Origin of the sequence: Mesorhizobium sp. Root552, assembly GCF_001427285.1 — a bacterium.
GTDB lineage: Bacteria > Pseudomonadota > Alphaproteobacteria > Rhizobiales > Rhizobiaceae > Mesorhizobium.
The window spans coordinates 57,672-115,342 of record NZ_LMFV01000012.1; the positions used below are offsets into that span (position 1 = coordinate 57,672).

General features: G+C 63.0%; 47 protein-coding genes (2 of these 47 cut by a window edge). 28 read left to right on the plus strand and 19 right to left on the minus strand.

The window, feature by feature from the left end:
- The 7 genes from ASD50_RS06620 to ASD50_RS06650 form a co-directional block, all read left to right on the plus strand.
- Window positions 1-230, plus strand: partial view of an amidohydrolase family protein gene (locus ASD50_RS06620; RefSeq protein ID WP_056237791.1) — the end only. Its footprint begins 1,033 nt before the window's first position; only the last 230 of its 1,263 coding nucleotides appear in the window; its start codon lies beyond the left edge, outside the window; the stop codon is at window positions 228-230.
- 33 nt (window positions 231-263) lie between these two features.
- Entirely contained in the window at window positions 264-1,724 is a 1,461-nt protein-coding gene (gene xdhA, locus ASD50_RS06625; protein ID WP_082549518.1) for a xanthine dehydrogenase small subunit, read from the plus strand.
- Window positions 1,717-4,065, plus strand: coding sequence for a xanthine dehydrogenase molybdopterin binding subunit (xdhB, locus tag ASD50_RS06630; protein WP_056237797.1), 2,349 nt, complete (start codon window positions 1,717-1,719; stop codon window positions 4,063-4,065). The genes xdhA and xdhB overlap by 8 nt, the downstream gene beginning before the upstream one ends.
- 41 nt (window positions 4,066-4,106) lie before the next feature.
- A complete protein-coding gene (gene xdhC / locus ASD50_RS06635) occupies window positions 4,107-4,958 on the plus strand; it encodes a xanthine dehydrogenase accessory protein XdhC (RefSeq protein ID WP_056237799.1) in 852 nt (283 codons plus the stop codon).
- 217 nt (window positions 4,959-5,175) lie between these two features.
- Window positions 5,176-7,236 (plus strand): hydantoinase/oxoprolinase family protein, encoded by a 2,061-nt coding sequence (locus tag ASD50_RS06640; RefSeq protein WP_056237803.1) that lies wholly within the window; start codon window positions 5,176-5,178, stop codon window positions 7,234-7,236.
- On the plus strand, window positions 7,233-9,146 hold the full coding sequence (locus ASD50_RS06645; RefSeq protein WP_056237807.1) for a hydantoinase B/oxoprolinase family protein: 1,914 nt from the start codon (window positions 7,233-7,235) through the stop codon (window positions 9,144-9,146). Before ASD50_RS06640 ends, ASD50_RS06645 begins: the two co-directional genes overlap by 4 nt.
- A 103-nt stretch (window positions 9,147-9,249) precedes the next feature.
- Window positions 9,250-10,041: a creatininase family protein gene (locus tag ASD50_RS06650; protein ID WP_056237810.1), complete on the plus strand. Its 792-nt coding sequence runs from the start codon at window positions 9,250-9,252 to the stop codon at window positions 10,039-10,041.
- Window positions 10,042-10,050: 9 nt separating this feature from the next.
- Here ASD50_RS06650 and ASD50_RS06655 read toward each other — a convergent pair whose 3' ends face one another.
- The gene (locus tag ASD50_RS06655; RefSeq protein ID WP_056237813.1) at window positions 10,051-10,896 is read right to left on the minus strand and encodes an IclR family transcriptional regulator; all 846 of its coding nucleotides are present in this window, start codon (window positions 10,894-10,896) and stop codon (window positions 10,051-10,053) included.
- A 93-nt stretch (window positions 10,897-10,989) separates the two neighbouring features.
- On the opposite strand from ASD50_RS06655, the gene ASD50_RS06660 reads away from it, so the two are divergent.
- From ASD50_RS06660 to ASD50_RS06685, 6 genes are all read left to right on the plus strand, one after another.
- On the plus strand, window positions 10,990-12,408 hold the full coding sequence (locus ASD50_RS06660) for an amidase (RefSeq protein WP_056237817.1): 1,419 nt from the start codon (window positions 10,990-10,992) through the stop codon (window positions 12,406-12,408).
- A gap of 228 nt (window positions 12,409-12,636) precedes the next feature.
- Window positions 12,637-13,911 carry a flavin-containing monooxygenase gene (locus ASD50_RS06665; protein WP_056237822.1) on the plus strand — a complete coding sequence of 425 codons (1,275 nt, stop codon included), beginning with the start codon at window positions 12,637-12,639 and terminating at the stop codon, window positions 13,909-13,911.
- 217 nt (window positions 13,912-14,128) lie between these two features.
- Entirely contained in the window at window positions 14,129-14,545 is a 417-nt protein-coding gene (locus tag ASD50_RS06670) for a RidA family protein (RefSeq protein WP_056237827.1), read from the plus strand.
- Between the two features lie 5 nt (window positions 14,546-14,550).
- Complete coding sequence (locus tag ASD50_RS06675; RefSeq protein WP_056237830.1) at window positions 14,551-15,225, plus strand: DUF1028 domain-containing protein; 675 nt, start codon at window positions 14,551-14,553, stop codon at window positions 15,223-15,225.
- Window positions 15,226-15,246: 21 nt separating this feature from the next.
- A complete protein-coding gene (locus ASD50_RS06680; RefSeq protein ID WP_056238711.1) occupies window positions 15,247-16,737 on the plus strand; it encodes an aldehyde dehydrogenase in 1,491 nt (496 codons plus the stop codon).
- Between the two features lie 50 nt (window positions 16,738-16,787).
- Window positions 16,788-17,720: a LysR family transcriptional regulator gene (locus ASD50_RS06685; protein ID WP_056237832.1), complete on the plus strand. Its 933-nt coding sequence runs from the start codon at window positions 16,788-16,790 to the stop codon at window positions 17,718-17,720.
- 21 nt (window positions 17,721-17,741) lie between these two features.
- Here ASD50_RS06685 and argE read toward each other — a convergent pair whose 3' ends face one another.
- Complete coding sequence (gene argE, locus ASD50_RS06690) at window positions 17,742-18,908, minus strand: acetylornithine deacetylase (protein WP_056237836.1); 1,167 nt, start codon at window positions 18,906-18,908, stop codon at window positions 17,742-17,744.
- 266 nt (window positions 18,909-19,174) lie between these two features.
- Between argE and ASD50_RS06695 the strand changes: the two genes are divergently transcribed.
- Window positions 19,175-21,244, plus strand: coding sequence for an NAD(P)-binding protein (locus ASD50_RS06695; RefSeq protein ID WP_056237839.1), 2,070 nt, complete (start codon window positions 19,175-19,177; stop codon window positions 21,242-21,244).
- 68 nt (window positions 21,245-21,312) lie between these two features.
- On the opposite strand, the gene ASD50_RS06700 is transcribed toward ASD50_RS06695, so the two are convergent.
- The 6 genes from ASD50_RS06700 to ASD50_RS06725 form a co-directional block, all read right to left on the minus strand.
- Window positions 21,313-22,914, minus strand: coding sequence for a GMC family oxidoreductase (locus ASD50_RS06700; protein ID WP_056237843.1), 1,602 nt, complete (start codon window positions 22,912-22,914; stop codon window positions 21,313-21,315).
- 61 nt (window positions 22,915-22,975) lie between these two features.
- Window positions 22,976-24,013 (minus strand): extracellular solute-binding protein, encoded by a 1,038-nt coding sequence (locus ASD50_RS06705; RefSeq protein ID WP_200952385.1) that lies wholly within the window; start codon window positions 24,011-24,013, stop codon window positions 22,976-22,978.
- Between the two features lie 129 nt (window positions 24,014-24,142).
- Window positions 24,143-24,844, minus strand: coding sequence for an ABC transporter ATP-binding protein (locus ASD50_RS06710; RefSeq protein ID WP_056237847.1), 702 nt, complete (start codon window positions 24,842-24,844; stop codon window positions 24,143-24,145).
- Entirely contained in the window at window positions 24,837-25,622 is a 786-nt protein-coding gene (locus ASD50_RS06715; protein ID WP_056237850.1) for an ABC transporter ATP-binding protein, read from the minus strand. Before ASD50_RS06715 ends, ASD50_RS06710 begins: the two co-directional genes overlap by 8 nt.
- Entirely contained in the window at window positions 25,619-26,794 is a 1,176-nt protein-coding gene (locus tag ASD50_RS06720) for a branched-chain amino acid ABC transporter permease (protein WP_056237855.1), read from the minus strand. Before ASD50_RS06720 ends, ASD50_RS06715 begins: the two co-directional genes overlap by 4 nt.
- A gap of 1 nt (window position 26,795) precedes the next feature.
- Complete coding sequence (locus ASD50_RS06725) at window positions 26,796-27,713, minus strand: branched-chain amino acid ABC transporter permease (RefSeq protein WP_056237857.1); 918 nt, start codon at window positions 27,711-27,713, stop codon at window positions 26,796-26,798.
- Window positions 27,714-27,907: 194 nt separating this feature from the next.
- On the opposite strand from ASD50_RS06725, the gene ASD50_RS06730 reads away from it, so the two are divergent.
- The 4 genes from ASD50_RS06730 (at window position 27,908) to ASD50_RS06745 (ending at window position 31,917) form a co-directional block, all read left to right on the plus strand.
- Entirely contained in the window at window positions 27,908-29,038 is a 1,131-nt protein-coding gene (locus ASD50_RS06730) for a branched-chain amino acid ABC transporter substrate-binding protein (RefSeq protein ID WP_056237860.1), read from the plus strand.
- Between the two features lie 106 nt (window positions 29,039-29,144).
- On the plus strand, window positions 29,145-30,236 hold the full coding sequence (locus tag ASD50_RS06735; protein WP_056237863.1) for an ABC transporter ATP-binding protein: 1,092 nt from the start codon (window positions 29,145-29,147) through the stop codon (window positions 30,234-30,236).
- Window positions 30,233-31,132, plus strand: coding sequence for an ABC transporter permease (locus ASD50_RS06740; protein WP_056237868.1), 900 nt, complete (start codon window positions 30,233-30,235; stop codon window positions 31,130-31,132). The genes ASD50_RS06735 and ASD50_RS06740 overlap by 4 nt, the downstream gene beginning before the upstream one ends.
- A complete protein-coding gene (locus tag ASD50_RS06745) occupies window positions 31,129-31,917 on the plus strand; it encodes an ABC transporter permease (protein ID WP_056237871.1) in 789 nt (262 codons plus the stop codon). The genes ASD50_RS06740 and ASD50_RS06745 overlap by 4 nt, the downstream gene beginning before the upstream one ends.
- A gap of 17 nt (window positions 31,918-31,934) precedes the next feature.
- Here ASD50_RS06745 and ASD50_RS06750 read toward each other — a convergent pair whose 3' ends face one another.
- Window positions 31,935-34,142, minus strand: a complete 2,208-nt coding sequence (locus ASD50_RS06750; protein ID WP_056237874.1) for an Ig-like domain-containing protein — start codon at window positions 34,140-34,142, stop codon at window positions 31,935-31,937.
- 550 nt (window positions 34,143-34,692) lie between these two features.
- Between ASD50_RS06750 and ASD50_RS06755 the strand changes: the two genes are divergently transcribed.
- Window positions 34,693-35,898 carry an aromatic ring-hydroxylating oxygenase subunit alpha gene (locus ASD50_RS06755; protein WP_056237879.1) on the plus strand — a complete coding sequence of 402 codons (1,206 nt, stop codon included), beginning with the start codon at window positions 34,693-34,695 and terminating at the stop codon, window positions 35,896-35,898.
- 9 nt (window positions 35,899-35,907) lie between these two features.
- On the opposite strand, the gene ASD50_RS06760 is transcribed toward ASD50_RS06755, so the two are convergent.
- The 7 genes from ASD50_RS06760 to ASD50_RS06790 all read right to left on the minus strand — a co-directional run bounded on the left by ASD50_RS06760 (window position 35,908) and on the right by ASD50_RS06790 (window position 41,956).
- The gene (locus tag ASD50_RS06760; protein WP_056237884.1) at window positions 35,908-36,429 is read right to left on the minus strand and encodes an RNA pyrophosphohydrolase; all 522 of its coding nucleotides are present in this window, start codon (window positions 36,427-36,429) and stop codon (window positions 35,908-35,910) included.
- Between the two features lie 21 nt (window positions 36,430-36,450).
- Complete coding sequence (locus ASD50_RS06765) at window positions 36,451-37,623, minus strand: divergent polysaccharide deacetylase family protein (protein ID WP_056237887.1); 1,173 nt, start codon at window positions 37,621-37,623, stop codon at window positions 36,451-36,453.
- Window positions 37,624-37,711: 88 nt separating this feature from the next.
- Window positions 37,712-39,037 (minus strand): S41 family peptidase, encoded by a 1,326-nt coding sequence (locus ASD50_RS06770; RefSeq protein WP_056237891.1) that lies wholly within the window; start codon window positions 39,035-39,037, stop codon window positions 37,712-37,714.
- A gap of 1 nt (window position 39,038) precedes the next feature.
- Window positions 39,039-40,322, minus strand: coding sequence for a murein hydrolase activator EnvC family protein (locus ASD50_RS06775; protein WP_056237895.1), 1,284 nt, complete (start codon window positions 40,320-40,322; stop codon window positions 39,039-39,041).
- A 113-nt stretch (window positions 40,323-40,435) separates the two neighbouring features.
- Window positions 40,436-40,918 (minus strand): 23S rRNA (pseudouridine(1915)-N(3))-methyltransferase RlmH, encoded by a 483-nt coding sequence (gene rlmH / locus ASD50_RS06780; RefSeq protein ID WP_056237897.1) that lies wholly within the window; start codon window positions 40,916-40,918, stop codon window positions 40,436-40,438.
- Between the two features lie 122 nt (window positions 40,919-41,040).
- Entirely contained in the window at window positions 41,041-41,412 is a 372-nt protein-coding gene (gene rsfS, locus ASD50_RS06785; RefSeq protein ID WP_056238716.1) for a ribosome silencing factor, read from the minus strand.
- 160 nt (window positions 41,413-41,572) lie between these two features.
- A complete protein-coding gene (locus tag ASD50_RS06790) occupies window positions 41,573-41,956 on the minus strand; it encodes a hypothetical protein (protein ID WP_056237900.1) in 384 nt (127 codons plus the stop codon).
- Between the two features lie 26 nt (window positions 41,957-41,982).
- Here ASD50_RS06790 and ASD50_RS06795 point away from each other — a divergent pair, with 26 nt between their 5' ends.
- Window positions 41,983-43,023 (plus strand): RluA family pseudouridine synthase, encoded by a 1,041-nt coding sequence (locus ASD50_RS06795; RefSeq protein WP_056237902.1) that lies wholly within the window; start codon window positions 41,983-41,985, stop codon window positions 43,021-43,023.
- A 304-nt stretch (window positions 43,024-43,327) separates the two neighbouring features.
- Complete coding sequence (rpoH, locus tag ASD50_RS06800) at window positions 43,328-44,239, plus strand: RNA polymerase sigma factor RpoH (RefSeq protein WP_056237904.1); 912 nt, start codon at window positions 43,328-43,330, stop codon at window positions 44,237-44,239.
- Between the two features lie 114 nt (window positions 44,240-44,353).
- Here the strand turns inward: rpoH and ASD50_RS06805 are convergent, their stop codons facing one another.
- The 3 genes from ASD50_RS06805 to ASD50_RS06815 all read right to left on the minus strand — a co-directional run bounded on the left by ASD50_RS06805 (window position 44,354) and on the right by ASD50_RS06815 (window position 45,879).
- Window positions 44,354-45,013: a peroxiredoxin gene (locus tag ASD50_RS06805; protein ID WP_056237907.1), complete on the minus strand. Its 660-nt coding sequence runs from the start codon at window positions 45,011-45,013 to the stop codon at window positions 44,354-44,356.
- Between the two features lie 211 nt (window positions 45,014-45,224).
- On the minus strand, window positions 45,225-45,590 hold the full coding sequence (locus ASD50_RS06810) for a cell division protein ZapA (protein WP_056237911.1): 366 nt from the start codon (window positions 45,588-45,590) through the stop codon (window positions 45,225-45,227).
- A 16-nt stretch (window positions 45,591-45,606) separates the two neighbouring features.
- Window positions 45,607-45,879, minus strand: coding sequence for a DUF4164 domain-containing protein (locus ASD50_RS06815; RefSeq protein ID WP_056237915.1), 273 nt, complete (start codon window positions 45,877-45,879; stop codon window positions 45,607-45,609).
- Between the two features lie 249 nt (window positions 45,880-46,128).
- On the opposite strand from ASD50_RS06815, the gene tkt reads away from it, so the two are divergent.
- The 7 genes from tkt to ASD50_RS06850 all read left to right on the plus strand — a co-directional run.
- Complete coding sequence (gene tkt, locus ASD50_RS06820; protein ID WP_056237918.1) at window positions 46,129-48,123, plus strand: transketolase; 1,995 nt, start codon at window positions 46,129-46,131, stop codon at window positions 48,121-48,123.
- Window positions 48,124-48,265: 142 nt separating this feature from the next.
- The gene (gene gap / locus ASD50_RS06825; protein WP_056237920.1) at window positions 48,266-49,276 is read left to right on the plus strand and encodes a type I glyceraldehyde-3-phosphate dehydrogenase; all 1,011 of its coding nucleotides are present in this window, start codon (window positions 48,266-48,268) and stop codon (window positions 49,274-49,276) included.
- Between the two features lie 197 nt (window positions 49,277-49,473).
- A complete protein-coding gene (locus ASD50_RS06830; protein WP_082549523.1) occupies window positions 49,474-51,426 on the plus strand; it encodes a potassium/proton antiporter in 1,953 nt (650 codons plus the stop codon).
- A gap of 100 nt (window positions 51,427-51,526) precedes the next feature.
- The gene (locus ASD50_RS06835) at window positions 51,527-52,723 is read left to right on the plus strand and encodes a phosphoglycerate kinase (RefSeq protein ID WP_056237923.1); all 1,197 of its coding nucleotides are present in this window, start codon (window positions 51,527-51,529) and stop codon (window positions 52,721-52,723) included.
- A 134-nt stretch (window positions 52,724-52,857) separates the two neighbouring features.
- Window positions 52,858-53,748, plus strand: a complete 891-nt coding sequence (locus ASD50_RS06840; RefSeq protein ID WP_056237924.1) for a fructose bisphosphate aldolase — start codon at window positions 52,858-52,860, stop codon at window positions 53,746-53,748.
- Window positions 53,749-54,187: 439 nt separating this feature from the next.
- Complete coding sequence (locus tag ASD50_RS06845) at window positions 54,188-55,324, plus strand: efflux RND transporter periplasmic adaptor subunit (RefSeq protein ID WP_082549524.1); 1,137 nt, start codon at window positions 54,188-54,190, stop codon at window positions 55,322-55,324.
- Between the two features lie 9 nt (window positions 55,325-55,333).
- On the plus strand, window positions 55,334-57,671 hold the 5' portion of the coding sequence (locus ASD50_RS06850) for an efflux RND transporter permease subunit (RefSeq protein WP_056237927.1). The gene runs 836 nt beyond the window's last position; 2,338 of the gene's 3,174 nt are visible here — the first part of the coding sequence; its start codon is at window positions 55,334-55,336; the stop codon falls past the right edge of the window.

Sequence of the window (57,671 nt, forward strand, 5' to 3'; positions counted from 1 at the left end):
TGCGCACCAATGCGGAGGTGCGCGAGGCCTTCGACATGACCACGTCTCGGCCGGCTCGCCTGCTTGGCATCGAGGGCCATGGCGTCGATGTCGGCTGCCGCGCCGACCTGGTGGTGCACACAGCCGCCAATCTCGTCGACATGTTCCGCAACGTGCCCGGCAGGCGCTGCCACATCAAGGGCGGCAGACTGGTCGGCGGCGTGGAGGGAAGCACATGGACGGCACGGTGACGGGTCGCGCCCTGCAGAGGCGGGAGTTGCAAATTGCGTAGCTCCATCCGTTTCCTGCTCGGCCGGGAAATGCGAGAACTCGCAAACTTTCCGCCGACGACCACCGTGCTCGATTATCTGCGCGGCACGGAACGGCGTTGCGGCACCAAGGAGGGCTGCGCCGAGGGTGATTGCGGTGCCTGCACGGTGGTTGTGGGCGAGTTGCAGGACGGCACCATGCGCTACCGCGCCGTCAATTCCTGCATCCAGTTCCTTGGAACGCTGGACGGCAAGCAGCTCATCACTGTCGAGGATCTCGCCGGCAACGGCGAGTTGCATCCGGTGCAGGAGGCCATCGCAACGTCGAACGGCTCGCAATGCGGCTTCTGCACGCCCGGTTTCGTCATGTCGCTGTTTTCAGCTTGGGCCACCGGCCAGCAGCTCACGCGCGTGGCGCTGGACGACACGCTGTCGGGAAATCTGTGCCGCTGCACCGGCTACGGCACCATCGTCGACGCCGCAGCCAGCCTGGCCGGCCGCGACCGCAACGACCGCTTCGCACAGGACAGCGCCGCGACCGTGGAACGGCTCGCCGGTCTGGCCGATGCGCAGGACGTGGCGATCGAACACGGGGGCATGCGGTTCTTCGCGCCGGCGACAACCGAACGGTTGGCGGATCTGCTGCTGGACCATCCCGACGCGACCATCCTGGCCGGCGGCACCGACGTCGGCCTGTGGGTCACCAAGCAGCACCGCAATCTGCCGGTTGTCATCTCCGTGCTGGGCATCGAGGCGCTCCGTGCGAGCGTCCTTGCCGACGGCGTACTGGCATTCGGTGCCGGCGTCTCGCTGAATGCCGCGGCGCTCGCCCTGTCGCGATACGTGCCGGAGCTGGGCCTGCTGATGCGCCGCTTCGCCTCGGCGCAGATTCGCAACATCGGCACGCTGTGTGGCAACATCGCCAACGGCTCGCCGATCGGCGACCTGCCGCCGGCCCTCATCGCGCTGGGCGCCGAGATCGTGCTGCGCAAGGGCGACCGGCAGCGCGTGCTTGCCCTGCAGGACTATTTCCTCGCTTACCAGAAGCAGGACCGCGAGCCCGGTGAGTTCGTGGAAGCGGTCCGCGTCCCACTGCCGCCTGCCGGCGCACTGTTTCGCGTGCACAAAGTGTCGAAGCGGCGCGACGAGGACATCTCGGCGGTCTGCGCCGCCCATTATGTCGAAATCGAGGACGGCCGGGTCGCGGCGGTGCGGCTGGCCTATGGCGGCATGGCCGCGACACCGAAGCGGGCGACGGCAGCCGAGCAGAGCCTGCTCGGGCAGCTGTGGGCCGAGCAGGCGATCCGTAGGGCGCAGGAGGCGATGACGGAGGACTTCGCGCCGATCAGCGACATGCGTGCCAGTGCGGCCTATCGCATGACGGTGGCGACCAATCTCTTGTGGCGGAGCTTCCTCGAGATGGATGGCGCCGACGACACGCAGATCCCCGACGAATGGTGCCTGGCCCATGCCTAAGGTGATCGAGAAGACACTGGCCGCCGAGACGATAAAAGGCGGCGTCCATCAGCGGATCATCCACGATTCGGCATTCAAGCACGTCACCGGTCAGGCGCAATATGTCGACGACCTGCCGGAGCCGCGCGAACTGCTTCACGTCTTCATCGCGCAGAGCCAGCGTGCCCATGCGCGGCTCGTGAAGCTTGATGTCGAGGCTGTGCGCCGCGCACCCGGCGTCGCAACCGTGCTGACCGCCGCGGATGTGCCCGGCGAGAACGACTTCGGCCATGCACATTGCGGCGACGAACCTGTCTTCGCCTCCGATACTGTCGTCTACTTTGGCCAGCCGATCTTCGCGGTAGCGGCCGATACGGTCGCCAACGCACGCGAGGCCGCCCGGTTGGCAGTGGTCGAGTACGAGGATCTGGAGCCCATCCTGACCGTCCGGCAGGCGATGGAGCGTAAATCGTTCCTGGGCGAGCCGATGCAACTGGTGCAGGGCGACTGGGAGGCGGCGCTTGCGGCCGCGCCGCATCGCGCCAAAGGCAGCATCGAAGTTGGCGGTCAGGAGCACTTTTACCTTGAAGGACAGGCGAGCCTCGCCCTGCTCCGCGAGGATGGCGACGTCTATATCCATTGCGCCACGCAGGACCCCTCCGCCGTGCAGCACATGGTTGCCCGCGTGCTCGGCCGCGACGCCAACGCGGTGACGATCGAGGTGCGGCGCATGGGCGGTGCGTTTGGCGGCAAGGAGACCGGAGCCACGCAGTTCGCGTCGATCGCCGCCCTGGTGGCGGTCAGGACGCGGCGACCTGCAAAGGTGCGGCTTGACCGCGACGATGACATGGTGATGACCGGCAAGCGGCACGATTTCTGCTTCGACTACGATGTCGGCTTCGACACCGACGGCCGCATCCTCAGCATCGACATCGTTCTGATGCAGCGCGCCGGCTATTCGCACGACCAATCGCGCCCGGTGCTGCAGCGCACGATATATAACTGCGACAACGCTTACTTCCTCCCGTCCGCGCGCCTGACAGGCTATGCCTGCCGCACCAACACGCAGTCGAACACCGCCTTCCGCGGTTTCGGCTCGCCGCAGGGCAATCTGGTGATCGAGCGGGTGATGGACGAGATCGCCTATGCCCTGGGCAAGGAGCCCTTCGACGTCCGCATGGCCAATCTCTACGGAGAGAGCGAGCGCAACGTCACCCCCTATGACTGGGTCCTCAAGGACAATATCCTGCCGCGCATCGTCGATGAGGCGCTGGAAGTCTCGGATTTCGCCGCCCGCCGGCAGGCGGTGGTCGCGTTCAACCGGCAAAGCCGCATCGTCAAGCGCGGCATCGCGCTGATGCCGCTCAAATATCCTGTCGGTTTCTCGGCCCGGTTCCTCAACCAGGCCGGCGCGCTGGTGCACATCTACCAGGACGGCAGCATCCATCTCAACCATGGCGGCACGGAGATGGGGCAGGGGCTGTTCATCAAGGTGGCGCAGGTCGTCGCCGAGGAGTTCCAGGTCGACGTCGATCGGATCAAGATCACCGCCACGGTAACCGACAAGGTGCCGAACACCACGGCGACCGCCGCCTCGTCGGGCACCGACATGAATGGTGCCGCCGCCCAGATCGCGGCGCGGGCAATCAAGACGCGGCTGATCGACTTTGCCGCCGAGCACTACAAGGTCGGCGAGGAGCAGATCGTTTTCGAGCCTAACAGGGTGCGGGTCGGCAACCAGCTCATCCCATTCGACGCGTTGGTAAAGCAGGCCTACGAGAACCTGATTTCGTTGTCGGCCTTCGGCTATTACCGCAATCCCGACATCGCCGTCGATCCGGTGACGATGAAGGGCCGGGCCTATCACTACTGCTGCTACGGCACCGCCGTTGTCGAGGTGGCAATCGACACGCTGACCGGCGAGAACCGGGTGCAACGCGTCGACATCGTCCATGACGTCGGCAAGTCGCTCAACCCTACCATCGACATGGGCCAACTTGAGGGAGGATTCGTCCAGGGCATGGGCTGGGTCACCAGCGAGGAACTGGTCTGGGATGACCGCGGCCGGCTGCGTACCCATGCGCCCTCGACCTACAAGATCCCGGTGTGCAGCGACCGGCCGAAGGAGTTGAACATGCGGCTGGTCGACTGGAGCCGCAACCGGGAGAACACCGTCTACCGCTCGAAGGCGATCGGCGAGCCGCCGTTCAATCTGGCGATCAGCGTTTTCAACGCGCTGACCGACGCGGTGGCCAGTGTCGGCAACTATCGCTTCTGCCCCGATCTCGACGCACCTGCGACACCGGAACGGATACTGATGGCGTGCGACGCGCTGCGCAGGCGCCTGGCGGCAGAGGGCTGATTTTCGTCGCGGCGCGCGAATAGCGTCATGGATCAGATAGGATGGCGACAAGCGCAAATCCTTTGAAGGATTTTCTCGACCGGGCGGGCGAGGCCGTGATGGTCGAGGTCGTCGGCGTCGCCGGCTCCACGCCGCGCGAGACGGGTGCTTACATGCTTGTCGCGAGGGACGTTGTGCACGGAACGATCGGCGGCGGGCACCTGGAATATATCGCCATAGACAAGGCCCGCGAGATGCTGCGCTGGCCTTTCGCGGGGTCTGCCCCAGTAGAGCTTGACCTCGCGCTGGGGCCTGAGATCGGGCAGTGCTGCGGTGGGCGGGTCCGCATCGCGTTTCGCCCTGTCGGCCACGCACTCGCAGCTCGCCTTGTCGATCAGGCCGAGGCGCAGGATAGCCGCATGCCGCACGTCTATCTCTTTGGCGGCGGGCATGTCGGCAATGCCATGGCCCGAACCCTGGCGCTGCTGCCGGTACGAGTGACCATCGTGGAGACGCGTGCCTCGGCGCTCGAAGACATCCCGGTTGGCGTCGCATCGGCGCTCACGCCGGTTCCGGAGGCGGTCGTCCGCGAGGCGTCGACCGGTGCCGCTTTCGTCATCCTCACCCACGACCACGCACTGGATTTCCTGATTGCCGCCGAGGCGCTGAAGTGCGGTGCAGCCGCCTATATCGGCATGATCGGCTCGAAGACCAAGCGGGCGACCTTCCGGAGCTGGTTCCTGAAAAGCGGCGGTGGCACGGAAGCCGGTTTCCGCCGCCTCGTCTCCCCGATTGGCGGCGACGCCGTGAAGGATAAGCGGCCTGCCGTCATCGCCGCCCTTGCTGCCGCGGAGGTGATGGCCGCGCTCGACATGTGGGAGCGCCAATCCGCGCTCCAGCCGGCGACGCTGTAACGTCTTTCCGCGGGGCGGCGGCGAGCGCCGCTCGCGGTTTTCCTGACGCGGCAGGCTATCGGAACCCAGTTCCGAACGCCTTCTGACAGGCCTCGGCAGCACAGGGGCAACCAACGAGCCGAAGAGTATTCGGGCGGTCCAAAAAACCGCTTGCCACGCGAATACAATATGCGGTAAGTGAATGTCATATCCGTATAGTGGATACTTGGAGAGCGCAATGAATGTCAGGGTAGCCATCGATACAGGCGGGACGTTCACCGATGTGGTGGCGATCGACCAACGCACGGGAGCGATCACGGCGATCAAGACGCCATCGACGCCGAGCGACCCGAGCGTCGGTCTGCTCGACGGTGTTCGCAAGGTTCTGGAGAAGGTCGGCGCCGAGCCGAAAGACCTCGCCATGCTGCTGCATGGCTCGACGGTCGCGACCAACGCCGTGCTCGAGCACAAGTTCGCCGGCCTCGGTCTGCTGGTGACGCGCGGTTTCCGCCACATGATCGAGATCGCGCGCCAGTCGGTGCCCGACGGCTACGGCAACTCCTTCTTCTGGGTGAAGCCGCCGCGGCTGGTGCCGCTGCACCTGGTGCGCGAGGTGCCCGGCCGCATGAAGTTCGACGGCAGCGAGCTCGAGCCGATCGACGAGGAAGAGACGCTGAAAGCGGTGCGTGAGCTCGTCGAGGACGGTGTCAAGTGCATCGGCGTCTGCCTGCTGCACTCCTATGCCAACGACGAGCACGAGCGGCGCATTGGCGCGCTGATCGAGAAGCATTTTCCAGGCGTGTTCGTATCGCTTTCCTCGGTCGTGTTGCCGGAATACCGCGAATACGAGCGCGCCATGACCACGCTGGTCGACGTGCTGGTGAAGCCCTATTGCAAGACCTACCTGCAGAGTGCGGCCGACCGGCTGCGTTCCCAGTCCGGCGACATCCCCTTCCTCATCATGCAGTCGAACGGCGGCGTGGTGAAGCATTCGACGGCCGGCGAGAAGCCGGTGACGATGCTTCTCTCGGGTCCGGCCGCCGGCATCCTCGGTGCCATCCACATGGCGACGTTGGCCGGCTACGACAACATCCTCACCTCCGACGTCGGCGGCACCTCTACGGACATCTCCATCATCGAGAAGCAGATGCCGATGTACACGTCGGAATCGATGATCGAACACTATCCGGTCAAGACACCGATGCTCGACATCGTTACCGTCGGCTCGGGCGGCGGCTCGATCGCCTGGACGGACCCCTATGGCAGCCTGAAGGTTGGCCCGCAGAGCGCCGGCGCCGATCCCGGACCGATCTGCTACGGTCGCGGCGGCACCCAGCCGACCGTCACCGATGCGGCGATCGTGCTCGGCCGCCTGCCGACCGCGCTGATCGGCGGCGAGATCCAGCTCGACCTCGCTTCGGCGAAGAAGGCGTATGAGGAACTCGGCCGCCAGCACAACATGAGCGCGGAAGAGGTCGCTGCCGGCGTACTGGAGATCGCCGCGGTCAACCAAGTGTTCGGTATCCGCAAAGTCACCACCTCTCGTGGCCGCGACCCCGGCAACTACGCCATGGTCGCCTTCGGCGGCGCCGGTGGCCTGTTCGCGACGGAAGTAGCCGATTTCCTCGGCATGAAGACCGTCATCTCGCCGCCCGATCCGGGTAACCTCTGCGCGCTCGGCCTGCACGTCTCCGACGTGCGCCGCGACTACATCCGCACCATGGTGCGACGGCAGTCCTCGGCCGACGTTGCCGAGATCGTCACGGCCTGGAATGCGCTTGCCGAGGAAGGCCGGCGCGACATTCGCGCCGAGGGTATCGCCGATGCTGACATCAAGATCGAGTACGTCGCCGACGTGCGCTACTTCGGCGAGGGCCATGAGGTGCAGGTCACCGCGCCTGAGGCCGTGTCGGGGGAGGCGGCGGTGGCGCATATATGGAAGGACTTCCATCGCGTCCACGACGAGTCTTTCGGCTTCCACTACGAGGGCGAGCAGGACGTCGAACTGGTGAACCTGCGGGTTCGCGCCGTCGGCGTGCAGAACCGCCCGCAGATCAATGCCAGCGAGAAGTCGGGGCAGGCGGCGAAGCCGTTCGGTTCGCGCAAGGTCTACTGGAAGGGTGCCGGCTGGGTCGATAGTCCGCTCTACGAGCGCACCGAACTTGTCGCCGGCCAGGCGATCCCGGGACCGGCCATCGTCCAGGAATACGGGTCGACCGTTGTCGTCCCCGGCGGCTGGACCTGCACGGCCGACCGCTACCGGAACCTCATTCTCACCGCCAGGGAGACGCAGTCGTGAGCAGCCAGAAGAAAGCGAAGCTCGGCCCGATTGAGCTGGAAGTCATCCACGGAACCATCCGTGCTGCCGAGTTGGAGATCGAGGCGGCGGTGGAGCGCACCGCGCGCTCGCCGATGATCCGCGATCAGCACGACTATCGCGTCGCGCTGTTCGATGCCAAGGGCCGCAAGCTGACCGGCCGATCCTATTCGGCGATCGTCGAGCCGGTGTTCGAATATTTCGGCGAGGACAAGATCTTCCCCGGCGATGTGTTTTTCTGGAATGACCCGTATAATTCCTGCGGCGGCATCGGCCATGTGCCGGACCTGTGCACCACAGTGCCGATCTTCCACGAGGACAGGCTGATCGGCTTCAGTCAGGTGTTTGGCCATCACGACGACATCGGCGGTGCTGTGCCGGGAAGTCTGCCAGTGCACGCCACCGATAGCTGGATGGAGGGCGTGCTGATCCCGCCGATCAAGCTCTACGAGCGCGGCGTGCTCAACGAGGCCGCCTTCCGTATCATCACCCGCAATTCGCGCCTGGAGGATCACCTTGCCGGCGACCTCGACGCCGAGATCGGCGCCTGCAAGCTTGGCTCGCGCCGCATCGTCTCGCTGGCCGAACGCTATGGTGTCGAGACGCTGGAAGCCGCCTTCGAGCAGATCCTGAAGAACGCCGCCGAGATTTTCAGGCGCGAAATCCTGCCTAAGATCAAGGACGGCGTCTATCACTACGAGGACTATATCGAGGCCGATGGTGTCGAGGACGGCAAGATCCACGCGCTGCGCCTCACCATGACCAAGACCGCCGACAAGATCGTGCTCGACTTCAACGGCACCGATCCGGAAGCCAAGGGGCCGATCAACTGGTCGCTGGATGAGGTCGAGGGCCGCTACTTCCGCAAATGGCTGGCGCCGGTGCTGCGCTCGCTTGCCGCCTCGCCGGAGCGCGCTGCCGAGATCGATTCCAACGAAGGCGTTCTGGACGTCATCGATGTGGTATTCCCGGAGAAGGGCACGCTGATCACGCCAACCTTCGGCAAGCCGACGGGCATGCGCTTCTTCCTGATGCTGCGCTCGCTCGGCGTGTTCGCCGCGTGTCTTTCCAAGGCGACGGACGGACGCATGCCGGCCGACCACGAGACGATCCGTATCTGGGGCCTGACCGGTGGCAAGAACCGCGACGACTTCTTCCTGTTCCGCGAGGTTCTCGGTGGCGGTGGCCCGGGACGGCCGTGGGCCGACGGCTCGGACGTCGTCCACATCGTGCCGAACTCGCGCAACCTGCCGGCCGAGTTCTCCGAGACGCGCTACCCGATCATGGTCGAGCAGCTTGCGCTCAAGGAGGATTCCGGCGGCGCCGGCTTCCGCCGCGGCGGCTTCGGTTACGACAAGAAGATCCGCGCTCTGGACGAATGCCGGCTGATCTCCAACGCCGATCGCTCGGTCCTGGGCTGCTATGGCGTCAACGGCGGCAAGACCGGCCAGAACTACCAGATCTCGGTCATCGAGAACGGCAGCGAGACGATCTATCCCGGCATGTCGGATACGGTCGTGGTCCGGCCCGGCGCCTCAGTGCGCGTCGTCACCACCGGCGGTGGGGGCTGGGGCGACCCGCTGGCGCGTGAGGCCGACAAGGTGGTCTACGACCTGCAATGCGGCCTGATCTCGGAACGGAGTGCGCGCGACGATTACGGCGTCGCCGTTACGCTCAAGGGCCGCGAGTGGACCCACGACGCCACCCAGACCCAGGCCCGGCGCGAGAAGCTGCGCAAGGAGCGCGGCATCCCGCCGATGTTCGATCGCGGCGAGGCGTTCCGGGCCATGAAGGCCAAGGGCATGGTCCGCTACCCCGACAACTGGACGGACCCGGACGAGGGCTGGAGCGCCGTCGGCGAGGCGGCATCCTTGACCCAGGCTGCGGAGTAGGCTGAGGGACGGACGACCAAGGCGCTTCCTGAAGGAAGCGCCTTCGGCACGAAAATGAGCCGATAAAGGCGCAAAGCGCCATAGTGCCAGGGAGATTACGATCATGGAACGCCGCATGTCTTACATGACCCAGATGGAGATCGCCGACGCGATCGCCACCGGCAGCGCAGTGATCGTGCCGACGGGCGCCACCGAGGCGCACGGCCCGCACATGCCCGTCGATACCGACACGCACCAGGTCGACCACATCGCCGTGCTGCTCGCCGAGCGCATCGACGCGATCGTGGCGCCGCCGGTCGCCTATGGCGTGTCGATGACCTTCGAGCATTTCCCTGGGACGATCTCGTTGTCGATCCCGACCTATCAGCTCATGCTGTTCGAGATCGGCGCGGCCTTGGTCAAACAGGGCTTCACCCACATCATCCTGCTCAACGGTAACCGCCCGAGCGGCACCGCCAACGACCAGGTGGCGCGCCACATGGTCGACCAGCTCGACGGCGACCACGACTTCAAGGTCTCGGCCGTCAGCTATTGGGAACCGGCGGCCGATAAGATCCATGCGCTACGCAAGTCGGTCGTCGGCGGCATGGGCCATGGCTGCGAGTTGGAAGCCTCCTTCCAGCTCGCCACCCGGCCCGAGCTGGTTAAGATGGAGCGGCTGAAGGGCGCCAAATACGGCCCCGTCGGCTGGGACCTGGTGGCGCCGACCAACCCGACGCGCACCTATGCGCGGCGGCCGCGCCCGGGTGCCGGCCATGCGGCAATCTTTGGCGACCCGACCGTGGCAACGGCGGAGATGGGCGAAAAGTCGATCGCGATCATCGTCGACGTGCTGGAACAGACCTTCAGGAACCTGCAGGGCTCGTATCAGGACCGCAAAGACCAACCGGCCTGAAGCGGCCGGTCACGGATGCCAGCCAAGCTCGATCGAGAGCGTGTGCGTCATCAGCAGCAGCGCTTCCTTAAGCCCGTCCATCAGCGCCTGGTCGCGCGCCACCTTCTTGAGATAGACGAAGCTAACGCAGCCTACCGCCGTGCCCTTGCTGCCGAACACCGGCGCAGCGATGGAGCCGGTGAAGCTCTGGACATCGCCCTCGGTCTGCGCGAACCCGGCCTTGCGCACCTCGTCCAGCCGCTGGCGCAGCACGGCGGGATCCGTGATGGTCAGCACGGTAAGCGGCTCGAGCGGCTCGGCGCAATAGGCGGCGACGAATTCCGGCGTCTCATGGGCCAGGAGCACGAGGCCCTTGGAGCCGGCGTGGAGCGGGATGTGGTAGCCGTACTGGGCCTTCGATATCTCCTGGAGCTGCCGCTTCTCGGCATGGATGACCACCGAGAAGCTGCCGATGCGCTCGACGATCTGCACGTCGACACCACGGATGTCGCGGTCGCGTGCGAGGTAGGAGATCGCTGCTTTCAGCATCTTGTTGTTGGCGAGATAGGCCGAGCCCAGATGCCACATCCGCGGCCCGATCTCGTAGTGCGAGGTCTCGGGATTAAGCATCAGGAACTGCGCCTTCTCCAATTTCTTCACGGTCCGGTGCGCCGTCGCCCAGGGAAGGTTCATGTCGCGCATGACGTCGACCACGCGACACGGCCTCGCCGCGATCAGGTCGAGTACCGCGAAGGAGCGTTCAAGCCCCTGCTTGGCCTCGGACGAGCGCGCATCCATCGCCGTCGGCTTTTCTACGCCGTAGTCGATCACCTGCAGGGTTTCCGTCCGTTCGTCCGTCGCTGTCTTCTTGGCCATGGAAACCGTCTGCCGCTTATTCGTCCTGTAGACAAGCTATCCACTAAATCGATGATTTACCAGCCGGCACCGGCACGATGAAGGAGCATTGAGATGTGCCAGCCGCTTTGGGCCGAAGACGCAGTTACCATGGCAAGCCTGCTACGCGCGGGCGAGATCAGCCCCCTCGACTTGCTCGACGCGACTGAGGAGCGAGTGGCGGCAGTAAACCCGCTGGTCAACGCTCTCCCGACCCTCTGCTTCGACCGCGCGCGCCGGCGGCTCGGCGAGGGCGGCGACCTGTCGGGATCGACGCTTGGCGGACTACCGGTGCCGGTCAAGGATTCCTACGCGGTCGCCGGCGTGCGCACCACCTTCGGCTCGCGCGTCTATGCCGAGGCAGTGCCGGACCGGTCGGATTTTCTCGTCGAGGCACTGGAGGCGTCGGGCGGCATCGTCTTCGCCAAGTCGAACACACCTGAATTCGAAGCCGGCGCCAACACCTTCAATGATGTGTTTGGCGTCACCCGCAACCCGTGGAACACGCGCCTGTCGCCCGCCGGCTCGTCGGGCGGCGCGGCGGTGGCGGTGGCTACCGGCATGGCGGCGATCGCGCAGGGTTCGGACTTCGCCTGCTCGGTGCGCTATCCGGCCGCTTTTTGCGGCATCGTCGGCCTGCGGCCGAGTCCCGGCATCGTGCCACAGGGGCCGGGCGGGGTGCCGGGGCAGACGCTGTCAGTGATAGGTCCGCTGGCGCGCAGCGTGGCCGACACCGGCCTCGGGCTCCAGGCGATGGCTCGCTTCGATGCGCGCGACCCGCTGTCGCGGCCGATGCCGGCGATCGATTTCGCCGCTGCGGCACGGCAGCCGCGCAAGCCACGGTGTCTCGCCTTCTCCGTCGATCTCGGTGTCGCCGACATCGAGCCGGAGATCGCTGCGGTGATCACCGAGGCTGTGCGTCGGCTGGAACATATGGGTGCGACCGTCGCCGAAGCCGCGCCTGATCTTTCGGCTGCGGAGACTGCTTTCCACACGCTCCGAGCCCACCAATTCGCATCGGCCCGCGGCGAATTGATCGACGGGCCTGAGCGGACGCTACTTAAGCCAGAGGTGATCTGGAACATCGAGCAGGGCCTGAAGCTTACCAGCGCCGACATCGCGGCCGCGGTGCGCGGTCAGGCGCGCAGCCGCGCCGCTCTGCTCGGCCTGCTTGAGCAGCACGGCTTCCTGATCGCCGCCGCAGCACCGGTCGCCGCCTTCCCGGTCGAGGAGCGGTATGTGGGGCGCATCGCCGGCCGCACTCTGGACAGCTATCTCGACTGGCTGGTGCTCGGCTACGCTATCACCATCACCGGTTGCCCCTCGATCACCATACCCTGCGGCTTCACTGCGGCTGGCTTGCCGGTTGGCTTGCAGATCGTCGCGCCGCCCTATAGCGAAGCCGAGTTGCTGTCTGTCGCGGCTTGGTGCGAAGACGCGCTCGGATGCCGAATGATCCGGCCGATCGATCCGCGCACCCCCGCGGGCGTTTGACGAAAGCGAGGCTGGTTCGGACCGGGCGGGATAGCGCCCTAAATTGCCACTGCATGTTCAGGCGATTTCGTGGTGTGCTCAATCTGCCGCCGTGCCGTCGGCCTTTAGGGACAAGCTAAGCACTGCAACATGAAATCGTAATTTTCGCGTTCCGGCCCCTCGGCTAAACCAGCGTCAGACCTCTGCGGTTCCCAAGGAAACCGTGGAGAGCCAAAAAAGGACGCACAAATGCCGGTTGAAAAAATAGACACGCTTGTTGTTGGTGCTGGCCAGGCAGGAGTGGCTATGAGCGAGCACCTGACCAAGGCTGGCGTGCCGCATCTGGTGCTGGAGCGGGCGCGCATCGCCGAGCGCTGGCGCTCCGAGCGTTGGGATTCGCTGGTTGCCAACGGCCCGGCCTGGCACGACCGCTTTCCTGGCATGGAATTCCAGGGCGACGGCCCCGACGACTTCGTCGCCAAGGAAAAGGTCGCGGACTATTTCGTCGCCTATGCGGACATGATCGCAGCGCCGATCCGCTGCGGCGTGGAGGTGAAGGAAGTGCGCAGGCATGCCGGTCGCCCCGGCTTCCGGGTCGAGACTTCTGAAGGCGTGATCGAGGCCAACAGCGTCATTGCCGCGACCGGACCGTTCCAGCGCCCGGTCACGCCGGCGCTGGTTCCCGAAAGCGCCGGTCTCTTGCAGATGCATTCCAATTCCTATCGCAATCCGGAGCAGCTGCCCGCTGGCGCGGTGCTGGTGGTGGGCGCCGGATCGTCCGGCGTGCAGATCGCCGACGAACTGTTGCGCGCCGGCAAGCGCGTCTACCTTTCGGTCGGTCCGCACGACCGGCCGCCAAGGGCCTATCGCGGACGGGATTTCTGCTGGTGGCTGGGCGTGCTCGGCAAATGGGACGCCGAAACGCCGGGACCGGGCACGGAGCACGTCACCATCGCGGTGAGCGGTGCGCGGGGCGGCCAGACGGTCGATTTCCGACGCCTTGCCGCAGAAGGCATGACGCTTGTCGGCCGCACGGAATCCTACAAGGACGGCGTGATCAAATTCGCGCCCGATCTGGTCGAGAACGTCTCGCGCGGCGATGCCAATCTGATGTCGCTGCTGGACGAAGCCGACGCTTATGTGGCCCGCAACGGCGTCGATCTCCCGCAGGAGCCGGAGGCGCGCAAGCTGCTGCCGGATCCGGAATGCATGACCAACCCCATCCTCGAATTGAACCTTTACGACGCCGGGATCACCTCTATCATCTGGGCGACTGGCTATGCGGTGGACTATAGCTGGCTGAAGGTCGATGCCTTCGACGACAAGGGCAGGCCGAAGCACCAGCGCGGCGTGTCGGCTGAACCTGGCATCTATTTCCTCGGCCTGCCGTGGCAGTCGCGACGGGGCTCGAGCTTCATCTGGGGCGTCTGGCATGACGCCAAGCATCTGGCCGACCGCATCTCGACGCAGCGCAAGTATCTTGCCTATCACGCCGCCGCCAAGCGCCAGACCGAGGACGCATAGGCCCTGAATGTCGAAGACGGGCAGCGCCGCCACGGCCTGCCTGTCTGGCCGCCTGCGCTGATTAGGAGCGTCCTTAGCAGCGATGAGAAAGACACTTCTTTCAAACCCTGCCCACGTCGTGAAAACATGACCCCACATGCAGCCTGCGGTCCCTGCGCCATCGATGAGAAGTGGCACAGGGACCGCAGGCTGTAGCCTGACCCGATGGAGACCAAAGATGGCGCATATCCGTATCCGCAAGTTCAACACCAAGGACACCTATCCCGAGCAGAAGCTCGACAACGATCTGTGCCAGGCGGTGGTGACGCAGGGTGGCAGGACCATCTATCTGCGCGGCCAGTGCCCGCAGGATCTCGACACGGCCAAGGATATCGGCAGCCACGACCCAGTGGAGCAGACCCACAAGGTGATGCAGAACATCAAGCAGCTCATCGAGGAATGCGGTGGCAAGATGGAGCATCTGGTCAAGGTGGTGGTATACATCACCGACGTGCGCCATCGCGAGGCCGTCTACCGGACCATGGGCGAATACATCAAGGGCGTGCATCCGGTTTCGACCGGCCTCGTCGTGAGTGCGCTCGCCCGCCCGAGCTGGCTGGTCGAGATCGACGGAACCGCGGTTATCCCGGACTGAGTGCAATGACCTTTTCCATCGTCGCGCGCTGCGCGAAAACGGGCATGTTCGGCGTTGCGGTGTCGTCTTCCTCGCCGGCGGTTGCGGCGCGCTGCGCCTATGCGCAGGCCGGTGTCGGCGCGATCGCCAGCCAGAACGTGACCGATCCGACGCTCGGCACGCGTGGACTGGAGCTGATGGCACGCGGCGCAACGGCAGCCGAGGCGGTCGCCATCCTGAAGCGGACCGGGGCCTACCCTGAATACAGGCAGGTGCTTGCCGTCGACGCCAAGGGCATCAGCGCCATCCATTCCGGCCCCAAGGCACTCGGTACATGGGCCGAAGCGAGGGCGGAGAACGTCGCCTGCGGCGGCAATCTGCTCGCCAATGACGGCGTTCCGCAAGCGATGGTCGATGCCTTCCTGTCGTCCGAAGGCCATCTCGGCGACCGTATCATCGCCACCATGCGGGCGGCGCTCAAGGCCGGTGGTGAAGCCGGACCTGTGCGGTCGGCGGGGATGAAGCTGGTGCGCGAGGTGGCGTGGCCGGTGGCGGATCTGCGTTGCGACTGGACGGAGGATTGCCCGATCGAGCATCTGGCCTCGGTCTGGGAAATCTACAAGCCCCAGCTCGACGCCTATGTGACGCGCGCACTCAACCCGACCGATGCGCCGAGCTACGGCGTGCCGGGCGACGAATAGAAAACGAAGCAGGAGCCGATGATGAGCGAACTCAGCCACAAGGACTGGATCGGCAAGGCATCGGCGATCCGCTTTCGCGACAAGGCGTTCATCGACGGCAAGGCGGTGCCTGCGCGCTCCGGCCGGACCTTTGCCAGCATCAATCCCGCGACCGGCGAGACGCTGGCGCAAGTGGCTTCGGGTGGCGAAGAGGATATCGACCTTGCGGTAGCGGCTGCGCGGCGCAGCTTCGAAGCCGGCGTATGGTCCCGCACCAGCCCCGGGCACCGCAAGGAGGTACTGTTGCGGCTGGCCGGCCTGCTGCGTGAAAACCTGCACGAGCTTGCGCTTCTGGAATCGCTCGACATGGGCAAGCTCGTCAACGACGCCGTCACCATCGACGTGCCTGGCTCGGCGGCGATCTTCCAGTGGTATGCGGAGGCGATCGACAAGATTTACGACGAGGTCGCGCCGACGGGAGAAGGCGACCTCGTTTTGGTGCGGCGCGAGCCGCTTGGCGTCATCGGCGCGGTGGTGCCTTGGAACTTCCCGCTCGACATGGCGACATGGAAATGCGCGCCGGCGCTGGCGGCAGGCAATTCGGTGGTGTTGAAGCCGGCGGAACAGTCTCCGTTCTCGGCGCTGCGGCTGGCTGAACTGGCGATGGAGGCCGGGCTGCCGGCGGGCGTGCTCAACGTGGTTCCGGGTCTCGGCGAAACGGCAGGGCAGGCGCTCGGCCGCCATATGGACGTGGATTGCCTCGCCTTCACCGGCTCGACCGCCGTCGGCAAGATGTTCCTGCAGTATTCCGGCCAGTCGAACATGAAGCAGGTGTGGCTGGAGACGGGCGGCAAGAGCCCGAACCTCGTCTTTGCCGATTGTTCCAACCTCGATGCCGCAGCCGACATGGCGGCGTTCGGCATCTTCTTCAATCAAGGCGAGGTGTGCTCGGCCAATTCGCGGCTTCTGGTGCAGCGCGAGATCAAGGATGCGCTGGTGGAAAAACTTGCCGAGCGCGCCGCCGCCACCCAACCCGGCGATCCGCTCGACCCGGCCTCGAAAATGGGCGCCATGGTCGATGCGAACCATGCCGCCAACGTCATGCGCTTCATTGAGGCGGGCAAGAAATCGGCGCGCCTGGTGACGGGCGGCGGTCAGGTCAGCGTCAATGGGCGCGGCAGCTTCGTCCAGCCGACGATCTTCGACAATGTCGGACACGGCGATCCGCTGGCGCGCGACGAGATCTTCGGCCCGGTGCTTTCGGTCATCGCCTTCGATGACGAGGACCAGGCGGTGCGCATGGCCAATGACAGCATCTACGGGCTGGCAGCGTCGCTATGGACCGACAGCCTGTCGCGCGCGCACCGTATCGCCGGCCGGCTGCGTGCCGGAACGGTTTCCGTCAACACCGTCGATGCGCTGAGCCCGATGACGCCGTTTGGCGGCTTCAAGCAGTCCGGCTTCGGCCGCGACCTGTCGCTGCATTCATTCGACAAGTATACGGCGCTCAAAACGACCTGGATCAAATACTGAGAGGCGGCGGAGACTTGATCCAGACATTCAAACGGGCAACATAGCTGCCCATGCCGCTACGCTTCACGCTCAGACAGCTGGAATATTTCGTTGCCGTGGGTGAAGCCGGCTCGATTGCCAAGGCCGCCGAGCAGGTCAACGTGTCGCCGCCGTCGATTTCGGCCTCGATCGCGCAACTGGAAGCAGAGTTCGGCGTCCAGCTTTTCGTACGCAAGCATTCGCACGGACTGTCGCTTACCGCCGGCGGCCGGGTGTTCCTCAAGGAAGCGGCGCGGCTGCTCGCCAATGCCGACGCTTTGCACGATATTGCCGGCGATATCGCGGAAAAGGTACGCGGCCCGCTGGCGATCGGCTGCCTTTTGACGTTCGCGCAGATCGTGCTGCCGTCGCTGCGCCGGAAATTCGAGACGACCTATCCGGACGTGCGGGTGAGGCAATTCGAGCGCAACCAGGGCCAGTTGCTGGAGATGCTGCAGCGGGGCGAAATCGATGTTGCGTTGACCTACGATCTCGAACTCTCGCGGGACTTCGCCTTCGAGCCGCTGATGCTGGTTCCGGCCTATGTGATGCTGCCGCAGGACCACAAGTTTGCCGGCAAAGCAGCGATAACGCCGGAGGAACTGGTCGACGAGCCGATGGTGCTTCTGGACCTGCCTTTCAGCCGGGAATATTTCCTGTCGGCGTTCCACCAGCGCGGCATCCGGCCCAATATTGCCGAGCGCACGGGCGACATCGCCGTGATGCGCACGATGGTGGCGAACGGGTTCGGCTATGGCATCGCCAATATGCGCCCGCTCAACACGCTGGCGCCTGACGGCAAGCCGATGGCGTTTCTGCCACTCGCGGGCGATCTGCGGCCACTGACCCTTGGTATCGCGCTGCCTCACGCCGAACACCGGACACAAACGGTGCAGGCCTTCATCGAGCATTGCCGGCGCTTCGTCGTCGAACAGGGCGTGTTCGGTACCGAGCGCCTGGCTTAAGCTTACATCTCCAGCGGTAGCTTACATCTCCAGCGGTGCAGCCTCGGTCAGCCGTTGCAGCAGCTTTGCCAGCATGTCGTCGCAGCGGTGAAGCTGCTCGATGCTGACGAATTCGTCCGGCTTGTGGCCCTGCGCCATCGAACCCGGGCCGCACACCACGGTCGGCGTCCCGACATCGCGGCTGAAAAGCCCGCCTTCAGTGCCGAAGGCGACCTTGATGGTGCCGTTGGCGCCGGTCAACGACTTGACGAAAGCGACGGCCTGCGAGGCGGCCGGCGTATCGAGGCCGGGATAGGTGTTGAAAACCTCGATATCGATCGCGGCTTCGGGCGCGATTGACGATGCCGCGGCTGCGATGCGGGCTGCTTCGGCGCGCAATCCGTCCAGTATATGCTCGGGATTGTCGGCTGCGACGTTGCGGATCTCGAAGTCGATCTGGCAGAGGTTGGGCACGATGTTGAGTGCAACGCCGGCATTCATCTTGCCGACGTGGACGGTGGTGTAGGGGATGTCGTAGTCGCCGTCGCGTGCGCCCTCGGTGGCAAGCCTGTCCTGTTCGCGGCGCAGGGCTGAAACAAAATCGCAGCCGAGATGGATGGCATTAAGCGCCAGTGGGGCCAGCGCCGAATGGCCTTCGCGACCTTTGCAGAAGGCGCGTGCGCCGATCTTGCCCTTGTGCCCGGTCGCCACCTGCATGCTGGTCGGCTCGCCGACGATGCACAGAAGCGGTTTTTGCGGCGCGCCTTGCAGCATCTCGACGAGGCTGCGGACGCCGATGCAGCCGATTTCCTCGTCGTAGGAGATGGCGAGATGAAGCGGCGTGCGCAATTGCATCGTCGATGCCTTGATGCAGGCGGCAAGGGCCGACGCGATGAAGCCCTTCATGTCGGCTGCGCCGCGGCCATAAAGCCTGCCGTCACGCTCGGTCATGGCAAAGGGCGGCAAAGTCCAGTCCTGCCCGTCGATCGGCACGACATCGGAATGGCCGGACAGCATGACGCCCGGACGGTCGGCGGGACCGACGGTGGCATAGAGGTTCGCCTTATGGCCGTCCTCGCTGTGGATAATGGTGGAGGCTATGCCGTGCCGGCCGAGCAGATCGGTGACGAAGCCGATCAGGTCGAGATTGGAGTCACGGCTTACGGTTGCGAAACCGAGCAGTTTTTCCAGGATCGGGATAGTGTCCATTGCAAGTCTGCCTCATTGTGTTGGCGCTTGATAACACCCTACGTCCGTTGAGTAGAAGTCGCATTTGGCTCAGCCCTGCATAGGCGGTTGCGACCTTGTGCTGACGGCCGGTTAGGCGGCTCCTAATCGGTGGAGAAGAAATCAGTAATTTTCCGTCGGATGCTTCGTCTTAAGACTAGCAGGACGGCACCAACCCAATGGCTGAGGCCAGACCGCATGCGCGCCCATGAGGCACTTCGGGCCGCGGTCGCAGGAAGGGGACTTGAATGCGCGATCCACGCTACGACATCCTGTTCGAGCCGATGAAGATCGGCCCGGTAACGGCGAAGAACCGCTTCTACCAGGTTCCGCATTGCAATGGCGGCGGCTATCGCGATCCTTCGGCAGCCGCCGAGATGCGGCGTACCAAGTCCGAAGGCGGCTGGGGCGTCATCTTCACCGAGCAGACCGAGATGCACCACACCTCGGAGATCACGCCGTTCATCGAATTGAGGCTATGGGACGACGCCGACATTCCGGCACTGGCCAAGATGGCCAAGGCGATGCATCAGCACGGCGCGCTGGCCGGTATCCAGCTTGCCTATTCCGGCATCAACGGTCCGAACCTCTATACCAAGGAAGTTCCGCGCGGCCCGTCGGCGCTGCCAATCCGCACCTTTACCAACGATCCGGTGCAGGCGCGCGCGATGGACAAGGAGGACATACGCGACCTGCGCCGCTGGCACCGCAATGCCTTCAAGCGCGCCAGGCAGGCGGGCTTCGACCTTGTCTGCCTCTACGGTGCGCACGGCTTCGGCATCATCCAGCATTTCCTTTCGACTGCCACCAACCAGCGCACCGACGAATATGGCGGCTCGCTAGAGAACCGCTCGCGGCTGATGCGCGAACTGATCGAGGAAGGGCGCGATGCCATCGGCGACACTTGCGGGCTGACGCTGCGCCTTTCGCTGGACGAGATGATCGGCGAACTCGGCTTCGCCAATTCCGAAGTGCGCGACATGATCGAGATGCATGCCGACCTGCCCGATCTGTGGGACCTGGCGCATGGGGCGTGGGAGGATTGCTCGGGTCCGTCCCGCTTCAAGGAGGAAGCGGCGCAGGAAAGCCTCGTCTCCGGCATCAAGAAGCTGACCTCGAAGCCGGTGGTCGGCGTCGGCCGTTTCACTTCACCCGACGTAATGGTGAAGATGATCAAGTCCGGTACGCTCGATTTCATCGGCTGCGCGCGGCCTTCGATCGCCGATCCGTTCCTGCCGAAGAAAGTCGAGGAAGGCCGTATCGAGGATATTCGCGAATGCATCGGCTGCAACATCTGCATCACCGGCGACATGACCATGTCTATCTCGCGCTGCACTCAGAACCCGACCTTCATGGAGGAGTGGCGCAAGGGCTGGCACCCGGAGCGGATGCAGGCGAAGGGCGAAAGCGAGAGCGTGCTGATCGTCGGTGCGGGACCGGCCGGACTGGAAGCGGCGCGTGCGCTCGGCGTGCGCGGCTACCAGGTGGCGATTGCCGAAGCCGGCACCGAGCTTGGCGGGCGCGTGGCGCGCGAATGCCGCCTGCCGGGGCTCTCCGCCTGGGGACGGGTGCGCGACTATCGCCAGTACCAGATCAGCCAGATGCCGAATGTCGAAGTCTATTTCGACAGCCGGCTATCGGCGGACGATATCCTCGCCTTCGGCTTCGAGAACGTGGCAATCGCCACCGGTGCAACCTGGCGGCGTGATGGGGTAGCCCGCGCGCATGTCGTGCCGATGCAGATGGATCAGGCGATGCCGGTCTATACGCCGGACGATTTGATGGCGGGCAAGGTGCCGACCGGCAACGTCGTGCTGTTCGATGACGACCACTACTACATGGGCGGCGTGCTGGCTGAACTGATGGCGCGGCAGGGCGTAAAGGTGACGCTGGTGACGGCGTCGGCCTATGTGTCGGACTGGACGCGCAACACGCTGGAGCAGGGCGCGATCCATCGCCGCCTTGCCGAACTCGGGGTCGAGATCGTGCTCAACCGCGCCGTCACCAGCATTCGCGCCGATGGCGTGGTGACGGCCTGCGCCTATACAGGTGCGGAGCAGGCGGTTGGCGCGGATGCGGTGGTGCTGGTCACCTCGCGCAGCCAGGACGACAGCGTGTGGCAGGAACTGAAGGCGCGCCGCGCCGAATGGGCCGACAACGGCATCCGCTCGATCAAGGTGATCGGCGATGCGGAAGCGCCGGGACCGATCGCCTGGGCGACCTATGCCGGCCACCGCTTCGCGCGTGAACTCGACGAAGCCGATATCGGCGATGCGCTGCCCTTCCGGCGCGAGGTTACCGCGCTCGCCGCCGAATGACAGCCTGAGCGACAAGGGCAAACCTGCCAGACAGGTTCGCCACTGCCCGTGCCAAGTCAGGCGGCTGGTCAGCCCTTGAGGATCATGTCGGCGGCGCGCTGGCCGATCATCATGGTCGGGGCGTTGGTGTTGCCGCTGATGAGCATCGGCATGATCGAGGCATCGGCAACGCGCAGGCCCTCGAGGCCGCGTACTTTCAGCGTGGCCGGATCGACGACCGCCATCGTGTCGGTGCCCATCTTGCAGGTGCCGACGGGGTGGTAGACGGTGAGCGCCTCGGCCTTCAGATAGGCGAGGATTTCGTCGTCGGTTCGCACGTTCTTGCCGGGCAGCATTTCCGCGCCGCGGATTTCATCGAACTCGGAGGAGGCGAAAATCTGGCGGGCAATCTTGATACCTTCAACCAGCACCTTGGCATCGTGATCTTCGGAGAAGAAGCGGTGGTCGATGAGGATGTTGCGATGCGCAGCATCTTTCGACAGCCGGATTTCACCGATGCTTTTCGGGCGCAACACGCAGGTGTGGATGGCGTAGCCGTGGCCATACTCGATCAGCCGGCCGCGATGGCTGCGGTAGCCGGGAACGAAGTGGAACTGGATGTCGGGCTGGCCGTCTGAATATTTCGTCCTGGCGAAGCCGCCCGCCTCGACGTAGTTGGTGGTGAGCATGCCTTTGCGGCGCGCAAAATACTGGAACGGTGCGGCGATCATGCTGGGTAGGTTCGGCAGCGAAAGGCCGAGCGTCTTCGTGCTGGACGAACGCACCGTGATCATGCCGTCGACGTGATCCTGCAGGTTCTTGCCGACACCTGGAAGATCGATGACGGGATCGATGCCGATTTCCTTCAACTCGGCGGCGGGGCCGATGCCGGAACTCATGAGGATCGCCGGCGAGTTGATGGCGCCTGCCGACAACACGATTTCGCGCGACGCGCCAAGCGTTTTCGTCGCGCCCTCATGGCGGACCCTGACGGCGGATGCGCGGCCTGCCGTCACGGCGAGGTCGATCACCTCGCAGTTGCTGAGCACGGTGAGATTGGGGCGGCCAAGCACCGGGCGGATGAAAGCGGTGTAGGCGCTGAACCGCTGCCCGCGATCCTGTGTGACATTGTAGATGCCGAGGCCGAACTGGCTTTCGGCGTTGAAATCGCTGTTGGCGGGGATGCCGGCATTGGCGCCCGCCTTGACGAACATCTTCGACAGGATGTTGGGGTCGCGGGGATTGTCGACCAGGAGTTCGCCGCCGGTGCCGTGGTAGCGCTGGTCCTGGCCGAGCTGGTTGCGTTCGAGCTTCCTGAACACCGGCAGGACGTCGTCGTACGACCAGCCGGTGCAGCCGAGCGTTGCCCATTGATCGTAGTCGCGTGCGGAGCCGCGGATATAGACCATCGAATTGATCGAAGTCGAACCGCCCAGCGCCTTGCCGCGGTTTACCGGAATGCGGCGATTGTTGAGGTTGGGCTGGGGAACGCCGACATAGCAATAGTCGTAGGTCGGACTGCCGTAGAGCGAGAGGATGCCGGCCGGGACCCTGACGCGCACGCTGTCGTCGCTGCCGCCGCCTTCGACAAGGCATACCCTGACCGTCGGATCGGCGCTGAGACGATTGGCGACGACGCAGCCGGCTGAGCCGGCTCCGATGACGATATAGTCGAAGCTGTCTTGCGGCATGGTTGCTCTGCGGTGGGAGAAAGGGGCCGGGACGCGAACGCCCCGGCTGACAAGGTGGTTGCTACTGGAGCAGCTGCGTCCAGACCTTGGTGACGAGTTCCTGCGCCGCCGGCGAGCAGGCCTGGCCCATCTTGACCGGAACGGTCGGGAAGAGCTCAGGTGCGTTTTCCTTGTTGTAGAGGGCCTTGGTCTCGTCGATCTTCACCGGCGAGGAATGGCCGTAGTAGTTGTACTGGTCGGTGGCGTTTTCGAGCGAAGCCATGAAGTTGATGAACTTCTTGGCGTTGTCGATGTTGGCCGCGCCCTTCGGCACGACATAGGAATCAAGCCAGCCGACGAGGCCTTCCTTGGGCATGGCGTATTCGACGTTTGCCTTGTCGTTGTGGCGCACGCGCATGGTGTTGCCGTCCCACCAGAAATGCGCGGCGACTTCGCCGCTGCCGATGCGGTTTTCGATGTTGTCGCTGGAATAGACGGCGACAGAGGGCTTCTGGGCGAGCAGCAGGTCGAGCACCTGCTTCATCTTCTGCGGGTCTTCGCTGCAATATTCGATGCCGAGATAGTTCTGGGCGGCCGGGATGACTTCATCGGGCTGGGCCAGGCTGGCGATCTTGCCCTGCAGTTCCGCCGGCGGCTCGAAATAGGTTTTCCAGCTATCGACCGGACCCTTGTAGATGTCGCGGTTGACCGTGTAGCCGGCATTGCCGAAAGCGAGCGGGATGGAATAGTTGCCGGTCGGGTCCCACCATGGCTTCTGCCATTCAGGCAGGATCTGCTGGTAGGCTTCCATCGAGGTCGCGCCGATGTCTTCGAGCAGGCCCGAGTCGATCATGATCTTCACGAAATGCTGCGACGGCGTGACGATGTCATAGCCGGACGATCCGGCTTGCAGCTTGGTCAAAAGATCTTCGTTGGAGGAAAAGGCATCGACGGTGACCTTGATGCCGGTTTCCTTCTCGAATTTCGCGACCACGTCGGGCGCGATGGAATCGGCCCAGGCATAGATCGACAGACTGCCGTCGGCATGTGCCGACACGGTCAAGGCCAGACCGAGGGCGCACGCGCCTGCGAGCGCCTGCATGCGGTTTTTTATCGACATAGCATTCCCCTGTGAGTTTTCCCGGGGGCAACGATAACAAACCACTGTCGCGGATAAATTTGATTCACCCGACGCGCTGATTAGGAAAAGCCTTTTCCTGCGCGACATGCAGCCTGCAAGGGAGCGGCCTCACAGATAAAGGCTCTTCGCCGCCTTTGAGGACAAAAGCTCTTTCGCGTCGCCTTCCTGCGCTACCTTGCCCTTGACCAGCACATAACCGCGGTCGGCGATGCCGAGGCCCATTTCGGCATTCTGCTCGATCAAAAGGATGGTGGTGCCGCGGCGATGGATTTCCTGGGTGATCTCGAAGTACTCGCTGATCAGCTTCGGCGACAGGCCGAGCGAAGGCTCGTCCATGACGACGAACTTGGGTTCGCCGATCAAGGCGCGGGCAAGCGCCACCATCGCCTGCTCGCCGCCGGAAAGCGTGCCGGCGACCTGGCGCAGCCGTTCGCGGATGCGCGGGAAGAGGTTGGACATCTTGTCGAGCTGGGTTTCGAAATTCGGCCCGCGCCCAGAAACGGCGTCGTAGCCAAGGCGCAGGTTCTCGATGACGGTCAGCCCGGGAAACAGCCGCCGGCCTTCAGGAACGAGACCCACGCCAAGTGCTGCAAGGTTCTCGGTGCCCAATCTGCCGATGTCCTTGCCCATCACCTCGACTGCGCCACGCAGGGCGCGGACCACGCCGCAGACGGCCATGAAGGTGGTGGTCTTTCCGGCCCCGTTCGGGCCGAGCAGGCAGACGAGTTCGCCCGGACGCACGCTGAGCGTGAGGCCGCGCAGCATCGGCACGGAGCCGTAGGCGGTATCGACGTCTTTCAGTTCAAGCATGCGCAGCCGCCTTTCCGAGATAGGCTTCCTGCACCCGCGGGTTGGCCCTGACGGCCGCGAAATCGCCTTCGGCGATGCGGCTGCCGTAATCGATGCACATGACGTGGTCCGGGAAGGCCTCGACCACCTGCATGTCGTGCTCGATGAGAATGACGGACAGCTCCAGATGGACATCGCGCAGCCGTACGATGTCGGCGATCAGCGCCTGCGTCTCGGTCTCGTCCATACCGACGGAAGGCTCGTCGAGCAGAAGCAGTTTTGGTTCGGATGCCAGCGCGCGGGCGATCTCCAGCCTGCGCCGATCTGCCTGGGCGAGCGCGCCCGCCGGGCGGTAGCGCTGTTCGAACAGGTCGCCGGAGCCGCTCTTCAACAGCGCTTCCGCCTTTTCGACGCAAGCTGCCATTTCGCGCCGGGACTTGCCCGGCCGGAAAAGCGCGTCGAGCACGCCGGTGGTGGTGCGCGTGTGCATACCGATGATGACGTTGTCGAGGACGCTGAGGTCGGAGAACAGGCGCGACGACTGGAAGGTGCGGCCGATGCCGCGTTCCACCACCTCATAGGAGGGCTTGCCGGTGATGTCGGCTCCGTCGAACACAACCTTGCCGGATGTCGGGCGATAGACGCCGGTCACGACGTTGAACAATGTCGACTTGCCGGCGCCGTTCGGTCCGATGACTGCAAGGACCGAACCCTTGTCGATGGAGAAGCTGACATCGTTCAGCGCAACCAGTCCGCCGAAGCGCATGGTCGCGTTTTCGACCCTGAGGAGGACGCTCATGGCTCGCCTCCGTAGCGGCGCATGCGCTGCGGGAACAATCCCTGCGGGCGGATCATGAGGAAGCCGATGATGACGACGCCGAAGAACAGCAGGCGATAGTCGGCGAAGGCGCGCAGCTTTTCCGGCAGGATGGTGAGCAGGAAGGCTCCGACGATGACGCCGAAGATGTTGTCCATGCCGCCGACGATGACCATGGTCATGATGGTGACGGAGACAAGGAACGTGAAGTTGTCAGGCGAAATGTAGCTGACGTAGAAGGCGTAGATGGTGCCGGCGAAGGCGGCCAGGAAGGCATCGACGGCGAAAGCCAGCACCTTGTACCAGGCGACATTGATGCCCTGCGCCTTGGCCGCGATCTCGTCGGCGCGCAGCGCATTCCATGCCAGGCCGATGCGCGAGCCGTGCAGGCGGTGCGCGGTGATGATGGCGACGACCACGAGCGCCGCCGACAGGTAGTAGAAGTTCGCCTGGCTCGGCAGTTTCCAGCCGAAGACGACCAGCGGATCGGCAAAGGAGTGGCCGAACAGGCTGGGAGCTGGAATGCCGACAAGGCCGTTGGGGCCGCCGGTCCAGTCGAAATTGTTGAGGAGCTGCTGGACGACGACGCCGAAGGCGATGGTGACGAGCGCGAGGTAGGTGTCGCGGGTGCGCATCGAGGGAATGCCGATGACGAAGCCGAACAGGGTGGCGGCAAGGGCGGCGAGCGGCAGGGTCAGCCAGAAGCTCAGGCCGAAATTGATGGCCAGCAAGGCCGAGACATAAGCGCCGATGCCGTAGGAAGCGCCGGTGGCGAAGTTCGGGATGTTGGCGCTGCCGAGCTGGAAATTGAGCGCCAGCGCGAGAACGGCATAAAGCTGGGCCACGATCAGAAGATGCAGGACATAGGTGTTGGAACCGACCACGAAGGGAAAGCCGAGCACAACGACGGCTGCGGTGGCGAATGTCACCAGCGGCACGCGGGCCATGCTTGCCATTGCGTAATCGGTGATCCAGGGCAGCCGCTCCAGCAGGTAGAAGCCGGCGCCGAGCAGGGCAAGCAGGCCGACGATCTGCCAGCCGCCTTCGGCCTTCAGTACGAAATAGAGGAAGGCAGCGCCGGCCAGTTGCGACAGGACAGTGAAGGCGATCGCCTGCCCGGTGCCGGGTGCGACAGATGATGCGGGAGCGTGCATGCTACACTTTCTCCATCACTGGCCGTCCCAGCAAACCGGCCGGACGGAAGATGAGCACGACGATGACCAGCAGGAAGACGAATACCAGACGGTAGGAAGCGCCGTCCGGCACGAAGGTCTGCGCGAGTACCTCGATGCCGGCGATGATCAAGCCGCCGAGGATAGCGCCCGGCATGGAGCCTAGGCCGCCAATGACGGCGGCGGAGAAACCGAGCAGGCCGGCCATGACGCCGAAGTCGAACCGCGTGACGCCCGCATAGCTGGCGAAGAGGAGGCCAGCTATGGCCCCGATGGCGGAAGCGATGAAGAAGGTGGCGCGGAAAACGCGCGTATCGCGGATGCCCATCATGCGGGCGATGACGCGATCTTCGGAAGCGGCGCGAATGCGCAGGCCCAACGGCGTCATCTTCAGGAAGAAGAACAGCAGGGCGACGAGCGCGATGGTGAGCAGGACCACCAGCAGCGCAAACCAGCTTATCGGCACGGTGCCGACTTCGAAGGCGACGCCCGAAACCAGGCGCGGGAAGGCATGCGGATTGGAGCCTTGCGGGTAAAGATGGCGGATCAGTTCGCGGATGACGATGCCGAGGGCGACCGTGGCTACCAGCGCCATCATTGCCGGCGCATCGCGGAAGCGGCGGATCACCGTCTTGTCCAGCACGATGCCGATGACGCCGACCGCCAGGGCGGCTGCAAGCGCGGCAACGATCAGCCATGCCGGGCCTGACACGCCGACTGCGGTTGCCAGTAATTGAACCAGCGCCAGCGAGATGAAGGGCGCCGTCATGGCCACGTCGCCATGAGAAAAGTGGATGACGTTGAGCACGCCGAAGATCAGGCTGAAGCCGATTGCCAGCAGGGCATAGATGCAGCCAAGGGTTATCCAGTTCACCAATTGCTGGACAAGCAGTTCCGCCATCTGACCCTTCTTTCGATTAGAGCGGCACGATTACCAGCGCCTCCCGGGCGCGCACATAATGAATCTCCGAAGTCACAGATAGCAATTTCCGAATTTCGTGAGCAGTCACGCATAAATACACTTCAACTCAGCCGACGATCGGGATCGGCCGGGCCGCTACGACGGCGGCAGACAATTCTGTTGAGGTGGAACCAATGTTAAACAGGCGCACTGCGCTCATGCGCGTATCGTCAATTCTGGCCGGATCACTGCTTGCCATCGCGCTCGGCGCTGCCCAGGCACAGGCCGACCAGATCAAGCTCGGCTTTATCGGGCCGCTGTCCGGCGGCAACGCGCAACAGGGTCTCGGCGCCCGCAACGGCTTCCTTCTGGCCATAGAGCAGGCCAATGCCAGCGGCTATCCGCATCAGGTCGAAGCGGTGGTCCTGGACGATGCCTCCGATCCGGCGGTCGGCGTTTCGGCTGCGCAGAAGCTGATCAACGATCCCGCGGTGATCGCGGCTAGCGGACACTGGAACAGCTCCGTGGCGCTCGCCACGATCCCGGTTTTCAACCGCGCACAAATGCCGTTCATCGTATGGGGCGCCGTCAGCCCGAAGATCACGGAGCAGAATTTGCCCAACGTCACCCGCGTGACGCCGACGCTGGTCAACGAGAACAAGCCGCTGGCCGAAGCGATTGCCAAGGACGGCAAGATCAAGAAGATCGCCATCATCTCCGATACGACGGACTATGGCGCGGCCAACACCAAGTGGTTCGGCGATTTCTTCAAGGCAGCCGGCGGCGAGATCGTCGCTTCGGATGCCGCCGCTGTCGGCACCACCGACTTCCGCGCCATGCTGACGACGGCAAAGGCGGCATCGCCGGATGCGATCTATTTCGGCGGCGTAGTGACCGAAGCCGCGCTCGTGCGCAGCCAGATGGCAGACCTCGGCATGGGTTCGCTGCCGATGTACGGCATTTCGGGCATCTACGATCCGAAGTTCATCGAGATCGCCGGCGCCGCCGCTGAAGGCACTATCGTCGGCACGCCTTCGGTGCAGAGCAATCCGAAGCTCGAAGAGTTCGACAAGGCCTATGCAGCCAAGGGCTATACCGACCCTGCCGGTTCCTACGCCAAATATGCCTACGAGGCCGCGCAGATCCTTCTCGAGGTGATCAAGGAGAAGGGTACGGAAGACAAGGAAGCGCTGAGCAAGGCGATCCGCGAAATCCACCACAACGGTATTCTCGGCGAGGTTTCCTTCGATGAGAACGGCCAGACCAACATGGCCGTCGAAATCGACCTCCACGTCGTTCGCGACGGCAAGTGGGTGGACATGTAAGCACAGACGAGGACCTTACGCGTCGCCCCTGACCGGGCGGCGCGTTGCCTTTTGGACCGCGGCGTATTTTATTCAAACGTCTTCAACGACCCTTCCGGAGCAGCCCATGGATCGCAACAGTCCGCATCGGCAAGGGAAAGCGGTCGAGATCAAGGGTGTGTCGAAAGTCTTCGGCACCTTCCAGGCGCTGAAGCCGGTCACCTTCGACATCTATGAAAACGAGTTTTTCACGCTGCTGGGGCCAAGCGGCTGCGGCAAGACCACGCTTTTGCGAATGATCGCCGGCTTCGAGCAACCGACCACAGGCGAAATCGCGCTGCGTGGCGCAAACATCCAGGGGCTGCCGCCGCACCGGCGGCGCGTCAATACGGTATTCCAGAGCTACGCGCTGTTTCCGCATATGACGCTGGAGCAGAACATCGCCTTCGGGCTGGAAAATCTCGGCTGGGAAAAGCAGCGCCGTGAGGCGCGCGTGGCCGACATGCTGCGGCTGGTGCATATGGAGAAGTTTGCAGCGCGCAAGCCGCAACAACTCTCCGGCGGCCAGCGGCAGCGCATTGCGCTTGCCCGTGCGCTGGCACCGGAGCCTGAAGTGCTTTTGCTCGACGAGCCGCTGTCAGCGCTCGACCTAAAGTTGAGGCAAGCGATGCGCGACGAGCTGAGGACGCTGCAACGGCAGACGGGCATCACCTTTGTCTTCGTGACGCACGACCAGGAAGAAGCGCTCGATATGTCGGATCATATCTGTGTGCTGGGCGACGGCGAAATCCAGCAATTGGGAACGCCTGCCGAAATCTACGAGGAGCCGTCAAACCGTTTCGTGGCCGACTTCATCGGCGAGACCAACTTCCTCGATGCGGAGGTGATGGCCGTTGAAGGCGAGCGTGCGACGGTGAAGGTGTCGCTCGGCATGACGCTTAACGCGCCGCAGAAGAAGGCGGAAACCGGCCGTTCGGCTGTCATGTCGATCCGGCCGGAAAAGATCAGTATTCCCGCGCAGGACGGGCAGATTTCGATGGAGGGCACGATCGTCGGGGTCAACTATCTCGGCGGCTATACCTACTACATGGTTGAGACGGGCAAGACGAAGCTGCGCGTTTCGCTGCGCAACAGCGTCTCTCGAAGCGGCATGTTCGAGGTCGGCCAGCCGATCGAGGTCGGCTTCGCCGCCGATTCCGCCAGAGTGCTTGGCGCATGACGCCGCGCTGGAAAAATCCGGGCTGGAATGTATGGGGGTTGTTGCCGACCCACCTGATCATGCTTTGCACGCTGATCATTCCAATCGGCATCATCATTCTCGTCTCATTTTCGACGCGCGGACCGTATGGCGGCTTCGATTATGTGTTCACGACCGCACCCTACAAGCAGATCCTGTTCAACGAGGGCTGGACCGGCGAGCTCGAGTTCAATCCGCAATACCTGATCGTGGTTGGACGCACGCTGATCCTGTCGACGGTGACGACGCTGATCTGCCTGCTCCTCAGTTTCCCGGTCGCCTATTTCATCTCGCTTCAGAAGGCGACGCTCAAGGTGATGCTGATCTACCTGGTCACGCTGCCGTTCTGGGTCTCGATGATCGTGCGGGTCTATTCGTGGATCATCATTCTGGGCAATGACGGGGTGATCGAGAAGACGTTGCGCTTCCTCGGCCTTATCGATGACATGGACAGCCTTCTGCACGGCGACTTCGCCATGCTGGTGGGGCTGGTCTACAGCTACATTCCGCTGATGATCCTGCCCATCTTCGCCTCGATCGAGAAACTCGATGGCGCCTTGGTGGAAGCCTCCCACGATCTTTACGGCAGCCGCTGGACGACATTGCGCAGGGTGATCGTGCCGCTCAGCCAACCCGGCATGCTCGCAGGCTCGATCCTCGTCTTCGTGCCCTGCCTTGGCGCGGTGCTCGAGCCGATGATCCTCGGCGGCGGCAAGACGATGATGATGGGCAACCTGATCCAGCTCCAGTTCGGCCCGGCCCGCAACTGGCCGCTGGGCGCTGCCATTTCCATCGTGCTGATGTCGGCGGTGCTGATATTCCTGTTGTGGCGCGGCTTGCGGGCGGTGCGCAAGGAAAGCCGGGAGCTCCTGGCATGACTGCCAAAACCGATGTCAGGCGCTATCCAGGGTTCGGCCTGTTCAGCCTGTTGTTCTTTGTCTACCTCTACCTGCCGATCTCGGTAGTGGTTTTCTATTCCTTCAACGCCAATCGGATCGTGGCCAACTGGGGCGGGTTCTCGCTCCATTGGTATACCGCAGCCCTTTCCAACGCAGCACTGGTCAATGCAGTCAACACCTCGCTGTTCGTCGCAACGATTGCGACGGTCGTCTCGACCATCGTTGCCATGATGGCGGCCCTTGTGCTGGTGCGCGGCAAGCAGGTGCGTTACCGGCGCGTCTCGGAAACGGTGGTGAACCTGCCGCTGCTCCTGCCCGAAATCGTCGTTGCGGTGGCGGTGCTGATCCTGTTTTCGGAACTTGGAATTTCCAACGGGCTGCTGAAGCTGACGATCGCGCACACGACGTTTTGCATCCCGTTCGCCTTCCTTCCGATCCGGGCGCGTTTGCAGGGCATGGACAGTGACCTCGAAGATGCGGCCCGCGACCTCTACGCGTCGAGCTGGACGGCGTTCCGGCGTGTGACCTTTCCGCTGATCCTGCCGGGGGTGTTCAGCGGCGCGATGCTGGCATTCGTCATCTCCATGGACGACTTCATCACCAGCAACCTGTTGAACTCCGGCGGCGCGACGACGTTGCCGGTGTATATTTTCTCGCTGATCAAGCAGGGCGTCTCGCCCCAACTCAACGCCATTTCGACGCTAATCATGATTGCGTCGGTGGTGCTGGCGACAGCCGCGTTCCTGGTTCAACGCAAGAAGTAGCCGAACCGCTCGAGCATTCAGTTCGAGGCTGAAGTCTGGGAATAAATCGCCCTGTAGCGACCGGAGAGGCCCTGAAACAGGCCATATTCCACGCCCTTGCGGGTTTCCGCCGAGAAAGCGACTTCATCGCCGTTGCGCCGCAGTTCGATCAGCCGCCCGGCTGCCGAGTGGAGCGGCAGCATCCCCTGCAGCATGTCGGCGGTACGCCCATCCGCTTTCAGGTCGAAGGTGAGAGTACCGGCCTGCCAACTGGCAATGTCGAAGGAGGACGCATAGCGGCCATCGGCCCAGTCGAGCATCTGCTGGACGGAGACCATGGGAACGCCACGCTTTGTGGCGATCTCCATCAACTGCACGTCGAAATCGTTGTGAAAGTCGTAGTGGGTGCCGAATGCGCCGTAGTAGCCCTCGGGGCCGGTGGCACGGTCGAGGAGGGCAGCGACGGCTTCCGGCGCGGACGCGAAGACCTCGTCGACCAGATGGGTCTCCTGCTGGTAGACGTTGATCAGTTCGCCATCGGTGTCGCTGAAGCGCATCGGCAGGCCGGAGCCGGTCATGAAACCGGTCTGGCCCTTTATCCAGTCCTTGGGCCAGTAGTAGTAGTTCATGTCGTAGCGTATGCCCCAGCTGCGGCCGATCTTGGGCTGGCTGGCGTAGTCGCTCCAGACGATGCAATGCAGCCGACTTCCCTGTTGCGGCGAGAGGCTCGGGAAGGTCTGGCGGAATTTCTCGAGGTCGCGCGAAAAGGCCAGGTTGAGCGACTGCTCCGACCAGTTGTGGCAGTAGGTGCTGACATGCGAGCCGATGTCGAAGCCCTGTGCCGCATAGGTCGCCGCCTGGCGGTCCACCATGCCCGATGTCTCATACATCCACGATGTCGCGCGAGCGCATTCCCATTTCGCGGGATCGCATCCCTTCGGGCTGAGCGCCAGCATACGGTCGAACGAGTCCCGCGTGCCGGAGCCTGTGCCGTGATCGTCGGCGGCCATGACCAGCACTGCCTTGGCGCCCTTGGGGAAATACCAGAATTTCGGCAAAGGGGTGGCGTCGTAGGTCAGGTAGGCGATCAGGTTAGACAGCAGGCGCATGTTCTCGTCGGCCTGCGGGATGGTGATCTTGTCGAGATTGACGAAATCGGGCTGAGGGTTCCGCGCGGCAGCTGCATAGAACAGGTCGTTGGGCCGAACAGGCTCGAGGCCGTCGCGGTCCTGCCCTGCCCAATCCGGATTGCCCTGGCGGGTGAGGACGGTCGAGCGAGCCAGATCGAAAGTGAAGGCGGCCACCTGACCGCCGGCGTCGCCCATGCCGCGCACCGTGACGGCGGGCGCATCGGCCGATGTGTCTGCGTCGCGGAAAAGCGTTGCAACGGTATGGACCCCTTCGGACGGCGCGACGATATCGGCGGTGCCGTGAAACTGGATCGTCTCGGCGACGAGCCCCTTCGCCGGCGCCGCTGCCGTATCCATTTTAAGATAACCGTCCTCGACTGCGCCTGAGGGAGAGGACAGGCCGGCCAGTTCGGCAAGATTGCCCGAGGGCCGCATCGCAATGAGCTTGCCGCCCTCCATTACCCATGACTGCAACATGGCCAGTTTGCCGGGATCGGAAACCGGGCCCGATACGATCGCAACCGAATGCGCATCGAGGAGGGCGTCATCCAGCTTGGCGATGTCCACGCTGAGGAAGCTCGTCAACCCTTCGGCCCTGAGGATCTCGCTGTAGAACGCCTCGAACGGGTTCTGGCCTGTCGTGATGAGCATGATCGGTCCGCCGTGCCCGGTGACGAGCGGCAGCTTCTGCGGGACGCTGAAATGCCATGCCTTAGGCTGGCCCTGGCCGATCGTGACGCCAACCTTGATCTGGCCGGGAGCGAGAGGCTGGTTTGGCGTGAAGGTAGCGGTCGTCAGCAGATCGTCGAACCTGACCGAACCGTTGACGGGGTTGCCTTCGTTGTCGCTCAGGTGAAAATCGACGGCCTCCGCCGACCTGCCGAGCTGGCGGTCGAAACTCACCTGTATCTTGGTGCCCGCGGGCACTTCGGTTGTCCCGTTGGCCGGGAAAACAGCTGTTATGGAGGGTGGCTCGTAGTAAACATCATGGGCTATGCGCGCGACGCCGGGGAACACGGCGAAAATGCCCAAGGCAAGAGTGCAGATCGCGGCAAGGCCGGCCACTTTCGTCCAGCGGCGGGCATTTCGGTAGGACTTCAAAAAACCAAAACCCATCCACCGCGATCCAAACATGAAATCGCCAATCCGGTCAGTGAGGCGTTGAAAATGATCTGCGTAGCGGTGAAAGTAGCATCTATGAGTGACGACGCAACAAAGGCCAAATGCCTGTTGCCGGCCACCTTAAGGCTGTGTTTCGTGCATCATCTGGAAATATCTGCAAAATTCCGTTCCGACCTAGTCCGGGACTACTCCTTATTACGTAGACACGGATGTAACCGTGCCCTGTGAACAGTGTGGATTGATCGCTGCGACCCCGCCGGCCGCTGCGTGTCTCAAGGCAGCATTGCCGGGACGGCGGCGCAATGCGGACCATATGTAAACCGGCGGGTAATTGACGAGGCGAAATCGATGTCCGTTCGCCTGTGCCAGACATATGTCTAAGACACGGAAACCTTGAGGTTTTTCCGCGCGCCGGAAACGGCAAGGGTGTCCTTCCAGCCCTGCCCCAAAGCTATCGCGAAACTTTCGTAAAGGCGCAAGCCATTGCATTTCAATAGCAAATATGCCTATATTGAATGATTATTCAATAACAGATGAGTTTGCCATGAACCCGCACATTCGTGATGTGGCCATTCCAAACGATTGGGATCGCAGGGGTTTGCCTGGCTGGAGTTACCATTCCAACGCGTTGCTGGAACTGGAGAAAGAATACGTCTTTCGCAACCATTGGCAGATCATCGGCCATGTCAGCGACATGCCGAATGCCGGCGACTACCTGACCATGGACGTGCTTGGCGAACGCGCCTTGGTGGTGCGCGGCAAGGACGGCGAGGTGCGCGGATTCCACAATATCTGCCGGCATCGCGGCTCCCGCGTCGTTGCCGACACGCAAGGCAGTTGCAAGAACGCGCTGGTGTGCCCTTTCCACGGCTGGGTCTACAATCTCGATGGCACGCTGCGCGGTGCTGCGCGCCCGCGCTCCTTCCCCGATCTGGACAAGACCGAATTCGGCCTCATGCCGATCGATCTGGAAATCTGGATGGGTTTGATTTTCATCCGTTTCCGCAATGATGGGCCGCAGCCGTCTGTGGCAGAACTCTTGAAGCCGATCGAGGCGGAGCTTTCGCACTACGGCGTTGCCGACATGGTGCCGTCGTGGGGGATCTGGACGCAGAAAAGCCAGGTTAACTGGAAGTCGGTGCGCGATGTCGACAATGAGGGCTACCACGTCGCAATGGCGCATCCGGCGCTGCAGGATCTCTATGGGGCGACCTATTACGACGAGCCGTTCGTCAACGGCGTTTCCCGTTCGTTTGCCGCCTACAATCCGCATGCGGGACGGCGCTGGAGTGTCAAGAACTACATCAAGATCGCTCCGCAGCCGAAGCATCTGCCGGAGCATCTGAAGAAGGCGTGGATCTATTACGGGATATTCCCGAACGCGGTGATCGCCGCGATGCCCGAATCCGTGCAGTTCTACCAGGAGTTTCCGTTGTCGACCGGCGAGACGCTCTTGCGTGGAGCCATCTATCGCTATCGCGACGAGACCAGGGAACAGGCCGCTGCCCGGTATCTGGCTTTCCGGATCGATCGCGACACCATGGCGGAAGACGTCCAGCTTTCAGTGTGGTCGAACGAATCCATGCTGTCGGAAGCTTTCGGCGGCTTCTTCCTCTCCGACCTCGAATATGGCGTGCGCACCCATCACGACCACCTGCGCAAGATGCTGCCCGTTCTCGACCTGGAGACCGCGCCGGACGAGAAGGACATGTGGGGCATCAACGAGGCAATGCGTTCGAAGAGCCAATAGGTCCTGACCCTACGGAACAAGGTGGCGGAAGGCTGCCACGACCTCTTCGTAGACCTTGCGCTTGAACGGCACCACGAGGCCGGGCAACTCGCCCATCGGTCGCCAGTCCCATTGGTTGAACTCGGCCTTGTGGCCGCCCGGAGGCGGGTTGATCCTGATTTCGCTGTCGTCGCCATCGAAACGGAAGGCGAACCATTTCTGGGTCTGGCCACGATAGCGGCCCTTGAAGGCAATGCCGACAAGATGCGGCGGCAGGTCGTAGTTGATCCAGCGGGGTGCTTCGGCCAGAAGGGTCAGGCTTTTCATGCCGGTTTCTTCAAAAAGCTCGCGGTGGGCTGCCGGAAGCGGCTCTTCGTCTTCGTCGATGCCGCCTTGCGGCATTTGCCACAGCATGCTCGTGCCGGAAAACTCGCTATCAGGCTCGGCGATGCGATGCCCGACCCAAACCCGCCCTTCGCCGTTCAGAACCAGCAAGCCGACACATGGCCGGTAGGGCAGCGATTCGGGATCGACGGGCTTCTTCTTGGACATGTCTGGATTTTCTCTGCAGGCTCAGGGCTTCTTCGGGTCGGCAGCGACAGCCGAGATCGGGACGATTTCAATGCCGCGCAGCTTGGCTTCGTTGGCCCATGAGGCGACGGCATCGACGGTGACGTCAAAGGCCGAACCGATACCAATCGCGAAGCCCTTGGCGCGCGCGGTGGCTTCCAGCTCATCGAGCTTCTTCAGGATGGCGGCGCGATCCTGGGTGGCGTCGATCTGCGTGTCGGCAACGGCAAGCGGCACGCCGTCCTGCGTGGCGAGATCCGGGGCGCGGCTGCGGGACGAGGAGCCATCATCGATATAGCCGAGGCCACGCTTGGCAAGCTCGGCCATGATGGGCGCCATGGCGTCCTGTTCGGCGGTGAAGCGCGCGCCCATGTAGTTCATCACGGCGGTATAGTTGGTGGTGCGCGAGAGCACGCGGCGCAGGCTTACAAGGTTCTGTTCCGGCGTGGCATCGACCGTGAGCGTGTTGCGGCCCGGATTGACAGTCGGATAGTCGAACGGCTCCATCGGCATCTGCATGACGATTTCATGGCCGCGCCGGCGTCCTTCCTCCATCCAGCGGCCGATGCTATTGCCGCCGGAAGCAAAAGCAAGCGTCACTTCGGGCGGAAGCTTGGCGATCGCCGACTGGGTACCGGTCTGCGACACGGCAAGCCCTCCGATGACGATAGCGACGCGCGCGCCGCGCGCACCGGACCACGGCCGGGCGTAGACGTCGAAGGGCCGCCTGCCGTCGGCGGCGCGGATGGGCAGCGGTCCGGTTTCGCTCTGCTCGATAAGCGCCTTGTCGGGGAGATGCGCGACGCGAAGGTCCTGACCGACGGCTGAAGGATCATGAATGACGATGCCGCCGTTCTGGGCCGGGTCGGGCTGGAGATGAATGATTTGTGGGCCATCCGGTTTGGATGCCGTCTCGACCTTCGGCGCTGCCGGCGCCTGGGCAGCGGCGGCAGTTTCAGCCGGCGCAGTCACCTGGGGCGTGGTGGTGGCGACCGGTTGGGGATTGCGCAGGGCAGGTTCGCGCAGCGCAATGGCTGCGGAGACGCCGACAAGCGCGACCACGGCGAGCGCTGCGGCGATCGAACCACGGCTGAGACTGCGCGACTTGGCAGGCGCACGCGGCCCATCCAGGTCCTGTCCCAGCGGCCGTTCGATATCCTTGATGGCGTCAGGCAAGCAGTATCCCCGAATCAAACTGCCGGAACCTTGCGGTCCCGGCAGAATGGCATTGCTTCGATCGGGTCACCAGACCCTGACGGAGCTTCTACTGGTTGAGCACAGCCTTGTCCGGGTTCGGCGGGAAGGCGGCGTCGGTCTTTTCGCCGCGCAGCAACTGCTCGGCATAGATGAGCTGCAGGTCGTCCTTGGGCTCCGGCGGCACATAGGCGGCTGAGCCGGACCCGGTATCGCTTTCGTCGGCGCCCTTGATGTGGCCCTTGAGGTCGGACTCGCCTCTGGTGAGGTCGCGGCCCTGCAATTCGGCCGGCACCGGCTGGTCGACCTTGATGTCGGGCGTGATGCCCTTGCCCTGGATCGATTTGCCCGACGGCGTGTAGTAGAGCGCGGTGGTCAGGCGCAGGGCGCCGTTTTTGCCCAATGGGATGATGGTCTGCACCGAGCCCTTGCCGAAGGATTGCGTGCCGACCACGGTCGCGCGGCGAAGGTCCTGCAAGGCGCCGGCCACGATCTCGGATGCGCTGGCCGAACCGCCGTTGATGAGCACGATCAGCGGCTTTCCGTCGATGTCGTCGCCGGCCTTGGCGTCGAAGCGGGTCACGTCCTTGGGGTCGCGGCCACGGGTGGAGACGATCTCGCCGCGGTCGAGGAACGCATCGGAGACGCTGACCGCCTGGTCGAGCAGGCCGCCGGGGTTGAGGCGCAGATCGAGCACGTAGCCTTTCAGCTTGTCCTTCGGAACCTGCTTCTTGATTGTCTGGATGGCCGATTCCAGATCGTCATAGGTCTTTTCGGTAAAGGACGTGATCTTCATGTAGCCGATGTCGTTTTCGACCCGGAACTTGACTGCCTTGACCTTGATAATGTCGCGCACGACCTTGATTTCCAGCGGCTTGTCGGCGCCCTCGCGCAGGATGGTCAGCGTGATCGGCGTGGAAACCGGGCCGCGCATCTTCTGCACGGCGTCGTTGAGGGTGAGCCCCCTGACTTCCTCGCCGTCGATCTTGGCGATGAAGTCGCCGGCCATGACTCCGGCCTTGGCGGCAGGCGTGTCGTCGATCGGCGTGATCACCTTGACGAGGTCGTTTTCCATGGTGACCTCGATACCCAGGCCGCCAAATTCGCCCTTGGTCTGGACGCGCATGTCCTGCGCCGCCTCGGCGTTCATGTAGGACGAATGCGGATCGAGCGAGGTCAGCATGCCGTTGATGGCATTTTCGACCAGGGACTTGTCGTCAGGCGGCGTAACGTACTGGGCGCGAACGCGCTCGAAGATGTCGCCGAAAATCGCCAGCTGCTTGTAGGTCTCTGAGCCCGCTGCGTTTGCCGCAGAGCCGGGAGCGCCGTAAACCAGGCTCATGGCGGATGCGCCCATAAGCGCACCGGCAAACAGAAGCGAGAATTTCCGCATCATTTCACGTCCTTCCAGAGAAGCGGTCCGCCCACCATGGGGTCGGATCAACGGGTTTTCCATCCTTGCGGAACTCGACATAAAGTTCCGGCGTGGCATCTGCATTCTGTGTCGCCGAGGTGCTTGCCACCCTTGCTTCACCCATCGCGCCGACCGGCTCTCCCGCGAGCACGGATTGACCGGACGCGACGGTCAACCGGTTCATCCCCGCCAGCACGACATGATAGCCGTCGCCGGCATCGAGGATCAAGAGTTGTCCGTAGGAACGAAACGGCCCCGCATAAAGTACGCTCCCGTCCGCCGGGGCGGTTACAATCGCGCCCGATTGTGTCGCAACCATGTCGCCCTGCATCACCGAGCCGTTACCGTCGCCGGCGCCGAAGCGACGCTTGATCTTGCCCGTTACAGGCAAGGCGACCTGGCCGCGCAAGGCGGAAAACGGCACCTGGTCAAGCAACTGATTGGCTTCAGGAACGGGCAGGGCCGCTGTTTCCGACTGATCGACGGCAGCCTTGTGCCTGGCGTCGGTTTCCAGCGAGGCGATCAGTTCCTTCAGGCTCCTGGCCTTATCGGCAAGCTCCCTCGCGCGTTGCTGTTCGGCGACGATTGCGGCCTGGGTTTCGGCCTGGAACTTCTTCTTGGCTTCCAGAAGAAGCGTCAGGCGCTGCTTTTCAGCGATCTGGTCGGTGACCGATTCGGTAAGCTTCACGCGTTCGGCATCGATGGAGGCGGTGATGCGCGAATGTTCCTTGAGGTCGGCCATCAGATCTTCGGTCTGCTCACGCAACTCCGGGACCACGGCGCCAAGCAGAATGGCGCTGCGCACGGAAGCAAGCGCGTCCTCCGGCTTGACCAGGATTGCCGGCGGCGGGCTGATGCCCATGCGCTGCAAAGCTCCGAGCACTTCGGCAAGAACGTCGCGGCGTGAAGCCAGAGATGCACGGATCTTGGCATCCTGCTCCTTCAGGCCATCCAGCTTGGCGCCGATATCCTCAATGTCCTGGCCGAGCTTCTGCTCGGTCTTGGCTGACTGGATGAGGGCCGCAGTGATGCTGGCGTAGTCCTTGCGGACAGAGGCGATATCGGCGGCGAGCCTGGCCATGCGCTCCGACGACAGGGTGATTTCCCTGGTGACGCGCTCGTATTCGGCCTGATTGCTTTGCGGATCGGGCACACCATCGGGAATTGCCTGCGCTTCGGCGCGGCCAGCGAAAAGCAAAAGTGCCGAAGCCACGACGAGGTGGCTGGCACTGCCGCGGGCGTGCTTGACTTGTGCGCGATCTGACATCCGGTCCGACACTAGAGCGATTCTGGTCTCGAATGAATCCCGGGAACCGCTTTCTTCCAGCGCAAATTGATGGAGATTGGGGCGAAAATCCGGGCGACGGCCAATTCCGCCGTTCAGGCGCGGTGATAAGGGTGGCCGGACAGGATCGTTGCGGCACGGTAGAGCTGTTCACCCAGCATGACCCGGACGAGCTGGTGCGGCCAGGTCAGTTCTCCGAACGAGACCACCAGATCCGCCTGATCGCGCAGCGACTGGTCATGGCCATCCGGTCCGCCGATGGCAACGACCAGCGCCTTGCGGCCACCGTCGCGAAACAGGCCGAGACGGCCTGCGAACTCTTCTGATGAAAAATTCTTGCCACGTTCATCGAGCAGGACGAGCGCGCTGCCGGCCTGCAATTGCCCTTGCAGCTTCTGGCCTTCCTCGCGCCGCCGCTCGCTGGCGGTCTGGCCGCGTCCTTCAGGTGTTTCGGTTATGCCAGTGAATTCAAGACCTATGGCCGGCCCTGCCTTGGCGAAGCGCTCGAAATAGCGGTCGGCAAGTTCCTTTTCGGGGCCGGATTTCATGCGGCCCACGGCATGCACGGAGATTTTCATTCCAGGTCCTGGCCGTTGACGATTGCGGAAATCGAAACGCAAGCCGCACTCACTCCGAAAACCTGATCGGTTTTCGACAGGGCTATCCGCGGTTCAGCGCCAGAAAAGCGGCGTGCGCCTTTCTAATGCAGCGTTTCTTCCTCCAGGTCCGGCGCCTGCCACATCTTTTCCAGATTGTAGAAGTCGCGAACCTCCGGCCGGAAGACATGGACGATGATATCGCCGGAATCGATCAGGACCCAGTCGGCGCTGGCCAACCCCTCGACGCGCGCATTGCCGTAGCCGGCATCCTTGAGCGCCTTGAGCAGGTGATCGGCAACAGCCGCGACATGGCGGTTCGATCGGCCCGAGGCGATGACCATGTAGTCGCCCAGGCTCGATTTTCCCTGAATGTCGATTGAGACGATATTTTCGGCCTTGGAGTCTTCCAGACTGACAAGGACTGTATCGATGGCGCGGGTGTCGCTTGCGCTGATCCCGGCCGGCGAAGGCACGATATCGGCCTTCTTCCGCAGTGCTGTTCTCAGTGTCTTTCCTTTCGCATCAAGAACAACCAAATCACCAATCAAATCAGGTGACACTGCTTAGATAGGCAGAGTTCCAATACAGTTTCAAGACGAAGATCACATCCCTTCGAACAGTTGATCGCGACAGTTACTTCGTCCTTACGGCGAAGCGTCCGACCAGGCGCTGCTCGGCGATGTCATAGACGAAGATGACGCGGCCGCCTTCGGCAAGCTCGACGTCCAGGGAAATGCGATTGCCGGAGATCGATTGCGAGACGATCCTTGCGCCGACCGGCAGCACGATATCGCCTTCCATAGGCTGACCGGCCGGCACCTGGATATCGCCGGCGAGCACCGGGGCGGGATTCTCGACGGTGCGCGATTTATAGACAAGGGCCACGATCACCACCATAAGGGCGAGGAACAGAAGGCCGAGATTGATCCCCATGAAGCGGATGAGCTTCTTGCGCACCTTTTCGACCGACGGATCGAGCGGCTTTTCTTCCTCTTCATCGGCATAAGGCCGGGTCATGGCAATTTCCGGAACAGTTTGAACAGATGAGCGCTCATAGCGAACAGGCCAAAAGATTGATAGGGGGCGCTTCGATCGAACTGGAAGCCGGCGCAGATGCGGCAGGCCAGCGCCTCGACCAATGGCTTGCCACGGCGCTTGGCCCAGAGCTTTCGCGCAGCCGCGTGCAGATGCTTATCAAGCAAGGCGCGGTGCGCCTGGGAGGGACGGTCGTCGCGGAAGCCAAGCGCAAGATGGCGGCGGGCGAAGTGGTTTCGGTCGAGATGCCTGAGCCTGAGCCCGCAGAACCGCAGGGCGAGGCAATCGCGCTCGACGTGCTTTACGAGGACGACGAACTGATCGTCATCAACAAGCCGGCCGGGCTGGTCGTCCATCCGGGCGCGGGCAACTGGACCGGGACACTGGTCAACGCCTTGATCCATCACTGCGGGGCAAGCCTGTCGGGGATAGGCGGGGTGAAGCGTCCGGGGATCGTGCACAGGCTGGACAAGGAGACCAGCGGCGTCATGGTGGCGGCCAAGACGGACAGGGCCCACAAGGCGTTGTCGGAAGCCTTTGCCGACCACGGCCGCAGCAGCGGCATGCAACGCGCCTATGTCGCGCTTGTCTGGGGCATTCCGCAGCGGGCAACGGGAACGGTCGATGCGCCGCTCGGCCGCGCCGCTGACCGGGTGCGCCGCGCCGTCGTGCCGGAAAGCCGCGAGGATGCCCGTCATGCCGTGACCCATTACACGATCGAGGAGCGGTACGGAGAGGACCAGTCGCAGTTCACGACTGCCAGCCTTGTCGAATGCCGACTCGAAACCGGCCGGACTCACCAGATAAGGGTGCATATGGCGCATATCGGCCATCCTGTCGTGGGCGACCCCGATTATGGCCAGGCCTTCCGCACCAAGGCCAACCGGCTGCCGGAACCGCTGCGCGGACAAGTGCAGGCGTTTCCGCGGCAGGCACTGCATGCGCGCCTGCTTGAATTCGTCCATCCCGCTACCCATATCCCGATGACATTCGAAGCGCCGATGCCGGGGGACATGGAGGAACTCGTCAGCGGCTTTCGACTTCTCTAGGATTTTGAAGATGGCGGGCTGAAAGCGGCATCATTTCCAGATGCCGGTTCTCAACCCGATGGCTTTGGCCCCGCCATAGTCTTGATCCACGCATCCTGACTTCCCATCAACAATCCTGATCCTGCCACCAGAAAACCTGACTCGCATTGTTCACTTCAGCGTGACAGTCTGTTTCGACTTGAACAAATGCTGTCTTTTCTGGTTTTGTTCCTGTATATAGCTGATTGCGGATGTGCGCTCCAGGCATCCGCGCCATATGCCCGCCGCGTTTTGGGGGCATTACTCGAAGAGAGGAGGGCGCTTTATGGCCCAGTCATTGCCCAGTATTGTTTCCGGAGAAGGCGGCCTGACCCGCTACCTGGAAGAAATCCGCCGCTTTCCCATGCTGCAGCCGCAGGAAGAGTACATGCTTGCCAAGCGTTACGGCGAGCATGACGACACGTCTGCGGCGCACAAGCTGGTCACCAGCCATTTGAGGCTCGTGGCCAAGATCGCCATGGGCTATCGCGGCTATGGCCTGCCGATCGGCGAAGTCATTTCGGAAGGCAATGTCGGCCTGATGCAGGCCGTCAAGAAATTCGAGCCGGAACGCGGTTTCCGGCTGGCTACCTATGCGATGTGGTGGATCAAGGCCTCGATTCAGGAGTACATCCTGCGCTCGTGGAGCCTGGTCAAGATGGGCACCACCGCCAACCAGAAGCGCCTGTTCTTCAACCTGCGCAAGGTGAAGGGCAAGATCCAGGCGCTGGACGACGGCGACCTGAAGCCTGAGCAGATCACCGAGATCGCGACGCGGCTCAACGTCTCCGAAGAGGAGGTGGTGTCGATGAACCGCCGCCTTTCGGGCGACGCATCGCTTAACGCACCTATCCGGGCGACCGAAGGCGAAAGCGGCGAGTGGCAGGATTGGCTGGTCGACGACCATGACAGCCAGGAAGAGATGCTGATCGAGCAGGACGAACTCGACAATCGCCGCAGCATGCTGGCGGGTGCGATGTCGGTGCTGAACGATCGCGAGCGGCGCATCTTCGAGGCGCGCCGGCTCTCCGAGGAGCCGTTGACGCTGGAAGAACTGTCGGCCGAGTTCGACATTTCGCGCGAGCGCGTGCGCCAGATCGAGGTGCGCGCTTTTGAAAAGGTGCAGGATGCGGTCAAGGCCGCCGCCAAGCGCCAGGCCCAGTCCCTGAGGACGATCGACGCCCATCCGGCTGGCTGAGCATTCAGTTGTTGTTGAAAAAGGCGCCGCCGGAATTTCCGGCGGCGCCTTTTTTATTGGAATTGCCCGGAGAGTTTCACGGCGGATCGCTATCGATCCGCCGCTTGTCTCGGATCAAGCCGATGGCTGCTTGGCCTTACGGATGTAGGGCAGGACGGTTTCGAAGGCGCCGAAGCGCTTGAGGGCATCTTCGTCAGAGACCGAACCGGCAATGACGATATCCTCGCCCGGCTTCCAGTCGGCCGGTGTAGAGACCGGGAACTTGGCGGTAAGTTGGATGGAGTCGATGGCGCGCAGGATTTCCTGGAAATTGCGGCCGGTCGACATCGGATAGGTGAGGACCAGCTTGATCTTCTTGTCCGGGCCGATGACGAAGACCGAGCGCACCGTCTGGTTGTCGGCTGGCGTGCGGCCCTCGGAGGTCTCGCCTGCCGTTGCCGGAAGCATGTCATAGAGCTTGGCGACCTTGAGTTCGCGGTCACCGATCATCGGATAATTGACCGCGTGGCCGGTGGCCTTCTGGATGTCGCCCTTCCACTTGTTGTGGCTTTCCACCGGGTCGACCGAAATGCCGATGATCTTGGCGTTGCGCTTGTCGAACTCGCCCTTCAGGCCGGCCATGGTGCCGAGCTCGGTGGTGCAGATCGGAGTGAAATCCTTGGGGTGGGAGAAAAGTACGGCCCAGCCGTCGCCAATCCATTCATGGAAATGAATAGGCCCATCGGTCGTGTCGGCGCTGAAATCCGGAGCGATGTCGTTGATACGGAGGGTCATGGTACTTGCCTGTCCTGACTTTGTTGAAAAATGAAAGCCGTGCAGGCGGGCCTGAGTATATTATTCCTATGCAAGCTCGCCCGTTGCAATGTTTATAGCACCAGATTGCGCTTGGCTCAAAAACGCCGGACGCATGCTGCCTGCATTGGCGAGCAAAATTATTCTCTATATCCAGGCAATAACGATACGTTCATTCTGTGAACGAACGCGATCAATCCTTGCGGATCGTCAGGGTCGAGGCAAGGTCTTCCATGCGCTGCGCCAGCGCGCCCAATGCGCCGGTCAAAGCGGAGTCGTTCTTGTCGGCCTTGGTCAGGGCGTCGTCACGGGTCTTGCGCAAGGTCTGCACCTCGCTTTCCATGCCCTTGATGCGCTTTTGCAGTTCGGAAAGCTCGTCCATGACCATAATGCCGGCCATGACGGTGAGGCGTTGGTCGCCGATCTCGCCGAACGAATCCTTGAGATGCAGAACGTAGCGGTCGAAGCGCTCGGCCAGATCGATAAGATGCTCTTCCTGGCCCTCGTCACAGGCCATGCGGTATTGCTTGCCGTCTATCGAAACCGTCACCTGGGCCATTTCGACACTCTCAATCCTACCTGTCCAGCACCGCGCGGATGGTTTCCATGGCTGTCACCAGCCGGCGCGACACCTCCTTGTTGGCGTCTTCGAGCCGCTCGGCGCGGGCCTCCGAATTGTCAAGCTCCTGAGCCAGGCGCGACCGATCCGCGTTCATGCGCTGCACTTCAGCCTCGGCCTCTGAGTAGTCCCGCTCGTGCTCCAGCCTTGCGGCAACGGCACTCTCCAGGCTTTCCATGGCCTTGCCCAGCCTGGCGATGACTTCCTTGAGCGTGGTGTCCCCGGTCATGGCTCTTATCCTGTCTTTTGCCCATCACCGAATCGTGCGCGTTCAGAACGCGTTATCCTTGAAACATTAGGCACCGGGTGAAGCATGCGTCAACAAAGCTCTCGCGCTGTCCCCCGCTAACGGGGCAGGAGAACGGGTAAAGCTGCGGCGAATCCGCTGAAATGCACCGCTTTTGTTGACTAAAAGCGCGTGGCTGCTATGTGTCGCGCACCTTTTCCCAAGCTCTCAAAGCCGCTCCCTGGAGGAACCATGCTCTCGCGTGAACAACATGATCGGATGGCCAACGCGATCCGCTTTCTTTCCATGGATGCCGTGGAGAAAGCCAATTCCGGTCACCCCGGCCTGCCGATGGGCTGCGCGGACATCGCCACGGTGCTTTTCACCCGCTTCTTGAAGTTCGATGCCAAGGACCCTCACTGGCCGGATCGCGACCGCTTCATCCTGTCGGCTGGCCACGGCTCGATGCTGCTTTACTCGCTGCTCTACCTGACCGGCTACGAGGACATGACCCTCGACCAGATCAAGAATTTCCGCCAGCTCGGTTCGCGCACCGCCGGCCATCCCGAATATGGCCATGCCAGCGGCATCGAGACGACGACCGGCCCGCTCGGCCAAGGCATCGCCAATTCGGTCGGCTTCGCACTCGGCGAGCGGATCATGAATGCGGCGTTCGGCAACGATCTCGTCGATCACTACACCTATGTCCTGGCCGGCGACGGCTGCCTGATGGAAGGCATCAGCCAGGAAGCGATTTCGCTGGCTGGCCATCTGAAGCTGAACAAGCTGATCGTTATCTGGGACAACAACGACATCTCCATCGACGGACCGGTGTCGCTGTCCGACTCGACCGACCAGGTGGCGCGCTTCCAGGCGTCCGGCTGGAACGCCATGCATGTCGACGGCATGGACCCCGAAGCGCTTGCCTATGCGATCGAGGCGGCGCGTCATTCCGAAAAGCCGACGCTGATCGCCGCCAAGACGACGATCGGCTTCGGCGCGCCGACCAAGGCCGGGACCAACAAGGTTCACGGCTCGCCGCTCGGTGCGGAAGAAATTGCAGGCGCCCGCAAATTCCTTGGCTGGAGCTCGGAGCCGTTCGATGTCCCTGCCGACATCCTCGATGCGTGGCGCGCCGCCGGCAAGGCCGGCGCGAAGGGACGCACTGACTGGGAAGGGCGGCTGGCCAAGACAGATGCCGCCAAGCGCGCCGAGTTCGAACGGCGCCAGAGCGGTGAGCTGCCGAAGAACTTCGACGCCGTGATCGCCGACTACAAGAAGAAGCTCGCTACGGACAAGCCGAAGGTCGCCACGCGCAAATCGTCGGAAATGGCTCTCGAGGTCATCAACGGCGTGATGCCGGAGACCATTGGCGGCTCGGCCGACCTGACCGGCTCGAACAACACCAAGACCAGCCAGACGAAGAACATCACGCCCGGCAACTACGGCGAGCGCTATGTCCACTACGGCATCCGCGAGCACGGCATGGCGGCGGCGATGAACGGGCTGGCGCTGCACGGCGGCGTCATTCCCTATGGCGGGACGTTCATGTGCTTCTCGGACTATGCGCGCCCGGCCATGCGGCTGGCGTCGCTGATGGGTATCCGCTCGATCTTCGTGATGACGCACGATTCGATCGGCCTTGGCGAAGATGGCCCGACCCACCAGCCGGTCGAGCATCTGGCCGCACTTCGCGCCATCCCCAACCACTATGTGTTCCGCCCGGCCGACGCGACCGAGGCGGCGGAGTGCTGGCAGATTGCGCTGGAATCGGAAAAGACGCCCTCCACGTTGGCGCTGACCCGCCAGAACCTGCCGGCGGTGCGCACCGAATTTGCCAAGGACAATCTGTGCGGCAAGGGTGCCTATGAACTCGCGGCTGCCGAAGGCGGCGAGGCGGCGGTGACGATCTTCGCTTCCGGTTCGGAAGTCGAGATCGCGCTTGGAGCGCGCAAGCTGTTACAGGAGAAGGGCCAACCGACGCGCGTCGTTTCCGTGCCCTGCTTCGAACTGTTCGAAAAACAGAGTGAAAGCTACCGCAAGGCGACGCTGGGTAACGCCAAGGTGAAGGTGGCCATCGAGGCCGGCATTCGCCAGGGCTGGGATGCGTTGATCGGCACGGACGGCATTTTCATCGGCATGACCGGCTTTGGCGCCAGCGCGCCGATCGAGAAGCTCTATCCGCATTTCGGCATCACCGCCGAGCATGCCGCGAAAGCGGCCGAAGCGCGGCTGAAAGGCAAGTAAAGGCAGGGACGAGGCCAAGCAGGCTCAAGGAGTTACTAGGCCAGATCCGGCAAATCGATTTGAACCGCATGGCGGGTGGTGGATTCCTCCAGCGTCCGCCGTTATGAAACGGCGGACGAGTTTCCGCCCCCAGGAGATGACTATGACTTTGAAGGTTGCCATCAATGGCTTTGGCCGTATCGGCCGCAACATTTTGCGCGCGATCTATGAGAGCGGCCGCAAGGATATCGACGTGGTCGCCATCAACGACCTCGGCCCGGTCGAGACCAACGCGCATCTCCTGCGCTACGATAGCGTGCACGGCCGCTTCCCCAACGAGGTGAAGGTTGACGGCAACAGCATCAGCGTCGGTTCGGAATCATTCAAGGTGTTCGCCGAGCGCGACCCGTCGAAGTTGCCCTGGGGCGATCTCGGCATCGACATCGTGCTTGAATGCACCGGTATCTTCACTTCGAAGGACAAGGCCTCGGCCCACCTGACCGCTGGCGCCAAGCGCGTCATCGTCTCGGCTCCTGCCGACGGCGCCGACCTGACGGTGGTCTACGGCGTCAACCACGACAAGCTGACCAAGGACCACATCGTCATCTCCAACGCGTCGTGCACCACCAACTGCCTCGCGCCGGTCGCCATGGTGCTGAACAACGCCTTCGGCATCGAGAAGGGCTTCATGACGACGGTTCACGCCTATACGGGCGACCAGCCGACGCTCGACACCATGCACAAGGACCTCTACCGCGCCCGCGCCGCGGCGATGTCGATGATCCCGACCTCGACCGGTGCGGCCAAGGCGGTCGGCCTCGTCCTGCCGGAACTGAAGGGCAAGCTCGACGGCGTGTCGATCCGCGTTCCGACGCCCAATGTGTCGGTCATCGACTTCAAGTTCGTGCCCAAGCGCAACGTGACCGTCGAAGAGGTCAACAAGGTGCTGGTGGATGCCGCCAAAGGGCCGCTTAAGGGCATCCTGGCCTACACCGAGGAGCCGCTGGTTTCGATCGACCTCAACCACAATCCGGCCTCGTCGACCTTCGCGCTCGACCAGACCAAGGTCATCGAGGGCAATCTCGTGCGTGTCATGTCCTGGTACGACAACGAGTGGGGTTTCTCCAACCGCATGGCCGACACGGCTGTTGCCTTTGGCAAGACCATCGGCTGATTTTCAGCTTTCAACATTGTTGCAGGACGCCCGGCTTCAACCGGGCGTTTTGTTTTGATTGGGCCAGGCAAAAAATATACTTCCCAAGCAGATATTTGCCCTGAAAAGCTTGCCCAACGCCATGTCTTCGCCTCACTCTGCCTTATGCAGAAAATTGCACCCTGACAGGGGGACGCAAGCCGAAGGGAAGTGGGGGTATGGAACACGCGATCTATCTGGTGACGCTGGTCGGCACCGGGCTTGTGATCGCGGCGGCGTTCTCCAGCCTGATCGCCTTCCGCTTTGGCGCACCTCTGCTTCTTCTCTTCCTCAGCATCGGCCTGATCACGGGTGGTGATGGCCTCGGCATCCAGTTCGACAATGCGCAAGTAGCCTACTTCGCCGGATCGCTTGCGCTGGCCGTCATCCTGTTCGACTCCGGGTTCGGCACGCCGCTCAACGCGCTGCGGCAAGCGGCGGGGCCGGCGCTGTCGCTTGCCACCGTTGGCGTCCTGATAACCGCCGTCGTCTTCGCGACCGCTGCATTCTACCTGCTCGACCTGTCGTGGCTGGAATCGCTTCTGCTCGGAGCGGCGGTCGCATCAACCGATGCGGCGGCAGTGTTCTTCCTGTTGCGCGCCGGCGAGATCAATCTTCGCGAGCGCGTGCGTTCGACCCTTGAAATCGAGTCGGGAAGCAATGACCCGATTGCGATCTTCCTGACCATCACGCTGGTCGAAATCATCGCAGCCGGCGCAGACAGCCAGGCCGATCTGGTCGTGCTCGACCTTGTCTTCGGGTTTATTCTCAGCATGGGCATCGGGGCGACCGTCGGCATCCTCGGCGGCATGGCAATCGTGCGACTGGTGGACCGGCTCAATCTCGACCACGGGCTTTTGCCGATCTTCGTGCTGACGCTTTCGCTTACCGTCTTTGCCGCTGCCGGGAGCCTAGGCGGCTCAGGTTTCCTCGCTGTCTATCTGGCTGGAATGGTGGCAGGCAATTCCGATATCCGCGCCGTCACCATGCTGAAGCGATTCCAGGACGGCATGTCGTGGCTGGCGCAGATCATCATGTTTTTGGTGCTTGGCCTGTTTGCCACGCCTTCGCAGTTTCCAGCGATCCTCATTCCAGCGGTGCTGCTCGGCCTGTTCCTGGCATTTATTGCCCGGCCGATTGCGGTCTGGCTCTGCCTGATCCCGTTCCGGCTACCGCGCCCGGAGGTCGCGTTCATCTCTTGGGTCGGCCTGCGAGGCGCAGTCTCCATCCTGCTAGCGATAACGCCAATGCTCGGCGGACTGGAAAACGGGCGCTTCATCTTCAACGTCGCCTTCATTGTCGTTCTCGTGTCGCTTGTCGTACAGGGCTGGACGGTCGGGCCGCTGGCACGGCGTCTTGGCCTCATCGTGCCGTCACGGCTCGGGCCTCTCAACAAGGTCGAACTGGAATTGCCGGGTTCGGCGCGCCATGAGCTGCTGGCCTACAAGGTAGCGCCCGGCAGCCCGGTGGCGCGGGGCGAACGTATTCCACGATGGGCGCGCCCGTCGCTGGTCGTGCGCGAAGGCCGCTCCATGCGTTTCCAGGACATGGGACGGCTCGCAGCAGGCGACAACGTCTACATCTTCGTGCCCGATCGCTATCCGCGCCTGCTCGACAAGCTGTTTGCGAGCCGCGCCACGGTGGATCCGGAAGATGCCGATTTCTTCGGCGCTTTCGCCGTCGATCCGGGGCGTCCTGCTGCCGAACTCGAGGCGGCCTACGGTCCCGCTCTGACGGAAGCCGAGCGCAAGCTGACGGTCGGGCAACTGGTGGTGAGCCGGTTAGGCGGCCATGCTGAATATGCCGACCGCCTTTCGCTCGAACCGATCGAACTGATCGTGCGCGATGTCGATGAAAAAGGGCGCGTCATCAGCCTCGGCCTTTCGTTCGAGCCGACGGCGCCGGTGGCGCGGGTTCCGGTGTTTCTCAGCGCCGGTGAGATCTACGACCGTATGGTCAAGCTGTTCAGGGGCAGAAGGCGGAAGATGCCTGGTCCGGAAGGAGCAGTCGCCGATGAGCAGCCGACTCCCGAAGCGATGGCGGAGGAGCCCCGGATCGTGGCGCTGAAGCCCGATCAGCCGGGGCAGGGCGAAACCGAAACGCCTGAAGATGCACCGCCTACGGCGGCCTGACGGCAGGTTTTGAAAGATTTTCATTGTCGCTGGCGGCGCGAGCTTGCATCGCCAGCCGCGCCGGGTATGGTCCGGCGGCTTTTGCGGAGAAGAAATAGTCATGGCAGGCTTCAAGACGCTCGACGACATGGGCACCGTAACCGGCAAGCGCGTGCTGGTCCGGGTCGATCTCAATGTGCCAATGGCGGACGGCAAGGTTACTGACGCGACCCGCATCGAGCGTATCGCGCCGACTATCGAGGAACTGTCGAAGAAGGGCGCCAAGGTCATTCTGCTCGCGCATTTTGGGCGTCCGAAAGACGGCCCTTCGCCGGAGTTTTCGCTAGAGCCGATCGCCAAGGCGACTGCCAAGGTTCTGGGTCGCCCGGTTGGCTTCGCCGCCGATTGTATCGGCGAGAAGGCTGCCGCATCCGTGGGCGCGATGAAGGACGGTGACGTGCTTCTGCTGGAGAACACGCGCTTCTACAAGGCGGAGGAAAACAACGACCCCGACTTTACGAGGAAGCTGGCCGCCAATGGCGACCTCTACGTCAACGACGCGTTTTCCGCCGCGCATCGTGCGCATTGCTCGACCGAGGGCCTTGCCCGGCTGCTGCCGGCTTTTGCCGGGCGGACCATGGAAGCCGAACTCGGCGCGCTGGAAAAGGGTCTCGGCAACCCGGTAAAGCCGGTCATCGCCATCATCGGCGGCGCAAAGGTCTCGACCAAGATCGACCTGTTGATGAACCTGGTCAGGAAAGTCGATGCGCTCGTCATCGGCGGCGGTATGGCCAATACCTTCCTCGCCGCGCGCGGTACCAATGTCGGCAAGTCGCTCGCCGAGCATGACCTTGCCCAGACCGCCAAGCAGATCATGATCGAGGCTGCGGAAGCCGGTTGCGCGCTGATCCTGCCTACCGACGGCGTGGTGGCGCGGGAGTTTAAGGCCGGCGCTGCAAACGAGACGGTTCCCGTCGGCACTGTTCCTGCGGATGCGATGATCCTGGATGTTGGCCCGAAAACGGTCGAGGCGGTCAATCAGTGGATCGACCGGGCCGCGACGCTGGTCTGGAACGGGCCGCTTGGCGCCTTCGAGATCGAGCCGTTCGACAGGGCGACGGTCGCTGCAGCCCGCCACGCGGCAAAGCGCACCAAGGAAGGCAAGCTGGTGTCGGTGGCTGGTGGCGGCGATACGGTTGCCGCACTCAACCACGCCGGTGTCGCCGACGATTTCACATATATCTCGACTGCCGGTGGCGCATTCCTGGAGTGGATGGAAGGCAAGCCGCTGCCGGGCGTGGACGCTCTGGAGGCCTAACCCGCACCGAATGCAGCCTGTTGGCTATTTAGCCGCATTTTGGGTAACGCAAGGTGATTTCCCCTGGTTGCAAAATGCTCTAGAGCACGCGTTGATGTATTGGTTTGTAAATCGGTCGACTTTGGGAGAATGAGATGAACAAGGACATGGCCGCGCAGGCCGCAAACAAGGACGGCTTCATTGCGGCGCTCGATCAGTCGGGCGGCTCGACGCCGAAGGCACTCAAGCTTTACGGCATCAACGAAAGCGCCTGGTCCAATGATGCGGAGATGTTCGACCTCGTTCACCAGATGCGCGCCCGCATCATCAAGTCGCCTGCCTTCACCGGCGACAAGGTCATGGGTGCCATCCTGTTCGAGCAGACCATGGATCGCGAGATCGACGGCACCCCGACCGCTCAGTATCTCTGGGAAAAGCGCCATGTGGTGCCCTTCCTGAAGATCGACAAGGGCCTTGAAGAAGGTAAGGACGGCGTCAAGCTGATGAAGCCGATGCCGAACCTCGATGCCCTTTTGAAGCATGCGGTTTCGAAGGGGATTTTCGGCACGAAGGAACGGTCTGTGATCGACGCCGCGAACCCGAAAGGTATCGCCGCCGTTGTCGACCAGCAGTTCGAGGTTGCCAGGCAGGTCCTGGCACACGGGCTCGTCCCGATCATCGAACCAGAGGTCACAATTTCGATCGCAGACAAGGCACAAGCGGAAGACATCCTGCTGGCTGAAATCCGCAAGCATCTCGCCGATGTGCCGGCAGGCAAGCAGGTCATGCTGAAACTGACGCTGCCGACCAAGGCCAACCTCTACAAGCCGCTGATCGACGACCCTCGCGTCATGCGGGTCGTCGCCCTGTCCGGTGGTTATTCCCGCGACGATGCGAATGCAAAGCTGCGAGAGAATGACGGCATGATCGCCAGTTTCTCGCGCGCCCTGACCGAAGGCCTTTCGGCCTGCCAGAGCGATGCCGAGTTCAACGCTTCGCTGGGAGCAGCGATCGACAGCATTTTCGAGGCGTCACGGGCCCGCTGATAAGCCGCCTGTGCCGGTTACAATGACTTCAAACCCGGGCCTCGTGCCCGGGTTTGTTTTTTGAGCAACGATGTTCGCCGGGCGGCAAAAAATTTGTCCCGCATGTCGGAATGTCCGGCTCACTTTCGTCCTTGGACCGAGGAGGCGAACGAGACATCGGAATCTGCGGGCCTTCCCGCTGGCCGCATCATGCTGACGCCTGCTGCCAAATCGGGCGGGAAAGGCGATCAAGTGGGGCAATCGGGCTGATTTCGATGCACTTTTGACGATACGTCAATTCTTTCATCAACTTTTCTGACTATTTCGCGTCACGAAGTTGATGTAGAAGGCGCGCTCCGTTGCTCACGGCGATTTGAACGCGAAGCGCGCATACCCATATGGACCATGGCGTCTTACAGACGTCGCCTGGCTAGGCCATTGCGCACCCGGAAAGATGACAATGTCAAAATTCAAGTTTCACAAGCTTGCCGCCATTGTTGTGCTCATCGTTTTTGCAGGATGGGTCGCAACCGGCGCCTTTTCGTCGGTCGGCAGCGACGCGCCGGAAGAAAATCAGAATGCAGCCGAAAAACCGAAGGCGGCCGAGCCCGCACCGATCAGGACCGTCAAGGTCGTGGTGCCGCCGAGACAGGCGCATGCGCGCGCGATCCGCATTTCCGGCCTGACCGAAGCCGACAAGCGCGCGGTACTGGCCACTCGCGTTGGCGGCGTCATTTCCGAACTGCCTGTCAAGCAGGGCGACCACGTCAAGACAGGCGATCTCGTCCTCATGCTCGACGCGGAGGAGAAGGTTTCGGCAGTGGACAATGCTCGGCAGCTCTTCGCCCAGCGCCAGGCGGAGATCGATGCGTCCGAGCGGCTAGCCAAGACCGGCAACCTGCCCAAGCTGCAGCTTGATACGGCGCGTTCGGCGCTTGCGGCGGCCAAGTCGCAGCTCGATGCCGCCGAGGCTGAACTTGCTCGCAACGAGGTCAAGGCGCCGTTCAATGGCGTCATCGACCGCGTCGCCGTCGAGCTTGGCAGCGCCATCATGCAGGGTGGCGAAGTCGCGACGATCCTCAGCCTCGACCCGATCGTGGCGCGCGGCGAGATCAGCGAACGCGATCTGGGCTACCTCAAGATCGGCGACACCGCCAAAGTGAGGCTTGTGAGTGGCGATGTCGTGGAGGGTACCGTTCGCTACATCAGCCGCGACGCCTCGTCGGCAACCCGCACATTCCGCGTCGAGATCGCCATTCCCAATGCGAATGGCGCCATCCCTGCAGGCATGACGGCGGAGATTACATTGCAGACAGCGCCGACCGACGCGATCACGCTGCCGCGCTCGGTGGTGACGCTCAGCAAGGACGGCGATCTCGGCATTCGCGCCGTGGGCTCGGACGGCAAGGTCGCGTTCTATCCGATCGACCTGATCGACGATACGCAGAACGGATTGGTGCTGGCAGGCATACCTGCGGATGCGCAGGTCATCATTGCCGGGCAGGATCTGGTCAAGGAAGGCGACGAGGTCAAGGCCGTTGTCGCTGATGAAGCGGCGATCAGGAAACTCGTCCAAGACGCATCCGGTACGCAGTGAGGCCACGGCATGGATATCGTTAAACTTGCGATCCAGAACGCACGCCTGACGCTGTCGGTCCTGATCTTCCTGGTGATTGCCGGGGCGCTTGCCTACCGGGCAGTGCCAAAGGAAGCCGAGCCTGACGTCGCCATTCCGATCATGTATGTCAGCCTGATCTATCAGGGCATTTCACCGGAAGACGCCGAGCGCCTGCTGCTGCGCCCGGTCGAATCCCAGCTCAAGAGCCTCAAGGGGCTCAAGGAGATGAAGTCGAACGCTTTCCAGGGCGGCGCCAACGTCATCGTGGAGTTCGATCCATCGACGGACCTCAGCGACGCGCTGATCGATACCCGCAACAAGGTACAGGACGCCAAGCGCGACCTACCGGCAGGGGTCGAGGAGCCAACGGTCAACGAAGTCAACCTGTCGGAATTCCCGGTGGTCTTCGTGACCTTGTCCGGCGACCTGCCGGAACGCACCCTGACTGCCGCGGCCAAGACCCTGCGCGACCGCATCGAGGAGGTGCCCGGCGTTCTGGAAGGCGAGATCCAGGGCTCGCGCGACGAACAGGTCGAGGCCATCATCGATCCGGTACGGCTTTCATCCTATGGCCTCCAGCTCGATCAGTTGATCCAGGGTATCGGCGCTTCCAACAGCCTGGTTGCAGCCGGCGCGATCGAGGGCACTGAAGGCAAGTATGCGGTCAAGGTGCCGGCGCTGATCGAGACGCCGGAGGATGTCGCCAACCTTCCTGTGGTTGCAGGATCGAACGCCGTGGTGCGCGTGCGCGATCTCGCCACCGTGCGTTCGACCTTCAAGGACGCGGAGACGATTGCCCGCATCGACGGCAAAAGCGCCATAACCATTGCGGTCAAGAAGCGCATCGGCGCCAATGTGGTCGAGACCATCGAAGGCGCGAAGAAGGTGTCCGAGCAGTTCGTCGCCCAGAACGCGCAGGTGCTGCCCGACCTCAAGGTGACGTACACGCAGGACAAGTCGGTCTTCGTCAACCAGTTGCTGAACGACCTGCAGAACCACGTGATGATCGCCGTCATCCTGGTCTTCATCGTCATCCTCTATGCGCTGTCGGGGCGCGCCTCGATGCTGATCGGCCTGGCCATCCCATCGTCGTTCCTGATGGGTATACTGGCGCTGGCAATGATGGGCTACACGATCAACATGATCGTGCTGTTCAGCCTTATCCTGGCTGTCGGCATGCTGGTCGATGACGCCATCATCGTGACGGAATATGCCGAGCGGCGCATGAGCGAAGGCATGCCGAAAGAGCTGGCCTTCGAGCAGGCGGCCAAGCGCATGGCCGGCCCGGTCATCGCTGCCACCATGACCCGTATCGCCGCCTTCTCGCCGCTTCTGTTCTGGCCCGGCATCGTTGGCGACTTCATGAAGTACCTGCCGATCACGCTGATCGTGACGCTCGCCGCCTCCATGGCCTACGCCCTGATCTTCGCGCCATCGATCGGCGCGATCTTCGCCAAGCCGCCGAAGGACCACGGCGAAGAGCATCGCGACGGTCTCTATATGGCGGTGGTGAAGAAGGCCGTGCATTACCCGATCACGGCTCTGGTGCTGACCGTACTTTTGCTCGGTGGCTCGCTGTTTTCCTACGTGAAGTATGGCAACGGCGTCGAATTCTTCCCAAATGTCGAGCCCGACTACGGCCTTCTCTACGTTCATGCCCGCGGCAACCTCTCGCTGGAAGAGATGAATGTGGCGACGACCGAGGCGGAAAGCCGAATCCTCGGCTGGCCCGGCATCAAGTCGGTTCTGACGAAAGTCGGCAAGACGCGTGGAGGGGAGGATATCCCTGAGGATGTCGTCGGCGTCATCAACTACGAGTTCGTGGACTGGCGGCAGCGCAAGTCCGCCCATGAGATCCTCGACGACCTGCGTGTCGCCATGGCCGGAATTCCAGGCGTCGATGTCGAGGTTCGCGTGCCGGATGCAGGCCCGCCGACCGGCAAGGCGATTCAGGTTCAACTGTCGGCGGCCGACCCGACGGGCCTCAACGAATATGCCAAGCAAGTCGCCGCTGCCGTGGCCAAGGTGCCCGGCGTGATCGACTTGTCCGATGGCCTGCCGCCGCCCGGCATCGACTGGGCGCTGCAGGTGGACCGTTCCAAGGCGGCGCAGTACGGCATCAGCCCGACTTCAGTCGGCACGGTCGTGCAACTCGTCACAACGGGGTTGAAGCTGACGGACTATAGGCCGGCGGGCGCCGACGACGCCGTCGATATCAGGCTGCGCCTGCCCGAGGACCGTCGCACGCTGTCGACATTGGACGAGTTGCGTATCCAGACGGCGCAGGGTTCGGTGCCGATTTCCAATTTCGTCACGCGCAAGCCGG

Bases quoted from the DNA above. Each gene is read 5' to 3' on its own strand.
- xdhB (WP_056237797.1), top strand. From the start codon at position 1,717: ATGCCTAAGGTGATCGAGAAGACACTGGCCGCCGAGACGATAAAAGGC.
- xdhC (WP_056237799.1), top strand. From the start codon at position 4,107: ATGGCGACAAGCGCAAATCCTTTGAAGGATTTTCTCGACCGGGCGGGC.
- ASD50_RS06640 (WP_056237803.1), top strand. From the start codon at position 5,176: ATGAATGTCAGGGTAGCCATCGATACAGGCGGGACGTTCACCGATGTG.
- ASD50_RS06650 (WP_056237810.1), top strand. From the start codon at position 9,250: ATGGAACGCCGCATGTCTTACATGACCCAGATGGAGATCGCCGACGCG.
- ASD50_RS06655 (WP_056237813.1), bottom strand. From the start codon at position 10,896: ATGGCCAAGAAGACAGCGACGGACGAACGGACGGAAACCCTGCAGGTG.
- ASD50_RS06660 (WP_056237817.1), top strand. From the start codon at position 10,990: ATGTGCCAGCCGCTTTGGGCCGAAGACGCAGTTACCATGGCAAGCCTG.
- ASD50_RS06665 (WP_056237822.1), top strand. From the start codon at position 12,637: ATGCCGGTTGAAAAAATAGACACGCTTGTTGTTGGTGCTGGCCAGGCA.
- ASD50_RS06670 (WP_056237827.1), top strand. From the start codon at position 14,129: ATGGCGCATATCCGTATCCGCAAGTTCAACACCAAGGACACCTATCCC.
- ASD50_RS06675 (WP_056237830.1), top strand. From the start codon at position 14,551: ATGACCTTTTCCATCGTCGCGCGCTGCGCGAAAACGGGCATGTTCGGC.
- ASD50_RS06680 (WP_056238711.1), top strand. From the start codon at position 15,247: ATGAGCGAACTCAGCCACAAGGACTGGATCGGCAAGGCATCGGCGATC.
- ASD50_RS06685 (WP_056237832.1), top strand. From the start codon at position 16,788: ATGCCGCTACGCTTCACGCTCAGACAGCTGGAATATTTCGTTGCCGTG.
- argE (WP_056237836.1), bottom strand. From the start codon at position 18,908: ATGGACACTATCCCGATCCTGGAAAAACTGCTCGGTTTCGCAACCGTA.
- ASD50_RS06695 (WP_056237839.1), top strand. From the start codon at position 19,175: ATGCGCGATCCACGCTACGACATCCTGTTCGAGCCGATGAAGATCGGC.
- ASD50_RS06700 (WP_056237843.1), bottom strand. From the start codon at position 22,914: ATGCCGCAAGACAGCTTCGACTATATCGTCATCGGAGCCGGCTCAGCC.
- ASD50_RS06705 (WP_200952385.1), bottom strand. From the start codon at position 24,013: ATGTCGATAAAAAACCGCATGCAGGCGCTCGCAGGCGCGTGCGCCCTC.
- ASD50_RS06710 (WP_056237847.1), bottom strand. From the start codon at position 24,844: ATGCTTGAACTGAAAGACGTCGATACCGCCTACGGCTCCGTGCCGATG.
- ASD50_RS06715 (WP_056237850.1), bottom strand. From the start codon at position 25,622: ATGAGCGTCCTCCTCAGGGTCGAAAACGCGACCATGCGCTTCGGCGGA.
- ASD50_RS06720 (WP_056237855.1), bottom strand. From the start codon at position 26,794: ATGCACGCTCCCGCATCATCTGTCGCACCCGGCACCGGGCAGGCGATC.
- ASD50_RS06725 (WP_056237857.1), bottom strand. From the start codon at position 27,713: ATGGCGGAACTGCTTGTCCAGCAATTGGTGAACTGGATAACCCTTGGC.
- ASD50_RS06730 (WP_056237860.1), top strand. From the start codon at position 27,908: ATGTTAAACAGGCGCACTGCGCTCATGCGCGTATCGTCAATTCTGGCC.
- ASD50_RS06735 (WP_056237863.1), top strand. From the start codon at position 29,145: ATGGATCGCAACAGTCCGCATCGGCAAGGGAAAGCGGTCGAGATCAAG.
- ASD50_RS06740 (WP_056237868.1), top strand. From the start codon at position 30,233: ATGACGCCGCGCTGGAAAAATCCGGGCTGGAATGTATGGGGGTTGTTG.
- ASD50_RS06745 (WP_056237871.1), top strand. From the start codon at position 31,129: ATGACTGCCAAAACCGATGTCAGGCGCTATCCAGGGTTCGGCCTGTTC.
- ASD50_RS06750 (WP_056237874.1), bottom strand. From the start codon at position 34,142: ATGGGTTTTGGTTTTTTGAAGTCCTACCGAAATGCCCGCCGCTGGACG.
- ASD50_RS06755 (WP_056237879.1), top strand. From the start codon at position 34,693: ATGAACCCGCACATTCGTGATGTGGCCATTCCAAACGATTGGGATCGC.
- ASD50_RS06760 (WP_056237884.1), bottom strand. From the start codon at position 36,429: ATGTCCAAGAAGAAGCCCGTCGATCCCGAATCGCTGCCCTACCGGCCA.
- ASD50_RS06770 (WP_056237891.1), bottom strand. From the start codon at position 39,037: ATGATGCGGAAATTCTCGCTTCTGTTTGCCGGTGCGCTTATGGGCGCA.
- ASD50_RS06775 (WP_056237895.1), bottom strand. From the start codon at position 40,322: ATGTCAGATCGCGCACAAGTCAAGCACGCCCGCGGCAGTGCCAGCCAC.
- rlmH (WP_056237897.1), bottom strand. From the start codon at position 40,918: ATGAAAATCTCCGTGCATGCCGTGGGCCGCATGAAATCCGGCCCCGAA.
- ASD50_RS06790 (WP_056237900.1), bottom strand. From the start codon at position 41,956: ATGACCCGGCCTTATGCCGATGAAGAGGAAGAAAAGCCGCTCGATCCG.
- ASD50_RS06795 (WP_056237902.1), top strand. From the start codon at position 41,983: ATGAGCGCTCATAGCGAACAGGCCAAAAGATTGATAGGGGGCGCTTCG.
- rpoH (WP_056237904.1), top strand. From the start codon at position 43,328: ATGGCCCAGTCATTGCCCAGTATTGTTTCCGGAGAAGGCGGCCTGACC.
- ASD50_RS06805 (WP_056237907.1), bottom strand. From the start codon at position 45,013: ATGACCCTCCGTATCAACGACATCGCTCCGGATTTCAGCGCCGACACG.
- ASD50_RS06810 (WP_056237911.1), bottom strand. From the start codon at position 45,590: ATGGCCCAGGTGACGGTTTCGATAGACGGCAAGCAATACCGCATGGCC.
- ASD50_RS06815 (WP_056237915.1), bottom strand. From the start codon at position 45,879: ATGACCGGGGACACCACGCTCAAGGAAGTCATCGCCAGGCTGGGCAAG.
- tkt (WP_056237918.1), top strand. From the start codon at position 46,129: ATGCTCTCGCGTGAACAACATGATCGGATGGCCAACGCGATCCGCTTT.
- gap (WP_056237920.1), top strand. From the start codon at position 48,266: ATGACTTTGAAGGTTGCCATCAATGGCTTTGGCCGTATCGGCCGCAAC.
- ASD50_RS06830 (WP_082549523.1), top strand. From the start codon at position 49,474: ATGGAACACGCGATCTATCTGGTGACGCTGGTCGGCACCGGGCTTGTG.
- ASD50_RS06835 (WP_056237923.1), top strand. From the start codon at position 51,527: ATGGCAGGCTTCAAGACGCTCGACGACATGGGCACCGTAACCGGCAAG.
- ASD50_RS06840 (WP_056237924.1), top strand. From the start codon at position 52,858: ATGAACAAGGACATGGCCGCGCAGGCCGCAAACAAGGACGGCTTCATT.
- ASD50_RS06845 (WP_082549524.1), top strand. From the start codon at position 54,188: ATGTCAAAATTCAAGTTTCACAAGCTTGCCGCCATTGTTGTGCTCATC.